Source organism: Aquabacter sediminis (genome assembly GCF_028863665.1).
In the GTDB taxonomy this organism is placed as follows: Bacteria; Pseudomonadota; Alphaproteobacteria; order Rhizobiales; family Xanthobacteraceae; genus L1I39.
The window spans coordinates 1-57,115 of the sequence record NZ_JARBFX010000015.1 but is presented as its reverse complement, the minus strand read 5'-3'; the positions used below and the strand labels follow the sequence as shown (position 1 = coordinate 57,115).

Sequence of the window (57,115 nt, the reverse complement as noted above, 5' to 3'; positions counted from 1 at the left end):
CGCCGAGGGCATTGAGGGGCCGGGGCACCATGTAGAGGTCGACCGTGTTGCGCACCAGATTGATGGTGCCGCGCCCGAGCGCCTGCACCGCATCGGTCTCGATTACGATCACCGGGTCGGTCTTCCCGACCCCGTTGCTGAAGCTCAGCGGCACCTTCACGCAGCGCAGCGGGCTCTCGCCCTTCATCACGTTGGGATTGAACAGGCCCCCCAGCACGCCGAGGCCGGCGAGGTCCAGCATGCCGGTGCCGAGCCGCCCATTGCGCACCCGCGCTGTGGCGGTGCCGTCCAGGGTGCGGAGCGGGTCGGTGTCGACGCCCAGCTTGGCTGTGAGGTCGAAATCCAGACGCACGGTACCGGATGCGGAAACGCCGCCCTTGCCGCCGCGCATCAGTGAGGCCAGCGGCCAGCCCTGGCCATTGCCCTTGGCGCGCAGGACCTGCTCGCCTTCACTGCTGACCACCGCCTCGATCACACCGCCGCCATAGCGCACCCGGACCGGGTCGCCCCGCAGGACGCCCTTCTCAAGCCGGACGCGCGCCTCGATCCCGCTCGCCCCCTCCACGGATCCATCGAGCCGATCGGCGCTCACCCGCACATCGGCATCGGTGGAGGCGATGAGGTCCAGTTGGCTGCCGCCAGCGGGCGCGCTGGCGCCGACGATGGAAATGCGGGGCACAGGGGGGCTGTCGTCATCGCGCCGGAACACCTCGCGCAATTCGTTCACATAGAGGGTGGGGGAGTGGATGTGTCCGGATATGAAGCTGCGCTCCCCGCGGGCTTCGGAGGTGAGCGCGCCGTCGATGCGGGTGCGGCCGAGCTCCACCTGCCCGTCCGCCTTCAGGCTGTCACTGGTGCCGGCAAGGTCGCCGAGAAAGCTCGCGGGTCCGTCGAAGTCGCTGGAAAAGCCGAGGGCGCGCGCGAGTTGCCCCAGACGGGGCACCTGGATGTCGGCATGGAACTGGGTCGGCTGGGGTCCCTTCTCACCGGGCAGGTCGTCGAGGCGGAGCGCCAGCTTCGCCCTGACGAGATCTGTACCCTGAAGTTCCGCCGTGAAGGCGTTGATGCCGAGGGTTCCGTCGGCGTCGGAGATGGCGATATTGCCGACGAGGCGTCCGAGGTCCTCAGGTTTCCCGCCCGAAAGGAGGAGCACGTCGGACACCGCCATGTCGATGCTGCCGGCCAGTTCCACCTGGGAGAAATCCAGCACGTCGCCAATGGAACCGGTCAGGCGGAAGATGGGCTTGTCCTCCGGGCCGGCCACCACGGAAATGCCCCGTAGCGCCACCTCGCCGTCCGGCCCGCGCTGGACGCGTGCCACCTGGATGGGGCCGATCTCCCGCAGGTTCTCGGCGAACGCGTTGGTGCCGATATGGATGTCGTTAAGCATCAAGCCGCGACGGGCGTTGAGAAAATGGCCGGACAGCCGGGTCACCGTGATGTCGCGGATGGAGACGGCGGGGGGAGCATCGGGGTCGATGTCCGCCACTGCATTGATGGAGATGCCCTTTCCGTGGAGGGCGTCGTCGACCTTGCCATGGAGGGTCACGCGGGCCCCGTCCGGAAGGGTGAAGTCCACGTTCAGCTTCGGCACGGACAGCGCATGGGCCTCGATGCCCAGTTCCGCGCTCATGTGGCCGGAGCCTCCGCCGATCGGGGCGATGCGAGCGAGCGCCAGGAGGTCGTCAAGGCTCGTTGTGCGCGCAGTCAGGCTGCCCACCATGTCGCCCTCGAACTCCAGGTTCGGGGCGCGCACCATCAGGCTCCCGGTGAGGCCCTGCGATCCGAATAAAATCTTCGCGCCATAGGGCCTTGCGCTGTCGGCTTCGAACTCCGGCCGCTCCGTCTCACGATCAAATATGAAACTGAGGTCGAGCGGCCGCCCATTCAGGCGTCCCTTGGCCTCGCCCTTCTCGCGGCCGCCTTCCGGGGAGGTCCTCAGCCGGTCCAGCTCCACGAGGAAGCGCCAACCAAGTTCGGGATCGTTGAAGTCGACGGCGACCCGGTCGAGCTTCAGGTGGGGGAGGTGGCGCAGCAATTGGACGGGCGAGGAGAGGATGGAGCCCGGGGCTGGGTTGAGGTGCTGGTGAATGAGAATGTTGAACCGCGCATCGGAGAGCGCGAAGCCGAAGAAGGGGCTGTCCGGCCGCAGATCCGCGTAGGGCGCGAGCGCCAGGACCAGTTCGCCGATCTCCGCCTCTTCGCCGACAGTGGACGACACCACCTGCCGGGCATGGACGGCAAGGCGTGGTCGGAAGGTGACGGAGACCGCACCCTTCACTTCGACCGGCTGGCCCCAGATCTGCGTCAGTCCCCGTTCCACGAGGGTACGGCGCAGGGGTTCGGCGGACGGCAGGCGCGCCAACAGAAGGAAGGTGCCAACCACAAGGCCGGCCAGGACGCCCAGCGCCAAGACCGCCCGCAACGCCCAACGGACCATTACGTGTTTCCTCGCCGACCACCGGCCTCCTCGGAAAGCTGCCTGCCTCGCTGGCCGGCTCCTTCCCTATGGTTCGATGAGGAATGCACCCCGGAGGAGGGCCTGTAAAGCGCGGTGGACGGGGTGCCTACAGCCGCAGAACGCAGGCCCCGCCCGTCAATCCCGCGCCCGCCGCACTCATGAGGAGCATTTCGCCGGGGCGGAACGGCTTTTTTTCATGGGCGAGCGAAAGGGTCAGCGGGATGGTGGCGGCCGACGAATTCCCGAACAGCGCCACCGAGGAGAGGACCTTGTCCTGCGGAATGACAAGGTTGTGAGCCACGGCATGCATCAGGCGCGCATTGGCCTGGTGGGGGACGAAATGATCCACTGCGTCCGCCGCAAGGCCTGCGCGGCCAAGCGCCCGCCGGGCGCTGTCTGTCATCAGCCGCACCGCTTCGACGAACACAGCCTGTCCATCCGTGATGGTCATGCGGGTGTCCTCCACCGGCAGGTCGGGCGCAAAAGGGTGGCTCGAGCCGCCGGCTGGCACCTGGATCAGGCCATAGCCGGCCCCGTCGGATGTCAGGTGCGCGGCAAGGATCCCCGCCTCCGGCCGCGGGCTGGGCGCCAGAACCACCGCCCCGGCGGCATCTGCGAACAGGACGCAGCTGCCCCGCTCGTCAGGGTTGATGCGGCGGCTCAGGAGATTGGCTGCGATCACCAATGCCGGCGTTCGCGATGTCCGCACAAAACCCTCCGCCAGGACCAGGGCATAGAGGAAGCCGCCGCACGCGCCGGCAAGGTCCGCAGCGCCCGATCCGCTCAGCCCCAATTTGTGCGCCACCAGGGGAGCGGAAGGCGGCAGGAGGTGGTCCGGCGTCGAGGTGGCGAGGAGGGTCAGGCCGATGGCGCCTCGATCGAGGCCGTGCGTCACAGCCTCGGCGAGTGCCATCCGGCCCGCCGCTGCGGCGAGGTCCGACAGCGTGTCTTCCGGCGCGGCCCAGCGGCGCTCCACAATGCCCGTGCGCCGCTCGATCCAACCCGGGCCGAGACCAAGCCGCTCCTCGATTTCCCCATTCGGCACCCGGCGGCCAGGCACCGCATGGCCGAAGCCCAGAATGTGGGTTCCCGCTGTCACGCCGCCACACCGAACTGCCGGCCGGCCTCGGCCATGGCGTCATAGACACGGTCGAGTTCGGCCTCGGTGACGCAGTACGGCGGCATCACATAAAGCACGTTGCCCAGCGGCCGGACCAGGAGGTCGCGCCCAAGGAAGAAGGCGCGCATACGCGGCCCCGCATCGGCCAGATACCCGCCATCCGGTACGTTCAGGTCAATGGCGGCGATGGTGCCGCACTGGCGGGGCGAAGAGAAATGCGGGTTCTGCGCCAGCCGGAACAGCCGCTCCGCCTGCATGCGCGCGAGATGGGCGATCCGCGTCGCCACAGGCTCTTCCTGCCACACGCGCACATTGGCGAGCCCGGCGGCGCAGGCGATGGGATTGGCGGTATAAGAGGAGGAATGGAAGAAGGTATGGCGCCTGTCCGTGGAGTAATGGGCGTCGAAAATCTCTTGGGTTGCGAGGGTGGCGGCGAGGGGGATCGCGCCCCCGGTCAGGCCCTTGGAGGTGCACAATATGTCCGGCCGCACGGCCGCCTGCTGGCAGGCGAAGAGGGTGCCCGTGCGGCCCCAGCCGGTCATGACCTCGTCCAGGACGAAGAGGGTGCCGGTGGCCTCAGCAATTGCGTGGAGGTCCCGCAATACGCAGGGCGGATACATGCGCATGCCGCCCGATCCCAGAACCAGCGGCTCCAGGATGAGCGCGGCGGCCTCTCGCGAGCGCGCCACGGCCTCGAAGGCATCCAGCGTCACCTGCTCCCGGCCGGCGACGGGGAAGGGGATGCGGTCCACGTCGAACAGGATGGGCTCGTAGGCGGCGTTGAAGACGCCCCGCGCGCCCACGCTCATGGTGCCGATCGTGTCGCCGTGATAGCTGTCCTCCATCACCACGATGCGCGACCGCCGCTCGCCGCGATTGCGGAAGGTGCCGAGCGCCATCTTCAGCGCCACTTCCACGCAGGTGGAGCCCGAATCGGAAAAGAAGACGTGGTCGAGGCCTGCCGGGGCAAGCTTCACCAGTTCGCGCGCCAGCGCCTCGGCGGGTTCGTGGGTGAAGCCGGCGAAGATGATCTGGTCGAGGCTTTCGCTCGCCTCCCGGATGGCGGCCATGATGGCGGGGTGCCGGTGGCCATGGGTGATGACCCACCAGGACGAGATGCAGTCCAGGATGCGGCGGCCATCTTCGCTCTCCAGATAGGCGCCTTCCGTCCGCACGATGCGCGGCGGCGCCGGCTCCGTGGCGTGCTGGGTGAAGGGGTGCCAGACGGGGGAGGACGACAGCATCAGGCAAAGTCCCGCAGGTCGAAATGGTCAGCGAAGGCGCCGGCGAGCCGCTCAGGGTCAAGCGGGTCGAGCACCGGCAGCCGGCCCAGGATCTTTACGCCCGAAAAGTCCGCGATGACACGGGCATTGTCCGGCATCTCCGGTCCTATGAAGGCGATGCCATGGATCGCCATGTTCCGCCGACGCAGCGCCTCGACGGACAGCAAGGTGTGGTTGATGGTGCCGAGCGTGGTGCGTGCGCACAGGATCACCGGCAGGCCCCAGCGGGCGAACAGGTCGATGGTCAACAGGGATCGCGTGAGCGGCACCAGGAGGCCGCCGGCGCCCTCGATGATCAGCGGGCCATTTCCCTCCGGCGGCACCAGGGCGTCGGGATCGATGGCGACGCCTTCCGCTTCCGCCGAGAGATGGGGTGAGGCGGGGAGCTGGAGCCGATAGGCTTCGGGCAGGATGCGCTCCGGCGGCACACGGCCGAGACGGGCGACCGTGGCGCTGTCGGTCTCCTCTTCGAGGCCCGATTGCACGGGCTTCCAATAGCGCGCGCCCAAGGCCCCGGTCAGGGCGGCGCTGAAGATGGTCTTGCCGATGCCGGTGTCGGTGCCGGTGACGATGAAGGCGGGCATGGTGGGTCCCCGGACGTGCGCCTTCAGGCGGCCACGTCTTGAAGCGCGAATGCGATGGCATCCACCAGGCCGTCCACGGTTGCGGCATCCACATTCAAGGTGAGCGAGATGCGCAGGCGCGCCGTGCCCTCGGGCACCGTGGGCGGGCGGATGGCGCGGCAGTCGAACCCGGCCGCCTGCACCCGTCGCGCAACCTCCATGGCCCGGGCGTTGGAGCCGATCATCACGGGGATGATCTGCGAGCCGCTGGCCGGCACGCCGAGGCGGGAGGCAAGCCGGGCTTCGGCGTGCCGCACGAGGGTGGAGAGGCGGTCCCGCCGCTCGGGCTCGTCGGCGCACACGCGCAGCGCCTCGCGCACCGTTGCGGCCATGAGCGGCGAGGGTGCGGTGGCGTATATGAAGGGGCGGGCCCGGTTGATGAGGAAGGAAATGAGGCTCGCGTGCGCGCTCACCAGCGCGCCGGAGACGCCGAGCCCCTTGCCACAGGTGTGCAGGCTGATGAGGCACTCGCGCCCCTCGAAAGCCGCGCCAAGGCCGCGCCCCTGTGCGCCGAACACGCCGGTGGCGTGGGCCTCGTCCACCACCAGGAAGCCGTCATGGCGTTCCGCAACGGCGACGAGATCGCCGAGCGGCGCGGCATCGCCATCCATGGAATAGATGCTCTCCACCGCGAGCCAGGGCGTGCCGCGTCCGCCCTCGGCGCGCCAGGTGCGGATGGCATCCTCGAAGGCCTGCGCGTCATTGTGTGCGGCGGAGACCACCTTGGCCTTGCCCGCCGCCATGCCGGAATGAACGCTGGCATGGATCAGCGCGTCATGGACCACCAAATCCTCGCGCCGGGGCAAGGTGGAGAAGAGGGCGAGATTGGCGTCGAAGCCGCTGCCGAAGAACAGGCAGGCCGGTGCGCCAAAAAAGGCGGCGGCTTCCGCCTCCAGCGCCTCGTGCTCGGGATGATTGCCGCGCAGGAGCCGCGAGCCGGCCGCCCCCACCGGCACGCCGCGCGCGAGTGCCGCCTGAACGGCGTCGGCGAGGCGGGGGGAGCTGGCAAGGCCGATATAGTCGTTGGAGGCAAAATCGTGCCCCTCGCGCCCCTGGAGCGACCGCGCCCGGGCGCGGCCCTTCAGGCCCGCCAGGGTGGTCTCGAACCGCGCGAGCCGCGCACCGCTCATTGGCGGGTTTCCGCCTCCGGCTGCGGGAGGTCCTCGCCGGTGATTCCCAGGCGGCGGAACAAAGCGGTGTCGTGGTCCTCGCCGGGATTGTCGGCGGTCAGCAGGCAGTCGCCCACGAAGATGGAATTGGCGCCGGCAAAGAAGCACATGGCCTGCAATTCGTCACTCATCTCGGTGCGGCCGGCGGACAGGCGCACATGGGAGGTGGGCATGAGGATGCGGGCGAGCGCGATGGTGCGCACGAACTCGAAAGGGTCCACCGGCTTGGCATTGGCGAGGCGCGAGCCGGGAATGGGAATGAGCATGTTGATGGGCACGCTCTCCGGCGGCACGTCCATGTTGGCGAGCGTCAGCAGCATGTCGATCCGGTCATCCGCGGTCTCGCCCATGCCCAGGATTCCGCCCGCGCACACCTTGATGCCGGCGTCACGCACATTGGAGAGGGTCTCCAGGCGGTCGGCGAAGGTGCGGGTGGTAATGATCTCGCTGTAATAGCGCTCGGACGTGTCGAGGTTGTGGTTGTAGTAATCAAGCCCAGCCACGGAAAGGCGCCCCGCCTGGTCGGGGGTCAGCATGCCCAGCGTCATGCAGGTTTCCATGCCGAGGGCTTTGACGCCCTCCACCATGGCCACCACCATGTCCATGTCCCGCTCCTTGGGCGAGCGCCAGGCGGCGCCCATGCAATAGCGGGTGGCGCCGCCTTCCTTGGCCTTGCGGGCCTCGGCGATGACGCGCTCCACTTCCATGAGCTTGGAGGCCTTGAGGCCCGTGGGTGCATGGGCGGACTGGCTGCAATAGCCGCAATCCTCGGGGCAGCCGCCGGTCTTGATGGACAGCAGGCGGCTCATCTGCACCTTGTTGGGATCGAAATGCCGGCGATGCACGCTCTGGGCTTCGAACAGCAGGTCGTTGAGCGGCAGGTCATAGAGACGTTGTGCCTCTTCCCGGCTCCAGCGGTTGGTCATTTCGGTGCGGGTTTCCTGCGGAACCGCCGTCGCCACTGACATCTCGCCATCCTGCGTCTGACTTTGCCCGGAGCAACTATACCCGAATGGGACGGCGACCAAGCCGAAAGCGTCACGCCGATGCGGAATGTCGTGCCGGCTCGCCATTCCCGCGCCCTTCGGCAAAACCTGTGCCCGCCGCGCAAACCGTGGATTTCAGGGTCTCGGAAAGCCGTGAAAATGGAAGATAATGTAAGCTAAGCTGCTGGCGTGCATGGAAGAATGATACAACCCGATGCGTTCGGCGCTTGACCTCGGCGCCCCGTCCGCCCATCGTAAAAATAAGGTGCGATGTTAAGGGTCGGTTGGAGCGCGGCTCCCCAGGTCCGATCGCCAGTCTGCAGGAAGGCCGGGGACGGATGGACGAGGACAGGGCCGGTCCGAACGCGGGGGTGGACGAGGATCTGGGCGGTCCGGAGCACCTCGGCCTTGGGGTGGTCCCCTTTGCATGCACGGTGAGCGACGAAGGCGTCCGATTTTCCCGCGTGAGCGCGGCGGTGGAGGAGCTTTTCGGCGTCCGGCCGGAGGAGGTTTATCGCGCCCCCGATGCACTGTTCTCCCGTTTTTCGCGCCAAAGCCTCAAGGATATGCTCGCCGATGAGCGGCGCCATGCCGCCGGCCTGTCCGTATGGCAAGGTGTCTATGTGATCCGCCATCCCGAACGGGGGACGCGCAGCCTGCTCATTCGAGCGCGGCCCGCGCGGGCGGAAGGGCGGGGGGTGCTCTGGCGGGGGATCGCCGAGGATGTCACCTGCGTCACGGCCTGGCAGCGCCGCCGCCACGCGCAGGCGGAACGCTTGCGCAAGGTGCTCGACGCCACGCGCGACCATCCCTGGGAACTGGATCTCACCGGCGCCGCTCCGGTGACCGGCGGCACCACCAGTTGCCCGCTCTATTCCCTCGAATCCTGGCGCGCCCTCATTCATCCCGATGATGCTGGCCGGGTGATGCCCGACATGATGGCGCAGTTCGTTCGCGACGGGCGCTGCCGCGTGGAGTTCCGCCGTGCCCTGCCCGGGGGCGGCTGGACCTGGGTGGTGGCCCGCGGCCGCGTGACCCTGCGCGCACAGGGGCGGCCGATCCGGGCCATGGGCTTGCGGACAGACATCTCGGCTTGGCCGATCCACCAGCTGTCCGTGGTGCGCAACGAGGGCATGCTCCAGTCCCTGTTCGACCATGCGCCCATCGGCATGGCGCGAAACGCCCTCGATGGTACGTTCCTGGATGTGAACCGCACCTTCCAGGCCATGACCGGCTATTCGCGAGACGACCTGCTTAAGCTCAGCTACTGGGACCTGACCCCCACCACCTATGCGGCGAGCGAGGCCAACCAGCTGGAATCCATCGACACGGACCAGCGCTACGGGCCCTATGTGAAAGAGTTCATCCATGCCAGCGGCCGGCGCATTCCCGTGCGGCTGCATGGCGTGCTTGTGACCCCCGAGCAGGGGCGGCCTTACATCTGGTCCATGATCGAGGATCTCTCCGGCCAGGTGGAGCGCAGCACGCGGGACGAAGGGGCGTTCGATCCCGTCACCGGCCTGCCGAGCCGGCGCCATTTCGGCCTGCGCCTGGAAGCGGCCATCGAGGATGCCAAGCGCGACGGACTGGCACTGTCCGTCATCACTGTCGACCTCGACCGGTTCGCCCCCATCAATGCCGCTTTCGGGCACAAGGCGGGCGACCTGGTGCTGCAGGAAGTGAGCTACCGCCTGTCCGCTCTTACGGCGGGAAACGGGACACTCGCACGCACTGGAGGCGACGAGTTTTCCATGATCGTGCCGGGGCTTTCCGACCACGACGAATTGTCCAAGCTGGGCGCGCGCATCGTCCTGGAAGTGGCGCGGCCCTTTGCCATCGAGGGCCGGGACCTGCGGCTCGGCGCGAGCCTGGGTATCGCCTGCTTCCCCGCGGACGGGGGCGATGCCGCCACCATCTCGCTGCGCTCGGACCTGGCGCTGTCGCTCGCCAAGTCGGCAGGGGGCGGCACCTTCCGCTTCTTCATTCCTTCCCTGTCGCGCCGCGCCGGCCACCTCATGGAGATCGAGACGGCCTTGCACCGGGCGGTGGCGCAGGACGAGCTTGAAATCCACTATCAGCCTAAGATCGATCTAAGAACCCGCCGCGTGCGTGGGTTCGAGGGGCTGATGCGCTGGCGCATGCCGGACGGCCATCTGGCCATGCCGGACTTCTTCATTCCGGTGGCGGAGACCTCTCATCTCATTCATGCGCTCGGGGATTTCGCCCTCACGCGGGTATGCCGCGATATCGTGGACCTGCGGGCACGCGGGCTCATCAGCGGCCGGCTGTCGGTGAATGTCTCGGCCCATCAATTCTCAGACGGGGCTTTGCCGGAGCGCATCCGCGACATCCTGGCGGCGAGCGGTGCGGGCGCTGGCGACCTGGAGGTGGAACTGACGGAATCCACCATCATGGCGGATACGTCCCGCGCCATCGATGCATTGCGGCGCATCCGTGCCCTTGGGGTCGCGGTCTCGGTGGACGATTTCGGCACGGGCCATTCGAGTCTGGCCTATTTGCGCCGGCTGCCCGTGACCGGCGTCAAGATCGACCGCTCCTTCCTGGAGGGGTTGCGGCCCAACACCAGCGAAGCGCGAATCGCGGAAGCCATCGTCCGGCTCGGCCGGGAACTGTCCCTGGAGGTCACGGCCGAAGGGGTGGAGACAGAGGCGCAGGAAGCGCTCCTGCGCACCATCGGCTGCGATGTGGCGCAGGGCTATCTCTATGCCCGGGCCATGGCCATGCCGGATCTCCTCCGCTGGCTGGCGGACTACTCCGCGCAGCATCGCGATTTCGAAGCCGGCCCCGCCATCTGAGGCGTGGCGGCGCGCGTCAGCCTCCGGCTTCCTCGCGCAGGATTTCCAGACGCAGCCATTCCTCCTCGGCCGCCTCCAACTCGCCTTGCGCCTTGGCGAGTGCGTTCGACGAGCGCTCGAACTTGGCCGGATCCTTGGCATAGAGCTGCGGGTCGGCGAGCAGTGCCCCGAGGCGGGCGATCTCGGCCTGCAGCTTCTCCATGGTCTGCGGCAAGGTTTTCAGCGCGTGCTGTTCGTGGAAGCTCAGGCGCCGCTTCTTCTCCGCCTCCGGCTTGGCCGGTGCCTTGTCGACACGGGACTCTCCCTTGGCGGCGCCGCGGCCCTCGCCTTTGCCCTTGGTCTCCACGCCACGGCCACGCTGGGCCACCATGTCCGAATAGCCACCGGCATATTCCCGGAAAACGCCCTCGCCCTCGGCGACGATGACCGAGGAGACGGTTCGATCCAGGAAGTCACGGTCGTGGCTCACCAGCAGCACGGTGCCGGGATAGTCGGCCACCATCTCCTGCAGCAGGTCGAGGGTTTCCAGGTCGAGGTCGTTGGTGGGCTCGTCCAGCACCAGCATGTTGGAGGGCAGCGCCAGGGCACGCGCGAGCATGAGGCGGGCGCGCTCGCCGCCCGACAGCACACGCAAAGGCGAGTTGGCCTGCTCCGGCGTGAACAGGAAGTCCTTGAGATAGCCCATGACGTGCTTGGGCACGCCGCCCACCATCACCTGGTCGGACCCGCCGCCGGTCAGCGCGTCGCGCAAGGTGGTGTCCGGATCAAGGGCCGTGCGGCGCTGGTCGAGCGAGGCGATCTCCAGGTTCGCGCCGATCTTCACCGTTCCGGTGTCTGGCTTAAGGTCCCCGATCAGCATCTTCAGCAGCGTGGTCTTTCCGGCGCCGTTGGGGCCGACGATGCCGATCCGGTCGCCGCGCAGGATGCGGGTGGAGAAGTCCTTCACCACCGGCACTTCGGCGAACGTCTTGGAGATGCCCTTGGCCTCGATCACCAGCTTGCCGGAAGTGTCCGCCTCGCTGACCGTGATCTTCACATTGCCTTGCGAACGGCGCTCCTCGCGCCGGTCCTTGCGCATGGCGTGAAGCTGGCCGAGGCGACGCACGTTCCGCTTCCGGCGGGCTGTGACGCCATAGCGCAGCCAGTCCAGCTCCGCGACGATCTTGCGGTCCAGCTTGTGGCGCTCAGTCTCTTCCTGTTCCAGCACATCGTCGCGCCAAGCCTCGAACTTGCCGAAACCCTGGTCGAGGCGCCGCGTGGTGCCGCGGTCGAGCCAGACGGTGGCGCGCGACAAGGTCTCCAGGAACCGGCGGTCATGGCTGATGACCACGAGGGCCGAGCGCAGCGACTTCAATTCGCTTTCCAGCCATTCGATGGCCGGCAGATCGAGATGATTGGTGGGCTCGTCGAGGAGCAGAACGTCGGGCTCGGGCGCCAGCACACGGGCCAAAGCGGCACGGCGCGCCTCCCCGCCGGACAGGCGGTTGGGCTCCTCCTCGCCGGTGAGACCCAATTGTTCAAGCAGGTACCGGGCGCGATAGGGATCGTCGCCCGGCCCGAGGCCGGCCTCCACATAGGCCAGCGTGGACGCAACGCCGGAAAAGTCCGGCTCTTGCGGCAGATACCGGACCGTCGCGCCCGGCTGGAAGAAGCGCGTGCCCGAATCCGGCTCGATGAGGCCGGCGGCCACCTTCAGCAAGGTGGACTTTCCCGAGCCGTTGCGCCCCACGAGGCACAGGCGGTCATCGGGCGATACCGCGAGGTCTGCGCCGTCGAGCAAGGGGGTCGCGCCGAAGCGCAGGTGGATGTCCTGGAGCTGGATGAGCGGAGGAGCCATGGCGCCCGATTAAAGGCATTTGGGCGCAGATGGAACACTCACGCGCAAACTTCACGTAAGCGCCGGGCAAGGGACGGGGGAAAGGTGTTGCAGAACTTTCCCTAACGTCAACCGGTGCTCGTTTGTGAAGTGCCGGACATCCGAACCTGCATCCCATCGTCCTAGAGAGGCGATTGCCCCTCCCTCACACGATGAAGCGCTGGCCGGCACGACGGCACAGTGACGCTCAATGTACGGTGCTATTGCCTCTCAGGCGGGTGATCTGGTCCTTCAGGACGAGCTTCTTGCGCTTCAGTTCGGCAATCCGCGTGGGGTCGGTGGCCGGGCGCTGGAGTTCACGGGACAATTCCGTGTCGAGAGCTGCGTGACGACGCTCAAGCTCTGCAATGTGCGACTGGACGGACATGCTTTCGCCTCTCCCTGTCTGCAACGGACATCAGTCTGTCATGGAGGCGGCGAAGAGTCGATGGGCCACTTATGCGGCACCGCAGCAAACGAACGGCCGCATCCCAGTCTCCCATGCGGCGCCGTGTGTCCCCGCGCAGTGGCTTTGGGTGACTTGCGGGCGCGTATCCCCGTGCGATATTCGCTTAGGGACAGCCTCTTCCGGGCGCGGCGGATTCTTGCATGACCAGTGACGAGGAACGGGATCTGAAGCTTCTGCTGGAACGCCTGCGGCAGGAGCATCGCGATCTGGACGTGGCCATCGACGCCCTCACCGCCGTGTCGGGCTCGGACGTGCTCCAGATCCAGCGGCTGAAGAAGCGCAAGCTCCAGCTCAAGGACAAGATCAGCCACCTGGAGGACCAGTTGTTCCCCGACATCATCGCTTGACGGGGGCGTCCGCCGGCGGACCGGCGGACTGGGCGTGGGACTCAGATCTGGCCGAGCATGGTCTGGGCGCTGGACACGTCCGCCTTGGAGGGCACGTCCTCCACGTTGAGGGACTTCACCACGCCGTCTTCCACCAGCATGGAGAAGCGCTTGGCGCGGATGCCGAGGCCGGCCATGCCGCCGTCGAAGGTCAGGTCCACGGCCTTGGCGAAGTCCGCATTGCCGTCGGACAGGAACAGCACCTTGCCGTCGGCGCCGGAAGCCTTTTCCCAGGCGCTCATGACGAAGGGGTCGTTCACGGCCACCACCGCGATGGTGTCAATGCCCTTGCCCTTGATCTCGTCCGCGCGCGCCACATAGCCCGGCAGATGGTTCTTGTGGCAGGTGGGGGTGAAGGCGCCGGGCACCGCGAACAGGACCACGCGCTTGCCCTTGAAGATTTCCTCGGTGGTCTTCGGCACCGGCCCGTCTTCGGTGCCGACGCGGAAGGTCACGGACGGGAGGGTGTCGCCGACTTGGATGGGCATGTCTTGCTCCGCTGATGGTCTCCGGCCGTGCACGCCGGATGGGGTGCCGCGCGGCGAAAGCCGCCGCGCGAGCCGCGCGCAGGATAGGGACATTTACGGAGGAGGAAAGCGCAGATCGCGCCCATGCGCCGCCTTGCGCTTCATCGCCACACGGACACGCTCCAGCTCCTGGACCGCGCGCCATTCCGTGTTCCCGACAGTGCTCCAAACGCCGCCGTGGGAGGCCCCTTCGCTCACGGCGTCTTGAGCGGGGCCTCGGTCTCGATGGCCTTGCCCGGCTCGGACAAGGTCAGGCGCAGGAGCGCATTCGGCCAAGCCGCATCTTTGGGCAGGCCGTCGAGCGCGAATCGGAAGGTCAGGGCGCCGTCGCCCGTCTCCTCGCGGGTCGGCAGGGGCAGGGCCCAGGCTTCGCTTGGGCCTTCCGCGAACAGGTCCGCCTTGGGACCCCCGCGGGCCTTCACCACCACCACCGGCGGCGTCTGGCTGGTATCCACCGACACCCCATCAATGCCGAATGGACCCGGAGCGCCAAGCGGCGTCTTCACCGGGAGCGCCGCGGTTGCGGCCTTCAGGGACGGTTCGTCGTCGCCGCCGGCCGGCACGTCCAGGGACACCTGCACATGGGCTGGCACGCACAAGGCATCGCAGACCGCGAAATCAAGCGAAAGATCGATGCGAGTGGGCTTGGCGGGGTCCGCCAGCATCACCCGGACGGGCAAGGTCACCGAACCCTTATAGCCGATAGAGGAGCCGCCGCCGCCGTCCGAGAAGCGCCGAGGGGCTGGGAAGGCGACGGTGGCGCCGGCCACATTGCGGGAGTTCGACCAGTCAAACCTTGGGGGGATGCCGCTGTCGCCGGGATAGCGCCAATAGGTCTTCCAGCCGGGGGCAAGGCGGATCTCGATTCCGGCTTCCAGCGCTCCGTCCTTCACCGTGCCCGCCAGGAGGCGCACCTCTGCGCCCTGGGTGCGTGCGAACGGAGTTTCGACGGCCTGGGCGGCCGGAACGTTCAGGACCAGGGATGTGGCGACGCCGATCCCGAAACGGGCGGCAAGGGAGGCGATGGGGGTCATGCACAAGCCCCTAACGCGGCAGCGGCGCCCATGCAAAGGGCGGGCGTGCACTTTCCCGTGACGGGTGCGGCGAAACAGCATGGCGGGATCGCGGACCGCCGGTTCGGCGTTTGCAAACGAGCCCCTCCGCGCTAGGCTTTCCTCCATGACGGACGATTTGAAGATGCTCTCGCCCGACCACCCGCGGGACTATCTCGACGGGAAGATGCTGATCGCCATGCCCTCCATGGAGGATGAGCGCTTTTCCCGTACCCTGATCTATCTGTGCGCCCATTCCGAAGAGGGGGCCATGGGGATCGTTGTGAACCAGCCCGCCCCCAATATCGATTTCCGCGATCTTCTGGTGCAGCTCGACGTGGTGCCGGCGGCCGATCGCATTCTCCTGCCCAAGGCGGTGGGAGATGTGCGGGTGCTGCGTGGCGGGCCGGTGGAGACCGGGCGGGGCTTCGTGCTCCACAGCTCCGATTTCTTCATCGAGAATTCCACGCTGCCCATCGATGGCGGCATCTGCCTGACAGCGACTCTGGACATCCTGAAAGCCATTGCCGGCGGGCGTGGGCCGTCCAATGCCGTGCTGGCACTCGGCTATGCGGGATGGGCACCCGGGCAGCTGGAAAACGAAATCCAGGCCAATGGCTGGCTGCACTGCCCGGCGGACCCAGATCTGGTCTTCGGCGCCAGCATCGAGGCCAAGTATGACCTGGCGCTGCGCAAGCTCGGCATCGACCTGGCCATGCTCTCCTCGGAGGCCGGGCACGCCTGAAGGTGCGCCTGCGACGTCTCTTGCGGGCTTCAGCCGGCGCTGCGGCGGCGGCGAGGCTCGCTGCGAACCGGCTCGAACAAGGCGCGGCACTCTTCCGCCGTCAGCGGCTCTCCGAACAGGATGCCCTGGGCATATTCGGCGCCGAAATGGGACATTTCGCCCGCCTCTTCCTCGCGCTCCAGCCCCTCGGCAACCACGTCCATGCCCAGGTGATGGGCTAGATCGATGATGGAGCCGACAATGATGGGCCGCGCCGCCCGGGCCGGTCCCTTGGCGCTGTCGCGCACAAAGCGCTGGTCGATCTTGATGCTGTCGAACGGGAAGCGCTGGAGATAGGCGAGCGCCGACTGGCCGGTGCCGAAATCATCGAGGCACAGGCCCGCGCCCAGTTCCCGCATGCGCGCCAGCATGACGGCCGCATATTCGGGATTTTCCATCACCAGAGCCTCGGTGATTTCCAGCTTGAGGGAGCCGGCCGCCACCACGTTGCGGGCGAGCACCGCTTTCAGGTCCTGGATCAAATCGTGCCGCAGCAATTGGCGCGACGAGACGTTCACATGCATGAAGAGCGGCGGATCCACCCGGACCAGCCGCTGCCACTGGCCAAGCTGGCGGGCCGCCCGCTCGAGGGCGAAGAGGCCGAGGTCGAGGATGAGGCCGGTTTCCTCCGCGAGCGGCAGGAACTCGGCGGCGGGCAATTCGCCAAGGGTCGGATGCCGCCAACGCAGGAAGGCCTCGAAACCGCCAATGGCCCGGTCGTCCAGGCGCACGATGGGTTGGTAGCGCACCAGGATTTCGTCGCGCTCCAAGGCGTGGCGCAGATCGTCCTCCAGGGCCACCCGATCGGTCTTCTGCTGGCGCATGGCCGGACGGAACACCTCAATGCGGTCGCCGCCGATGCGCTTGGCGAAATACATGGCCAGTTCCGCATCCTTCAGCACGTCCGCCCGCTTGCCCTGGTCGCTGCCGGACAAAACGAGGCCGATGGAGGCGGTGATGAAGACTTCACGGTCGGCGAAGGTGATGGGCGCGCGGAGCGAGCGGCGCAGCGTGTCGGCGAAGGTGGTGATGCGCTCGGGGTCGCGCTCGGACATGAGGATGAGCCCGAACTGGTCGCCCGAGATGCGCGCCAGCGTGTCCTGCGGCTTCAGCAGCCGCATCATGCGACGTGCGACGGTGAGCAGGATGGAATCGGCCATGGCCATGCCCACCGAGACGTTCACCTGCTTGAAGCGATCCAAGTCGATGACCATGACGGTGGGCTTCAGCGTGTCGTCGATGCGCGTGAAGGTGAGCGCCTGGTCCAGGCGGTCCAGGAAAAGCTCGCGATTGGGCAGGCCCGTGAGATTGTCGCGGACGGCATCGTGCAGCAGGCGCTCGGCGGCGATGCGCTCGCCGGTCACGTCTACAAGTGTGCCGATGCAGCGCACCACCTCTCCATCGGCGCCCACCACCGGGCGGGCCCGCAAATTGTAGGTCAGGTAATGGCCGTCAATGGCGCGCAGGCGGAAATCCTGGTCGATGCGCCCGCGCCGCTGGTCGATGATGCCGTCGAGGGTCGCGCGGAAGCGGTCGCGGTCCGCGGGGTGCAGCACTTCCAGCCAGCCGGCAGCCTCGGTCTCCAGAGACCGGCGCTTGAGGCCGAGGGCATCTTCCACCTCGGGTGAGGTGTAGATGCGGTCGCTGTCCACGTCCCAGTCCCACACCAGATGCCCGGAGCCGGCCAGCGCCAAAGCGCGCCGCTCCAGGTCCGAGGTGGAGCCTTGCACCGCGCCAAGGCCGGCAAAGGCGTGCTGCATCACCGTGAAGCCGATCAGCATGACGATGAGCACCAGGCCGCCGGAGAGGGCCGGCGCCACCAGGTCGTTGGTGACCACCGCTTCCACCGTGAGGCCGGCCATCACCACCCAGGCCAGCAGCAGCAGCCAGGTGGGAATGATCAGCACCGCCCGGTCATAGCCGTGCTGGGATAGCCAGATCACCACGGCAAGCCCCGCCACCGCCACCGCGAAGAGCGAGAGGCGGGCGATACCGGCCGCAACGGGCGCGTCCAGAAGGGCCACCACCACGAGGGCGGCGAGGAAAACCAGCCAGCCGGCGGCCACGTGCACATAGCGTACATGCCATCGGTTGAGGTTGAGATAGGCGAAGAGAAAGACAAGGAGGGTAGCGGTCAGGATCGCCTCGCCCGCGGCCCGCCAGAATTGCTCCGCGATGGGCGATAGGCCGAACACCTTCGACCAGAAGGAGAAGTCGAGCCCGATATAGCCCAGCACCGCCCAGGCGAGCGCGGCGGCGGCGGGGAACATCACCGAGCCCTTCACCACGAACAGGATGGTCAGGAACAAAGCGAGCAGCCCGGCAATGCCGATGACGATGCCATGGTAGAGGGTGAAGCTGTTCACCTTGTCCTTGAAGGCGTCCGGCTCCCATAGATAAAGCTGGGGCAGCTTCTCGCCCGTCAGCTCGGCGACGAAGGTGACGGTGCTTCCGGGGTCGAGCGTCACCAGGAAGACGTCCGCGTCTGGCGCGCTCTGCCGCTCCGGCTTGAAGCCCTGGCTGGGGGTGAGGTTCAGGATGCGCCGGTTGCCCAGGTCCGGCCAGAACAGGCCCGACCCCACCATGCGGTAGAAAGGCGCGACGATCAGCCGGTCCATCTGCTCGTCGGTGTTATTGGAGAGGGCGAAGACCACCCAATGGGCCTTGGTCTCGCCGTCTGAGGCGCGCACCTCGATGCGGCGGACGATGCCATCCGTGCCGGGAACGGTGGAAATCTGAAGCCGATCGGTGTCCGTGTTGTAGTGCTCGACGGCGGGCAGCAGGTCCGTGACCTTGGCGTCAAGACGAACGGCAACGGCCTCGACAGCGCCAGCGGGGCGCATAGGAAGCAGGGCGGCGAGGAGAAGGACACACAGAACCAGGACAGAACGCAACGGCAAGCCTCCGCACCCGGTGAACCGGGGGAAGGGGCCATCACTAGCGCCCACCTGGGGCCGGAGCAAGGCGAAGGCCCGGCTGACGCAGCAGGAGGGAGCGGAAACAGCCGTCCAGCGGCGGCTTCCGCAGGGGCGCATCAGGCCACCTCGAGCACGATCTTGCCCATATGGGCGCTCGATTCCATCCGGGCGTGAGCGGCCGCGGCTTCCGCGAGGGGGAACGTGCGGTCGATGAGCGGGCGAATGGCGCCCTGCGCCAGCAGCGGCCAGACCTTGGCCAGGAGCGCATCGGCGATGGCTGCCTTGTCGGAGACCGGGCGTGCGCGCAGCGTCGAGCCGGTGTGGGTGAGGCGCTTCAGCATCAGGCGCATGAAGTCGATCTGCACCTTGGACCCCTCCTGGAAGGCGATCTGCACGATGCGCCCTTCCACGGCGGCGGCCTCGTAATTGCGCTGGATGTAGGCGCCGCCCACCATGTCCAGGATCACGTTGGCACCCTTTCCGCCGGTGGCGCTTTTCACCACCGCGACGAAGTCCTCGCTCTTATAGTTGATGGCCACGTCCGCGCCGAGGCTCCGGCAGGCCTCGCACTTTTCCGGCGATCCGGCCGTGACGATCACGCGCGCGCCGAACGCCTTGCCCAGTTGGATGGCCGTGGTGCCGATGCCGGAGGTGCCGCCATGGACGAGCAGGGTCTCCCCCGCTTCCAGGCGCGCGCGGTCGAAGACATTGCTCCACACGGTGAAGAAGGTTTCCGGCAGGGCGGCGGCTTCCACCAGGGTGAAGCCCTCGGGCACCGGCAAGGTGGTGGCCTCGGGCGCCGTGCAATAGGCGGCATATCCGCCTCCCGCCGCCAGTGCGCACACCACGTCGCCCAGCTTGTGCCGCGTCACGCCCGCCCCGAGCGCCACCACAGTGCCGGAAATCTCAAGCCCCGGCAGGTCGGAAGCGCCGGGAGGGGCGGGATAGAGGCCGCGCCGCTGCACCACGTCTGGCCGATTGACCCCAGCGGCTGCCACCTTGATCAGCACTTCGCTGGCGGCGGGCACCGGCATGGGCCGCTCGCACGGCACGAGCACCTCGGGGCCGCCCGGGGCGGAGATGCAGATGGCAGACATGGAGGCGGGCAGATCGGTCATGGCACGGTTCCCGTTGGATCGGTGGAGGGGAGGGACATCCCCCGTCCGTGACGGTGCGGGGTGGGCGGCATGTGCCGCAATCGGCGGCCCCTCTAGTAACCCATGCGGCGCGGCGCGAAAATGGCGTCCGGCCCCATGCGTCGCCCCGCTGGGAAAAAGGCGGGGCCGCAGGCGGTTCTGGATCGGAGCTTGACCCATGGATGATGATCGCCCCCCGCCCCCGCCCTCGCCCATCCAGCCCGGAGCGGACGTGTCGCGGCTCTCCGAGGACGAACTTCTGGAGCGCATCGCGCTTCTGAAGGCTGAGATCGTCCGCCTGGAAGGCGCGCTGGCGTCCAAGAAGGCCTCGCGCACCGCGGCCGATGCCTTCTTCAAGCGTTGAGCGTTCAGCTTTTGTTAAGCGCCGGGTGGTAAAAGAGGAATGTCCTGATCGAAGGCTTGTGGCCTTCTCGGATATCTGGCGTCCTCCCGTCGACCTGAGCCGCCGCAAGGCGGCTCTTCTGTGAGCGCCTGTCATCCCCGCAATTCTCTATGCGGTATAGCCGGCGGCCTGGATTCCGCCGCAACACGGGTGCACTCTGGTCTCCCCGCGCAAGGTCGCGCCGCCTCGGGCGCGCGGCCGAAAACGCGCGCCTAGGGCCGCAGGAGGCGGAGATGGACCGGAGCATTGCGACCCTCGGCGTGCCGGGCAACGGTCCCTTCTCCCAGATGTACCGGGATGGGATGGATCTCCTGGAGCGTGTGAGTGCCTATCTCGGCGGCCCCGGGCGGCTGGAGGCCACGCTGCTCTCCGAAGACGCCAACACCGCCTATCACGCAGAATCGCGCGCGCTCACCACCTTGCTGCTGCAGATCGCCGCCTGGCTGCTCATGGAGCGGGCGGTGGCGGAAGGCGAGATTTCCATGGATGTGGTGCGCCTGCAGGCGAGCCGCACCGACCTCAAGGCACCAGCGGCCGTGCCCTCAGCCGACCATCCGGACGGACTGAAGGCATTGCGTGCGGAGGCTGAGGCTTTGCGGGATGCGGTCTGCGCCCGGGCCGAGTACCTGCTTGCGGCGGCCAATGCCAATGGCGAGCGGCCCGCGCCCACGGGCCGGCCGCATCTTCGGCTGGTCCATCAGACACCCGAGTGAGCCCTCATCGGGCCGAGCCATGCGGCGTTGCGGCCCATCTCCGTGCGGGTGGGCCGCGCGGCGCGCTTCAAGGGCGCGCGGCTTGGCGCCGTGCCCCCGCAGCCCCCGGAATCCGGCACGCACAAAAACACCAGGGCCGGAAGGGGCCGATCCTTCTCGGATCCGGCCCGTCCAGCCCCGGCATGGGTTCTGTCCTGAAGACGAACGAGGGTGCGACCTTGGCGCGCAGGCAAAAGGCCGGGCGCGGCCGGAAGGTCGCGCTCGATCAGCCCTTGAGCAGGCCGCCGAACTTGTTCTTGAAGCGGGACACGCGGCCGCCGCGATCCATCAGCTGCTGGGTGCCGCCGGTCCACGCGGGGTGGGTGCGGGGGTCGATGTCGAGCTGAAGGGTGTCGCCCTCCTTGCCGTAGGTCGACCGCGTCGTGTACTCGGTGCCGTCCGTCATAACCACCTTGATGAAGTGGTAGTCGGGGTGAATCTCGCTCTTCATGGGTCACGTCCTTCTCGCCGCGCCAGAGACCAGCCGAACGGCGACGGTATGAATTCGTTTCCTGACGGAAGTGGCGGGTCTATAAACGAGAGCATGCGTTGACACAAGCCGACACCTCAGCGGATCGCCCGCAACTTCCGCCCAAACCCGCTTCCGAGGCGACTTCCGCAACGGCATCCGGGCGGCGGCGCTCGCTCGGGCCGCTGCTCGGGCTCCTGCCGCACCTGTTGCGCTATCGGGCCCGCGTGGCCGCTGCGCTCGTGGCGCTTGTGGTGGCGGCCATGGCGACGCTCGCCATGCCCATTGCCGTGCGACGCATGATCGACCACGGCTTCACGGCACCCGAGGCGGGCCTTATCGACCGCTACTTCATGATGTTGCTGGTTGTGGTGGGCGTTCTGGCCGCCGCTTCCGCCGTTCGCTACTATCTTGTGACCTCACTGGGAGAGCGCGTGGTGGCGGACCTGCGCGACGCGGTCTTTGCCCGCCTCACCTTGCTGGACGGGGCCTTCTACGACACCGCCCGGGCGGGCGAATTGACCTCGCGGCTGACCGCCGACACCACGCAGATCAAGGTGGTGGTCGCCACCTCCGCATCCATCGCTTTGCGCAACTTCGCGTTGTGCGTGGGCTCGGTGGTGATGATGGTGATCACCAGTCCGCGCCTTTCCGCGCTGGTGCTGGTGGCCATTCCGCTGATCGTCCTGCCGCTTGTGGCCTCCGGCCGGCGGGTGCGCAAACGCTCGCGCCTCGCGCAGGACACGCTGGCGGATGCCTCCGCCTATGCGGCGGAAGCTATTTCGGCCATGCGCGCCGTCCAGGCTTCGAGCGCCGAGGGGGCGGCCCGCGCGCGGTTCGCTGCGGCTGTGGAGCGCGCCTTCATCGCAGCCCGGGACGCCACCAAGGCCCGCGCGGCTTTGACTGGGATCGGCATCTTCCTGGTCTTTGCCAGTGTCGTCGGGGTGCTGTGGGCGGGGGCCCAGTCGGTGATGACGGGCACCATGACGGCAGGCGACCTCAGCCAGTTCGTGCTTTTCGCCGTGCTGGCGGCGAGCGGGCTCGGCGAATTGTCCCAGACCTGGGGCGAAGTCTCTTCGGCCACCGGTGCCGCTGAGCGCATCGGCGAACTCCTGCGCGAGACGCCACAGGTGAAGGTCCCGGCCCGGCCCCATGCGCTTCCAGCCCGACTGTCGGGCGCGATCCAATTCGACGAAGTCTCCTTCGCCTATCCCACCCGTCCGGACGGGCGGGCACTGCATGCCGTGTCTTTCGCGGTGCGGCCCGGCGAGCGGGTGGCGCTGGTCGGGCCGTCAGGGGCCGGCAAGAGCACCGTGTTCCAGTTGCTGGAGCGCTTCTATGATCCTCAGGCGGGCCAGATCCGCCTCGACGGCATCGACATCGCCGCCTGCGATCCCGTCGCGGTGCGTCGCCAGCTCGCTTTGGTGCCGCAAGACGTCGCCATTTTCGCGGATAGTGTGCGCGAGAATATTCGCATCGCCCGGCCCGAGGCGACCGATGCGGAGGTGGAAGACGCCGGCCGCGCGGCGCTGGTGGATGAGTTTGTGGTCCGCCTTCCTCAAGGCTGGGATACGCAGGTGGGCGAGCGGGGCGTGATGCTTTCCGGTGGTCAGCGCCAGCGCATTGTGATCGCCCGCGCCATGCTGCGTGCGGCACCCATCCTTCTCCTGGACGAGGCGACTTCGGCCCTCGACGCGGAAAGCGAGACACTTGTGCAGACGGCGCTGGAGCGTTCCATGGCGGGGCGCACCACGCTTGTTATCGCCCATCGCCTTGCCACCGTTCTATCCGCCGACCGGATCCTGGTGATGGAAGGAGGGCGGATCGTGGACGAGGGGACGCATGGGGAACTGGTGGCGAAGGGTGGCCTCTATGCGCGACTGGCGGCCTTGCAGTTCAATGGTGCGGCCTGATCAGGGCTTCCATTCCATCCGCCAGATGGCACGTCCGGACAATGGGTTGCGCCCTTCCGAGGCGATGATGAAGCCGAGCCGCCGGTAGAAGGCGACGGCGCGGGGATTGTCCTGGTTCACGTCGAGCGCGATGCCGGTCGGTGACACCTGCCGCGCCGCGGCCATGAGGGCCTCGGCGGCCCCCTTTCCCCAGAAGGGGGGCGCCACCGCCAGTTGGTCCAGATAGCCGGTGGCGGGCGCGATGGCCACGAAGCCGGCGGGCTGTTCGGTTGCCGCAACGCGAGCTACGAGAATGTCGGCCCCCGTCTCGCGCAGGGTCTCGAAATGGCCGAGGAACCAGGGCCGGCGCGCCTCGAAATCGATGTCCGGCATGGTCTTCGCCCAGCTCGCCACCCAAAGGTCCGCGAGCGCATCGCGCATATCGGGCATGTAGGCGGTGATGGCAAAGGAGGGCGGGGCGTTTTCGGTCATGGGCGCATCCGTTCCCGCCATCCGGCGGAAGCCTCATGAAGCCCTGGCATGTCTCAAGGAAGAGTTGCCGGATGCTGCGCTCAATCCGACACCACCAGCCGGCCCTGGCCGTCGAAAGGGAAGAAGGGATTGTGGGCGATCTCCCACACATGTCCGTCGGGATCCGCGAAGTAGCCCATATAGCCGCCCCAGAAGACAGGTTGCGCCGGCCGCAGCACGTGGGCGCCAAGGGCGGCCGCGCGTTGCATCAGGGTCTCCACTTCGTCTTGCGTCGTGGTGTTGCAGGCAAGCGTGATGCACCGGAAGGCGTCTTGGCCCGCCACGTCGCTCACCTCGGCGTCGCGCGCCAGGGCGTGGGCGGGATAGAGGGAGAGGATGACGCTGCCGGCTTCAAAGAAGGCGACGTCCTCGTGCGCCTTGCCTCGGCGCACAAAGCCGAAGGCCTCGTAGAAGGCGATGGCGCGTGCGAGGTCCGCGACGCCCAACGTGACGAGGTGGAGACCGGGGCGGGGGGAGGGCGTCTCGGCTGACATTGAAACTCCGGGCTGGACCCGCCACGGTTGCTTGGGAAGTAGGCGGCATCAGAAGAGGGACAATTGCTCGCCCGCCTTGGGTGGCTTGCGGAAATGCTCGGTGGTAAGCTTCAGCCCCCGCCCCACCAGCCCGAGCCGCCCGGCGGCGATCTCGAAGCGCCGGCCGATGGTCCAGGCATAGGGGCCGGTGCCTCGCCCGCGGGTACCGAAGGTGGAATCATAATCCCGCCCGCCATGCATCTCCCGCACCAGGGAGAGAACATGTCGGGCCTTGTCGGGAAAATGGGTGACGAGCCACTCCCGAAACAGGTCGGCGATCTCTAGCGGCAGCCGCAAGGTCACATAGCCGGCCTCGGTGGCCCCCGCCGCCTTGGCGGAATCCAGGATCCGCTCGATCTCCATGTCGTTGAGCGCGGGGATGAGCGGAGCCGTCAACACCGCTGTCGGGATGCCGGCGTCCGTCAAGCGGCGGATGGTCTCCAGCCGCCGCATGGGCGAGGCTGCGCGGGGCTCCATGAGGCGGGAGAGCTTGTGGTCCAGCGTCGTGATGGAGATGGCCACCTTCACCAGCCCCCGCTCGGCCATGGGTTTCAGGATATCGATGTCGCGCGCCACCAGGCCGGACTTGGTGACAATGCCCACCGGATGGCCGAAATCATTCAGCACGCCAAGGAGCTTGCGGGTGATCTCCCAGCGCCGCTCGATGGGCTGGTAGGGGTCCGTATTGGTGCCCATGGCGATGGTGCGCGGCTTATAGGACGGGTGCGCCAGCTCGCGCGCCAGCAATTCCGGCGCATCCGGCTTTACGAAAAGCTGCGTCTCGAAATCGATCCCCGCCGAGAGGCCCTGATAGGCGTGGGTGGGGCGGGCGAAGCAATAAATGCAGCCATGCTCACAGCCCCGATAGGCGTTGATGGAGCGGTCGAACGCGATGTCCGGCGACTGGTTGCGGGTGATGACGGTGCGCGCCCGCTCCTCGGTCACCTGCGTAAGGAAGGGCGGCAGGTCCTCCAGGCTGTCCCAGCCATCGTCGAAGGGGATGCGCGCCGCCGGCTCGAACCGGCCGGTGGCATTGGAGACGGCGCCCCGGCCGCGGCGGCGGTCCGCATCGATGGTGCAGGGCAGCGTCTCGCTGGCAAAGGGACCGGCCGCCTCCTGGGACGCCTCCTGGGCCGCCTCTCGGGCGGCGTCCTGGGCGTCCCGCTGGGCGGACTGCCGGTCCTGCACGAGGCGCCCGACAATCCGTTCCGGGTGCGGCGTTTTTTTCTTTCGTGGCCGGGCGGCGGAATCGCCGCCCGGAGCGTCGGCGGAGCGCATGACCCCGCCGTGGCGGCCGAAGCTGCCGCTAGGGACGGAAGCTGTTGAGTCGTTGCGTAAATCCATGTCCTCAGGCTATCCCGAGGATAGGAACATAACAAGAACAAATCCGATCACATTCTTATGTGGGAGGGCTGGTCACGTCTTGATATATGGAATACTGTATATCACGCGCAGTTGCCACAAACGCCCTTTCCAGGTTAAAGGGCAAAGTCCAAAAAAGCGCGCTAGGGGGAGTGACATGGCCGATCACGGCTCGGTGGAATATGCCACCGCGGCAGGCAACGATTATGCCGAGCACCAGCGGACGTACGCTCTGTTCACGGGCCTCGCCAAATGGGGCACCGTAGGCGTCGCCGTGCTCATGGTCCTCATGTGGATTTTCCTGCTCTGAGTTGAAAACTCGGACATCGGAGACGTTTCAGATGAAAATCGCTGTCCCCGCCGAGGTTGATCTCGGCGAGCCGCGGGTCGCTGCGACCCCGGATACGGTCAAGCGCCTGTCCGCCCTCGGCGCCACTTTCGCGGTGCAGAGCGGGGCAGGCCTGAATTCCGGCATCGTCGATGCCGATTACGAGGCGATGGGCGCCACCATTGTTCCCAACGGTGCCGATGCTGTGGCCGGTGCCGATGTGGTGCTGAAGGTGCGCCGTCCCACCGAGGCTGAGCTGTCCACCTACCCGCGCGGCGCGCTGGTTCTGGCCATCATGGACCCCTACAGCAACGATGCCGCGCTGAAGGCCATGGCCGATGCCGGCATCTCCGCCTTCTCCATGGAGCTGATGCCCCGCATCACCCGTGCGCAGGTGATGGACGTCCTGTCCTCCCAGGCGAACCTCGCCGGCTATCGCGCCGTGATCGACGCCGCCGAGCAATTCGGCCGCGCGCTGCCGATGATGATGACCGCGGCGGGCACTGTTCCCGCCGCGCGCTGCTTCGTCATGGGCGCGGGCGTCGCCGGTCTCCAGGCCATTGCCACCGCCCGCCGCCTCGGAGCGGTGGTGACCGCCACCGACGTGCGCCCCGCCGCCAAGGAGCAGGTCGAATCCCTCGGCGCCAAGTTCATCGCGGTGGAGGACGAGGAGTTCAAACAGGCCGAGACCGCCGCGGGCTATGCCAAGCCCATGTCGGCGGAATACCAGGCCAAGCAGGCGGCCCTCGTGGCCGAGCACATCAAGAAGCAGGATTTGGTGATCACCACCGCCCTCATTCCCGGCCGGGCCGCGCCCCGCTTGGTGACGGCGGCCATGGTGTCCTCCATGAAGCCCGGTTCTGTGATCGTCGATCTGGCAGTTGAGCGCGGCGGCAATGTGGAAGGCTCGCAGGCCGGCTACATCACCAATGTGAACGGCGTTAAGATCGTCGGCTATCTCAATGTGCCAGGCCGGGTGGCCGCTTCCGCCTCCCAGCTTTATGCGAAGAACCTCTTCGCATTCCTTGAGACCATGATCGACAAGGGCTCCAAGGCCCTGGCGGTGAAGTGGGACGACGAGCTCGTGAAGGCGACGCTCCTCACCCGCGACGGCGCCGTCGTCCATCCCAGCTTCGCCCCCAAGGTTGAGGGAGCCGTCCAATGAGCAATGTTGCATCGCAGACGGCCGTGGATGCCGCCTCCCAGGCGCGCGCCGCCGCCGAGGTGGCACGCCAGGCGGCCGAGGTCGCCCAGGCCTATGCGGACCAGGCGGCCACCGCGCTGGGCGCCGCCGCCCATGCCGCCACCGGCGGGGCCATCGACCCCTTCGTGTTCCGCCTGTCCATCTTCGTGCTGGCGGTGTTCGTGGGCTATTACGTGGTGTGGTCAGTGACCCCGGCGCTCCACACGCCCCTGATGTCCGTCACCAACGCGATCTCCTCCGTGATCGTGGTGGGCGCCCTCCTGGCGGTGGGTGTCTCGACGGTCGGTGATGCCGGCCATTCCTGGGGCGCGCGCCTCTTCGGCTTTATCGCGCTCATCTTTGCCTCGGTGAACATTTTCGGCGGGTTCATGGTGACCAGCCGCATGCTCGCCATGTACCAGAAGAAGAAGTGAGGATCTGAGCGATGAACGCGAATATCGCCGCCCTCCTTTACCTGGTCTCGGGCATCCTGTTCATCCTGGCGCTGCGCGGCCTGTCGCATCCCACCACCTCCCGGCAGGGCAACCTGTTCGGCATGGTCGGCATGGGCATTGCGGTCCTGACCACGCTGGCCCTCTCCCCGCCCGCCGACGCCATCGGCTGGGTGCTGGTGATCGCCGGCATCGGCATCGGTGGTGGCATCGGCGCGGTGGTCGCCCGCCGCATCGCCATGACCGCCATGCCGCAGCTCGTCGCGGCCTTCCACTCGCTGGTCGGCCTTGCCGCCGTGCTGGTCGCGGCCGCCGCGCTCTATGCGCCCGCCGCCTTCGGCATCGGTGACCCCGGCCACCTCCATGGCGCGAGCCTTGTGGAGATGTCGCTGGGCGTGGCCATCGGCGCCATCACCTTCACCGGCTCCATCATCGCCTTCGCCAAGCTGAACGGAAACATGTCGGGCAAGCCCATCATGCTGCCGTTCCGCCACCTGGTGAATGCGGGCCTCGCCATCCTGCTGCTGGTGCTGATCGTCGCCTTCGTGATGACCGGCTCCATCACCCTGTTCTGGATCATCACCATCGTCTCGCTGGTGCTGGGCGGACTGCTCATCATCCCGATCGGCGGCGCCGACATGCCGGTGGTGGTGTCCATGCTCAACTCCTATTCGGGTTGGGCGGCGGCCGGCATCGGCTTCACCCTGGGCAACACCGCGCTGATCATCACCGGCGCTCTGGTGGGCTCCTCGGGCGCGATCCTGTCCTACATCATGTGCAAGGGCATGAATCGCTCCTTCATCTCCGTCATCCTGGGCGGCTTCGGCGGCGAGACCGCCGGTGGACCTGCCGGCGCGGTGGAAGCCCGCCCGATCAAGCAGGGCTCGGCGGACGATGCGGCCTACATCATGAAGAACGCCCAGAAGGTCATCATCGTGCCGGGCTACGGCATGGCGGTGGCCCAGGCCCAGCACGCGCTGCGCGAGATGGCCGACATCCTCAAGGAAGAGGGCGTCGAGGTGAAGTACGCCATCCATCCGGTGGCGGGCCGCATGCCCGGGCACATGAACGTGCTGCTGGCGGAAGCCCAGGTGCCCTATGACGAGGTGTTCGAGCTGGAGGACATCAACTCCGAGTTCGCCCAGGCGGACGTGGCCTTCGTCATCGGCGCCAACGACGTGACCAACCCTGCGGCCAAGACCGACCCGGCCTCTCCCATCTTCGGCATGCCGATCCTGGACGTGGAGAAGGCCAAGACCGTGCTCTTCATCAAGCGCGGCATGGGCTCGGGCTATGCGGGCGTGGAGAACGAGCTGTTCTTCCGCGACAACACCATGATGCTGTTCGGCGACGCCAAGAAGGTCACCGAGGAAGTGGTCAAGAACCTCTGATCCTTCCAGGACAGCGCAAGAAAGAGGGGCCGCCGGGCGCACGCCGGGCGGCCTTTTTCTTTGGCCGAGGGGCCAGGGCTCACCGAGGGCGCGCCGCCGCCGTCGCTCAGGCGCCCGGCGGCTCCTTCGGCGTGGTGTCGAACCGGGCTTCGCCGATCTCATGGCCATGGCGGGATATGAAGCGGGCCAGCGCGAAGGCGCCAAGTATGGTCGCCACAAGGACGAGACCCAGCGCGAGGACGCCGCTGCCCTCCTGGTAGAGCTTGGCCATGGCGGCCATCCCCGTCAGCAGGATGACGCTCACCCCACCGCCCACGGCGACGGTGCTTGCGGGCTTTGAGGCTGTCTCGGGAAGGGGATCGCTCATGCCTCACCCTGGCAGCCGCACCCCGGAGGCGCAAGCGGCGTCGCGCCCCCGATCCGGCCCCGCTCAGGCTGCGGCCTTGAGGGTCTTCTCCACATAGCGGCTTTCCTGGGTGCGCCCGCCATAGCCATAGGCGTCGGCCTTCACCTCGCGCACCAGGACATAGCTCTCCGGATGCAGCGGCCCCAGCGCCTGCGCCATGGCCGCGAAGGTGGCGGCGATGAAGGCGGCCTTCTCGTCCTTGGTGTTGGTGCCATCCACCACCGCGATGTCCAGCCAGAAGGACGCCAGCCCCGCCTCCGCCAGGCTCTCGCCGGCGACGAACCACTGGTCCGCCGACAGGAAGGTGACCGCCACCGAGGTGAGCTTTTCATCCTTGCGCAGAATGCGGGCGGAGAGGCCCGAAAGCATCGCCGCAATGGCGCGGGCCTGGGAGGAGTCGGGGGAGCTGGAGAGGGTGACTTGCAGGATGGGCATGGGGGCCTCCATCGGTTGAGGGAATGGAGGGAGGATAGGTCGAGATTATGTATGAGAAAAATTGAATTATCAAAATCATCAATTTCGATATGCTCATATCAAGGTGTCGCGTTCCCTTATCGGTTCACCGGGCGAGGCACCGCGCGATCGAGGGAAACCCCGCCATGATCCGCAATCTCGACCTGGACTTGCTGCGCTCCTTTGCGGCGGTGGCGGAACTGGGCTCCATCTCGGCGGCGGCGCAGCGGGTGGGGCGCACCCAGTCTGCCGTCAGCCTTCAGATGGATCGGCTTTCGGAGCAGGTGGGCTTTGCGGTGATCGAGCGGAAGGGGCGAGGCGTCATGCTCACCGCCCGGGGCGGCGCCTTCCTGGACGATGCCCGCCATCTGCTGGACCTCAACGACCGCATCCTCGCCCAGCACGTACACGGCGCCTTCGCGCAGCCGCTGCGGCTCGGCTTCGTGCAGGATGTGGGTGAGACGGCCATGCAGCGCATCCTGGCGCGTCTGGCCGCCCAGTTTCCCCAGGCGCCCATCACCGTGCGGGTCTGCTCCACGCAGACCTTGCTGGATCGCCTGAACGTGGCGGATCTCGATCTCGCCGTGGGCTTTCGGCGCGACACCGACCTGCCGGCCCGCGTGGTGGCGCGCGAGCCCATGCATTGGTACGCCGCACGGCAGTTCCGGCTGGATGCGGGCAGCCCCATGCCGCTGCTCCTGTTCGAGCAGCCTTGCGTCTTTCGGGCAGCGGCGATCTCTGCGCTCACGGCGGCCGGGCGACCCTTCCGCGTGGCTTTCACCAGCCCGAGCCTGCCGGGCCTCATGGCGGCGGTGGGGGCGGGGCTCGGCGTCACCGTGCGCTCCCCCCGCGCCATGCGGGCGGAATTGGTGGCGGTGACGGATCTTGTCAGCGCGCCCCTGCCGGAGGTGGAGTTCGTGCTCTATGGCCGCAGCGAGGCGGCCCAGCCCGCCTTGCAGCAGGTGGAGACCGTTATCCGCGAAGAGGTGCGCTGCGAACGCCCCCTCTTCGCGGCGGCGTGAGAGGCGCCCAAGTCCGGCTGGGCGCCTCCTTCTATCAGTGCTTGTGGTCCATGCCAGACATGCCGCCGGATGCGGGAGGCCCGCCGGCGCCCGCGCCGATGGAGCGCACCTGGAAGGTCACGTCCACCTTGCCCGCCTTCTCGAACACCAGCGTCCCCTTGACGGTGTCGCCGTCCTTCAGCTGCTGGGCGAGGTCCATGAACATGAGGTGGTAGCCGCCGGGCGCCAGCGTGACGCTGCCGCCGGGAGGAATGACCAGGCCGTCCTTGAGCGGCCGCATGGTCATCACCCCGTCCTTGACCGCCATTTCGTGGATCTCCACCCGCCCGGAGGCGGCGAAGGTGCCGGAGACCAGCGTGTCCGGCGTGGTGCCCGCATTGGTGATCTTCAGGAAGCCGCCAGCCACCTTGGCGCCGCCAGGGGTCGCGCGAGACCAGGGCGCCTCGATGGTGAGGTCGCCGGCCTTGAAAACCGCAGCGGACGGGGCTTGTACAGCGGCGGCCACCTTCAGCGCGGGCGCGGGGCGCGGCGGGCGGGGGCCGCTGGCGGCGGGGATTTCCGCCCAGTTGGTGCTGGCGGTACCGCAGCTCTGGAGCACGGGGAAGTAGAGCGTGGCCGGGTTCGCCTGCGGCGCCAGATAGGCGACGAAGGTGAACTCGTCATAATAGGCGTCGGGCAGCTCGCCCCCCGACCAGGTGATGGTCTTGACGCCCTTCGAGACGGGCGGGCCGTGCATCACTTCGTAGGAGCGCCCGTAATCGCCGATCTGCGTGGCCAGCGTCCAGCCGGCCTTGGGCTGGGGCTTCACGGAAATCACGCCGTCGGGCAGCGTGACCTGGATGGCGGTGGTGGCTGCTCCCTCGCAGCCGTGGGGCACCTTCAGCGTGCCCTTGAAGGAGCGGCCGGACTGCGCTTCGGCCGGCTCCAACGTCACATGGGCGAAAGCCGGGACAGCAGCGGCTGGCAGGGCGGCGACGGCGAGGAAAGCGGCGGTCCAGCCGCGCGAAAGAAAGCGGGACATGAAACATCTCCGATGACAGGACAGGATGGTACGGCGTCAGGCGCGCGCCGGAGGGCCTGTGGCATCGAAGGGGGAGAGGGTCGCCTGCTTGAAGGTGGCACCGGCGAGCGGCCGGGCCATCCGCAGCGGAACGGGAAGCGGCGGGGCGAGGCGCGCCACCGGCGCGGCCCCGAGCGCGACCGGCACATGGCCGGCGGTGCAGCCCATGAGGCAGCACAGGGCATCGTGATGGTCGGTGTCATCGGGCGCGGGGGCCGGATCGCCGGCGAGAATCTGGCTGGGGAGGCAGAGGCCGTCAGCCGCCAAAGCGGAACCCGGACCATGCTGCGCGCCAGCGGCGAACCCGAGGACCCCCTGCAGCACCAGCAGATAGGCGAGGGCCACCGCGCCGAACCAGCGGGCGGTCGCCTTCATCCATCCTGCCTGCGCGGCTGCCTTCATGCGCGGCGTTCCCAACGACCGTTCGGTCCGGCACGCGCCGGTTCCCCCTGCCAATAGGGCGGGACGGCGTTCGGCGCAAGGCGCGGGGCGGTGCGGCAGACCGGGTGCAGGAGGTGAACCGGAAGCGCAGCCAATGCGTTAAGGTGTGCGCTGATGACAGCCGTCGTGCGTTGATAGTGGGAGGTACGAGATGGTCTTCTGGGTACCGATCCTCACTTGGGTCTTGGCACTGGCGTGCGCAGGCCTCGCCATCGCCCGCGCGCCGGCGCCCCGTCCGCCCGGCTTCGTCATCGACCGCCTGCTGCGCACCATTCTGCTCTTCCCGGTGGGGCTGGAAAGCCTGTGGGCGGCGCTGGGGCATATTGTCTTCGCCAGCCAGGCCGCGGCTTCCATCGGTTGGGCGCCGAGCCCGTTCCAGTTCGAGGTCGGCGTGGCCAATCTGGGCATCGGCCTTGCCGGCGTGGTGGGAGCCTTCCTCTCCAGCTGGCACTACCGGCTGGCGGTGGCGATCATGACCGCCGGCTTCCTGGGCGGTGCGGCGGCCGGTCACTTGGTGCAGATTGCCGAGACAGGGAACCTTGCGGCCGGCAATGCCGGCCCCATTCTCTATACCGATGTCCTCACGCCCCTCTCCCTCCTGGTGCTGCTGGCGCTCTCCTGGCGCCGGGCTCGTACCTGACCTGCGCGTGCGGACCCGAAATGTCCCAAAAGGTGCTCCATGGCCGATGATGCCGAACGCAATCGCTTCTCCGCGCGGGCGGCGCGCTATGCTCGGGTGGGGGCCAATGTGGGCGGGGTGGCCGCGCGCATCGCCGGCACGCGCCTTCTCGGCCTCGACAAGGCGGGCGAGGCCAATGCGGCGGCCTTGGCCTCCGCGCTTGGCGGGCTGAAGGGCCCGCTCATGAAGGTGGCGCAATTGATGGCCACCGTGCCGGACCTCCTGCCCCCCGATTATGCCAGCGAGTTGCAGAAGCTCCAGTCGGACGCCCCGCCCATGGGCTGGGCCTTCGTGCGCCGGCGCATGATGGCCGAACTGGGTCGCGACTGGGAGACGCGGTTCGCCAGCTTCGAACACCAGCCCGCCGCCGCCGCCTCGCTTGGCCAGGTGCACAAGGCGGTGACGCTGGATGGCGAGGCGGTGGCCTGCAAGCTCCAATATCCCGACATGCAGGCGGCGGTGGAAGCGGACCTCAGCCAATTGGACGTGCTGTTCGCGCTCCACCGGCGCATGACCTCGGTCATCGACACACGGGAGATCGCCCGGGAGATCGGGGAGCGGGTGCGCGAAGAGCTGGACTATCGGCGGGAGGCCAAGAATGTGGCGCTCTATCGCCACATGCTGGCGGACAGCGACCTGGTGCGGGTGCCGGGCGTGCGGGAGGACCTCTCCACCGGGCGCCTGCTGACGCTCTCATGGCTCGAAGGGCGCAAGATCCTCACCTTCGTCGACCACCCGCTGGAGGAACGCAACGGGCTCGCACGCGCCATGTTCACCGCCTGGTGGCTGCCCTTCAGCCGGTTTGGCGTCATCCATGGCGACCCGCATCTGGGCAATTACACCGTCTTCATGGACGAGGCGGAGCGGCCGGCGGGCATCAACCTGCTGGACTATGGCTGCATCCGCATCTTCCCGCCCACCTTCGTGGCGGGCGTGGTGGACCTCTATCGCGGCCTACTGGAGGGAGACGAGGCCCGGGTGGTCCACGCCTATGAGACCTGGGGCTTCCGGGGGCTGAAGCGGGAATTGATCGACGTGCTCAACATCTGGGCGCGCTTCATCTATGGCCCGCTGATGGACGACCGGGTGCGCACCATCGCCGATGGCGTCGCGCCGGGCCAATATGGACGGCGCGAGGCCTTCCAGGTGCACACCGCCCTGAAGGAACTGGGGCCGGTGACCGTGCCCCGCGAATTCGTCTTCATGGACCGCGCCGCCATCGGGCTCGGCGCCGTCTTCCTGCATCTGAAGGCGGAGCTGAACTTCCACGCTCTATTCGAGGAGGCCATCACCGGCTTCTCGGAAGCCGGCGTTGCACAGCGGCAGGGGACCGCCCTCGCGGAGGCGGGGCTCGCCTGAGCGTGATGCCGCGTCAGTTCGTGCCGCGCGAGAGCACCGACGCGCTGCCGGCGGGAACATCTCCCGGCGTGGAGGTGCCGGCCGCCGGAGTGCGCGCGGCAGGTGCCTGCGGCGCCGGAGACGCCGGCTTGACCGGGGCGGCCTGCGCCGTGGGCGCTTGTGCGGCCGGCGGCTGGCTACCGGCCTGACTCGGTGCGGCCTGACTCGGCGCGGCTTGGTTGGCGGCTGGCTGGCTGGGGGCGGGCGTCCCGGCGGCCGGAATGGGTTGTCCGGCAGCGGGGATCGCACCCGTCTTGGCCGGGCTCGCCGGAGCTGGCTGGACCGGGTTGGCTTGAGCGGGGTTTGCCTGAGTGGGCGGCACCGCCGCACCGGCAGGAGCAGGCGAGGTTGCGGCCTGCGGCGTGCTGGATGGGGGCGTTCCGTTGGTGGCGGCCGGCGCAGACGCCCCTGCGGCACCCGGTGCCAGCGGAATGGGCACGCCCACATCGGGATTGGCCGTGCTGGGCGTGGTCGTGCTGGGCTTGGCCGTCTGCACGTCCGCCGGCCGCCGCTTGGGCGCGGGTGGGGCGGGCTGCGCGGCGGGAGGCGTGCGGGCGGACAGGTTTCCCGAAGGCGGCGGCATGGGCGCATAAGTGGCCGGCGGCGGGCCATAGGTCGGCCCGGAAATGGTGGTCAGCGGGGTGACGCGGCCGGTGAAGGCGTCCACCGCCAGGCTGACCGGGCCACCGTCTCCGATAGCGCTCACCACATAGGCGCGTCCCTGGAGGGACGGCCGGCTGACCTGCCAATAGCCAAGGTTGCGCACGATGGCGCGAATTTCACCAGGCGGCAGCATGCCATAGACCGGTGCCCCATAGGCCGGCGCCGGCACATAGACCGGGCCGGGCGGCGGGGGTGGCGGGTAGGGGTAATAATATTGCGCCTCGGCGCCGGTCGCCGTCAGGCCGCACAAGGCGACGCCTGCCAGGGCGCTTGAAAGCGAAAGACGGCGAAGGGGAAGCGTCATGGAGCACCTGGCACGGGAGGGTACTGGAATCGTGAGGGTTAATAATCCCTGACTTTGCGGCGGGCGTGGGACGGGGAGGAGGCGTCCGTGGGATGGGCGTCCTGACCTCTTGTCGCAACACCGTTGCGCGAAACGCATGCGCGCCGTAGCGTTCTTGCGCGGAGCGCCCCTCGTGCGCAATAAGCCCAGCCTCGGGGCCTCCTTGGAACCATATCAGACCTTGTGGCGTCGCCGCTTTTCTGTCATGGTCCGGGAGATAGGGCAGTCCTGCTGCCCTATCAATCGCGCTTTGCACTGACAGATGGCGTACGTCTCGTTTGGACGTGCGCTTTTTTGCGCGGTGCGCCACCGCTGGTGCGAGAGTTGCATGGTGCCGGAGTTACATCCGGGCAAAGGGAGAGGGCGGAGAGATGTCGACGGATCGCGAGAAGGGATTGAGCGGAAGCGTGGCGATGGGTGCCGCCGCCGTCAAAACCAATGCGATTGTCGGGCGCCCCCCGGCATCCGGCCTGTTCGACCCGGCCCATGAGCGCGACGCGTGCGGCGTCGGCTTCATCGCCGACATCAAGGGCCGCAAGTCCCACAAGATCATCGAGGATGGCATCTCCATCCTGCTCAACCTGGAGCATCGCGGGGCCGTGGGCGCGGACCCGCGCGCGGGCGACGGGGCGGGCATGCTGGTGCAGATCCCCCACCGCTTCTTCGCCAAGGAGGCCGCGCGCCTCGGCTTCACCTTGCCGGAGCCCGGCCAGTATGCCGTCGGCCACATCTTCCTGCCCCGCGACAAGGAGGGCGCAGAGATCGTGCGCTCGGCCTATGAGCGTGTCGTGGCGGAGGAGGGCCTCACGCTTATCGGCTGGCGCGACGTGCCCACCGACAATTCCTCGCTGGGCGAGAGCGTGCTGCCCACCGAGCCCGACCATGCCCAGATCTTCATCGGCCGGCCGGAGAGCATCGTCGACGAGGACACCTTCGAGCGCCGCCTGTTCGTGCTGCGCAAGGTGATCTCCAACTGCGTCTACAATGCCAACGACCCGCGCACCGCCGGCTACTACCCCGTGTCGCTGTCGTGCCGGACGCTGGTCTATAAGGGCATGTTCCTGGCCGACCAGCTGGGCGCCTATTATCCCGACCTGCACGACCCAGACTTCGAGAGCGCGCTCGCCCTGGTGCACCAGCGCTTCTCCACCAACACCTTCCCCGCCTGGCCGTTGGCCCACCCCTATCGCATGGTGGCCCATAACGGCGAGATCAACACGCTGCGCGGCAACGTGAACTGGATGGCGGCCCGGCAGGCCTCGGTGGATAGCGACCTTTTCGGCGCTGATATCTCCAAGCTCTGGCCCATCTCCTATGAGGGCCAGTCGGACACGGCCTGCTTCGACAACGCGCTGGAATTCCTGGTCCAGGGCGGCTACTCGCTGCCGCACGCGGCCATGATGCTGGTGCCCGAGGCCTGGGCGGGCAACCCGCTCATGGATGAGGAGCGGCGCGCCTTCTACGAATACCACGCCTCCCTCATGGAACCGTGGGACGGCCCGGCGGCCATCGTCGCCACCGACGGCCGGCAGATCGTGGCCACTCTCGACCGCAACGGCCTGCGTCCCGCCCGCTACATGGTGACGAGCGACGACACCATCGTGCTCGCCTCCGAAATGGGCGTGCTGACCTTGCCCGAGGAGAAGATCGTCACCAAGTGGCGCCTCCAGCCCGGCAAGATGCTGCTGGTGGACCTGGAGGAAGGCCGCCTCGTTCCCGACGAGGAGGTGAAGACCTCGCTTGCCAAGGCGCACCCCTACAAGGACTGGCTGAAGCACACCCAGCTGGTGCTGGAGGACCTGCGTCCCGTGGAGGCGCGCGAGGTGCGCACCGACGTGTCGCTGCTCGATCGCCAGCAGGCCTTCGGCTATACCCAGGAAGACCTCAAACTCCTCCTGCCCCCCATGGCCGTCACCGGCCAGGAGGCGGTGGGCTCCATGGGCACTGACACCCCCGTGTCGGTGCTGTCCGACAAGTCGAAGCTGCTCTACACCTATTTCAAGCAGAACTTCGCCCAGGTGACGAATCCGCCCATCGACCCGATCCGCGAGGAACTGGTCATGAGCCTGGTGTCCTTCATCGGGCCGCGGCCGAACATTTTCGACCTGGAGGGCAATGCCCGCCGCAAGCGGCTTGAGGTGCGTCAGCCCATCCTCACCAATGAAGACCTGGAGAAGATCCGCTCCATCGGCTTCATGGAAGAGCGGTTCGACACCCGCACGCTCGACATCACCTATGATTCCGACAAGGGCGCGGCCGGTCTTGAAGGCGCCCTCGAGCGCCTGTGCGAGCGTGCCGAGGCGGCCGTCCATGGCGGCTATAACATCATCATCCTCTCCGACCGCATGACCGGGCCGGACCGGATCCCGATCCCGGCGCTGCTGGCGACCGCGGCCGTCCACCATCACCTGATCCGCAAGGGCCTGCGCACCTCCGTGGGCCTCGTTGTGGAGACGGGCGAGGCCCGCGAGATCCATCACTTCGCCTGCCTCGCCGGCTATGGCGCAGAGGCCATCAACCCCTACCTGGCCTTCGAGACCCTGGTCGCCATGCGCGACGAGATCCCGGAGGAGGTGGACGACTACGAGATCGTCAAGCGCTACATCAAGTCCATCGACAAGGGGCTGCTGAAGGTGATGTCCAAGATGGGCATCTCCACCTACCAGTCCTATTGCGGCGCACAGATCTTCGACGCGGTGGGCCTGTCCTCCGAGCTGGTGTCCAAGTATTTCTTCGGCACCGCCTCCACCATTGAGGGCGTCGGCCTCGCCGAGATCGCCGAGGAAACGGTGCGCCGTCATCGCCTCGCCTTCTCCGACGCGCCGGTCTATCGCATGGCGCTGGATGTGGGCGGCGAATATGCCTACCGCATGCGCGGCGAGGACCATGCCTGGTCGCCCGACAGCGTCGCCACGCTCCAGCATGCGGTGCGCGGCAATGCCCGCGACCGGTATCGCGAATTCGCGGCCATGATGGACGACCAGGACAAGAAGCTCCTGACCGTCCGCGCCTTGTTCCGCATCCGCGATGCCCACGAGTTCGGCCATGCTCCCGTCCCGCTGGACGAGGTGGAGAGCGCGGCGGACATCGTGAAGCGCTTCGCCACCGGCGCCATGTCGTTCGGCTCCATTTCCCGCGAGGCGCACACCACGCTGGCCATCGCCATGAACCGGATCGGCGGCAAGTCGAACACCGGCGAGGGCGGCGAGGAGCCCGAACGCTTCAAGCCGCTGCCGAACGGCGACAGCATGCGCTCGGCCATCAAGCAGGTGGCGTCGGGCCGGTTCGGCGTGACGGCGGAATATCTGGTCAATTCCGACGTGATGCAGATCAAGGTCGCGCAGGGCGCCAAGCCCGGCGAAGGTGGCCAATTGCCCGGCCACAAGGTGGATGCGGTCATCGCCAAGGTGCGCCACTCCACCCCGGGCGTCGGCCTCATCTCCCCGCCGCCGCACCATGACATCTATTCCATCGAGGACCTGGCGCAGCTCATCTACGACCTCAAGAACGTGAATCCCGAGGCGGATGTCTCGGTGAAGCTCGTCTCCGAGGTGGGCGTGGGCACGGTGGCGGCGGGCGTGGCCAAGGCGCGCGCCGACCACATCACCATCTCCGGCTTCGAGGGCGGCACGGGCGCATCCCCGCTCACCTCCATCAAGCATGCGGGCTCGCCCTGGGAGATGGGCCTGGCCGAGACCCAGCAGACCCTGGTGGCCAACCGCCTGCGCTCCCGCGTCGCCCTCCAGGTGGATGGCGGCCTGCGCACCGGCCGCGACGTCATCATCGGCGCCATGCTCGGCGCCGACGAGTTCGGCTTCTCCACCGCGCCGCTCATCGCGGCCGGCTGCATCATGATGCGCAAGTGCCACCTGAACACCTGCCCCGTCGGGGTCGCGACGCAGGACCCGGTGCTACGCAAGCGCTTCAAGGGTACGCCCGAGCACGTCATCAACTACTTCTTCTTCGTCGCCGAGGAAGTGCGCGAGCTGATGGCCCAGCTGGGCTTCCGCAAGTTCGAGGACATGGTCGGCCGCTCCGACATCCTCGACCAGCAGGCGGCCATCGACCACTGGAAGGCCAAGGGGCTCGACTTCTCGCGCCTGTTCGCCAAGCCCGACGTGCCCGCCAATGTGGGCGTGCGCCACACCGAGCGCCAGCATCACCCCATCGAGAAGGTGCTCGACCGCACCCTCATCGAGAAGGCCAATCCCGCTCTGGAGCATGGCGAGGCTGTGGTCATCGACAGCCCGATCCGCTCGGTGGACCGCTCCGCGGGCGCCATGCTCTCGGGCGCCGTGGCTAAGCGCTATGGCGGCGCCGGCCTGCCCGACGACACCATCACCGTGAACCTCACCGGCACGGCGGGACAGGCCTTCGGCGCCTTCCTGGCGGCGGGCGTCACGCTGAACCTGGTGGGCGAGGCCAACGACTATGTGGGCAAGGGCCTGTCCGGCGGCCGCATCATCGTGCGTCCCCCGGCCCACAGCGCCATTGTCCCCGAGAACTCCATCATCGTCGGTAACACCGTCATGTATGGCGCCATCTCGGGCGAGTGCTACTTCCGTGGCGTGGCCGGCGAGCGCTTCGCGGTGCGCAATTCGGGGGCAATCGCCGTCGTCGAAGGCACTGGCGACCATGGTTGCGAATACATGACCGGTGGCATCGTGGCGGTGCTCGGCCCGACGGGACGTAACTTCGCGGCCGGCATGTCCGGCGGCGTCGCCTATGTGCTGGACGAGGACAAGACCTTCGCCAAGCGCTGCAACCTGTCCATGGTGGACATCGAGCCGGTGGAAGAGGAGGAAGACCTCCTGGAACGCCTGCACCACCATGGCGGCGACCTTGAGTTCAAGGGCCGCATCGACGTGCAGGGCGACATGTCCCGCCACGACGAGGAGCGTCTTCACCAGCTCATCGTCAAACATCTCCACCACACCGGCTCGGCCCGGGCCCAGACCATCCTGGACCATTGGGCCGACTACCGGAGCAAGTTCGTGAAGGTGATGCCGGTGGAGTACCGCCGCGCCCTGCGCGAAATGGAGAAACTGCGCGGCCTTCAGGCGGCCGAGTAAGCCGCCTGTGTGCCTTCGGTCGCGGCCCGGAGCCTTCTCCGGCCGCGGCGTGCGGAGAGGGGCGGGTCCGCGGGCCGGCCTTTCCGTCCGGTGCCAGACCGGCCGGGAGGGTCGGCGGCGGTTGCGGGCCGCGCTCTTGCCGCAAGGCACAATTTCTTGTCCTCAACCTGGAACAATTCTTGTAATGGAGCAGACGGCGCCCAGCGTGCGACGCGGCTCCCGGAGGGGTAGGCATGGGTAAGGTCACGGGTTTTCTTGAGATCGATCGGCGCGAGCAGAAGTACCAGCCCGCCTCCGACCGCATCCGCCATTTCCGCGAATTCACCTTGCCCCTGCCGGATTCCGAGGTGGCCAACCAGGCCGCCCGCTGCATGGATTGCGGCATCCCCTTCTGTCATGGACCCACCGGCTGCCCGGTCCATAACCAGATCCCCGACTGGAACGACCTCGTCTATCAGGGGGACTGGGAAGAGGCGTCCCGCAACCTGCACTCCACCAACAATTTCCCTGAGTTCACCGGCCGCGTCTGCCCCGCCCCCTGCGAGGAGGCATGCACGCTGAATCTCGAGGACATGCCCGTCACCATCAAGACGGTGGAACAGGCCATCGCCGACAAGGCGTGGAAGTCCGGCTGGATCAAGCCCGAGCCGGCGGCGCACCGCACCGGGCGCTCGGTGGCCGTGGTGGGCTCCGGGCCGGCCGGCCTTGCCGCCGCCCAGCAGCTCGCCCGCGCGGGCCATGATGTCCATGTGTTCGAGCGCGAGCCCAAGGCCGGCGGCCTGCTGCGCTATGGCATCCCGGACTTCAAGATGGAAAAGAAGCACATCGATCGCCGCGTGGCGCAGATGGAAGGCGAGGGCGTCACCTTCCACTATGGCGTGAATGTGGGCGTGACCAAGCCGTTGCAGGAACTGCTCGACACCTATGATGCCGTTCTGCTGGCGGGCGGGGCCGAGAACCCGCGCGATCCGGTGCTGCCCGGCCAGGAGTTCGAGGGCGTGCATTTCGCCATGCCCTATCTGGTGCAGCAGAACCGCCGGGGCGGCGGCGAGGATGTGAGCCGGGAGCTGCCGCTTCTGGCCGCCGGCAAGCATGTGGTTGTGGTGGGTGGCGGCGACACCGCCTCCGACTGCGTGGGCACCGCCTTCCGTCAGGGCGCCCTCTCGGTCACCCAGCTGGACATCCGCCCGGTGCCGCCGGTGAAGGAAGACAAGCTGGCCGTTTGGCCCTTCTGGCCCACCAAGTTCCGCACCTCTTCCTCCCAGGCCGAGGGCGCCGAGCGCGAGTTCGCCTGCGCCACGCTCGGCATCGAGGGCCGCAATGGCCGTGTCACCGGCGTGAAGTGTGCCCGCGTGGACCAGAAGCGCCAGCCCATCGCCGGCACCGAGTTCGTGCTGCGCGCGGATCTCGTCTTCCTGGCCATCGGCTTTGCCGGCCCGCTGCGCGCGGGGCTGCTGGAGCAGTCCGGCGCCGACCTCGACAAGCGCGGCAACCTGAAGGCCGACGAGACCGCCTATCTCACCTCCGTCCCGAAGCTTTATGCGGCGGGCGATATGCGGCGCGGCCAATCGCTGGTGGTCTGGGCCATCCGCGAGGGGCGGCAGGCGGCGCATGCCATCGACAAGGACCTGATGGGCGCGACCACGCTCCCGCGCTGAGGCGGGATCTCACCTGCGAAACGAAGAACGCCCGGCCTGCGCGCGCAGGCCGGGCGTTCTTCGTTTCAGGCCGTGGGCCTGTCAGAACAGATAGACCGCCGCCACCAGGCCGATGACCACCACGGCGAACAGCCCGAGCGTGACGAGGCCCAGGCGCTTCTCGATGAAGTTGCGCGCCGCCGGGCCGAAATAGCGCAGCAGCGCCGCCAGCAGGAAGAAGCGCGCGCCGCGGGTGATGAGCGAGAGCACCACGAACCAGAACAGGCTGTAATCGGCAAAGCCGGAGGTGATCGTCACCAGCTTGTAGGGGATGGGGGTGAGGCCCTTCAGCAGGATCACCCAGTGGCCATATTGGGCGTAAGCGTGGCGGAAGGTCTCCACCTTGCTGCCATAGCCGTAAAGATTGATCAGGAAGAGGCCGACGCTGTCATAGAGCAGCGCGCCGATGGCATAGCCCACCAGGCCGCCAGCCACCGAGGACAAGGTGGCGATGAGCGCATAGGTCCAGGCCTTCTCCGGCCGCGCCAGGGTCATGGGCACCTGGAGCACATCGGGGGGAATGGGGAAGACCGAGCTCTCCGCGAACGACACGATGCCGAGCGCCCAAGGGGCCGACGGGCGAGAGGAATAGGCAATCACCCAGTCGTAGAGCTTGCGCAGCATGCGGGGATCTCATGTGGAATGCGGTGTCGGCCCTTCCTCTAGAGTCTCGCGTCCCTGGGGAAAAGCTGCGGGAGAGAAGCTCGGCTTCGGCGGCCTGTTATTCCTGTCGGCGAGACATATTTGCAACCGGCCTTGCCACATCGGCCTTCATTGGCTTTTCGGAGGTAAGATCATGCAAAAAAGTGGGGTCAGCCCATCCAACGTATGGCTCGACGAAGCAAAATGGCTGCGCTATCCGATGCGCCGCAATTGCTGCGGTGCGAACGGGGAACCGGAAGCGCCGCGGCGCATTAACTGTGTCGGGAGAAGACGGTGCCGGTCTCCGGTCGGTGCGGTCCGATCTTAACCTCTTGAGAACCCTTTAGGCGACACCGTGGCGGTGCGCACGAGCCCCGTGTGAGACCGTCCTTCGTCCAGATGACATGAGATTTTCCATGTTGAAGCGCATTGCCGTCTTCGCTGTCCTGGTTCTCGGCTACGCCATTACGGGCGTTGCCCTCAGCACCGGCTCCACCACTGCCGCCGGCCCCAGCGTGGCGGTTGCGGAGGAGTGAGAGGCCGGGGCCGTTGCCAGGGGGCGCGGCCATCGGGATGATATGAAAAAAAGGACCCGTGCCGGGCGGCACGGGTCCTTTTTTGTTGGATCGCCAGGAGGTGTCGCTCAGTGCTTGGTGGCCGCCGTCGACAGGGTCGCGGCGGTCAGCGGCGGACAAGAGAGGTGGTCGCCCACGCCCGCCATGGCCGCCCGCTGGCGCACCAGGGCGAGCACCACATCGAGGGTTGGGGTGGGCATGTCGAGGAGCCGTCCCATTTCCTGCACCACCGTGACCAGCGGGTCGATCTCCATGGGCCGACCGCGCTCCAGGTCTTGAAGCATGGAGGTCTTGTGGGCGCCCACCGCGCCCGCGCCGTTGATGCGCCGTTCCACATCCACGCGGAAATTGACCCCCAGCCGGCTGGCAATGGCCTGCGCCTCCAACATCATGGCGCGGGCGACGGCGCGGGTGTCCGGATCGGCGGCGATGACGTCCAGGGTGGCGTGGGTGAGGGCGCTGATGGGGTTGAAGCACAGATTGCCCCACAGCTTCAGCCACAGCTCGTCGCGGATATTATCCATCACCGGCGCGCGCAGGCCTGCCTTATTCATCATGGCGGCGAGGCGTTCCACCCGCTCGGAGCGCTCTCCCGAGGGCTCGCCCAGGGGGAATTTGTCGCCATAGACGTGCTGAATGACACCGGGGGCCACCACCTCTGTGGCGGGATAGACGATGCAGCCGATGGCGCGCTCGGGCTTCAGCACGTCCCACTGGCGTCCGCCCGGATCGATGCTTTCCAGCGTGCGGCCCTCGAGCGCGCCGCCATGCTTGTAGAAATACCAGTAGGGAACGCCGTTCACGGCCGTGACCACGGAGGTGTCGTTGCCCAGCAGGGGGCGCATGCGGTCCACCACGCTCGGCACGGAATGGGCCTTCAGGGCGATGATCACATAATCCTGCGGCCCGAGCGTCGCAGGATCGTCGGTTGCGTTCACCTGCGCCACCCGCTCCTCGCCGCCGATCAGCAGCTTCACGCCGTCATTGCGCATGGCCTCCAGATGCGCCCCGCGGGCGACGAGGCTGACCTCGGCCCCTGCAAGAGCCAACTGCACGCCCATATACCCACCGATGGCGCCCGCCCCATAGATGCAAACCTTCATTTGGCGCACCCTCCCCGTATCGATGATGGAGTATTTTGTATGCCAGATTTTTAGCGAAGCGAAGCTGCTTGCTCAAGAGTGAATTTAGGATTTTGAGAAAAATTTCCAAAATACGGAAAATTGACGCAGCGTCGCCGACCCGCTCTGGCGGCTGCCTACGGATCGCCTATGCTAAGTGGGCGCGTCGCACTTGAAGTGGGCGGGCCAGGGAGGCGGCCGAGCATGGAAGACCAGGTACTCTTGCCCAGGCGCCGCGGCCGCCCCGCATCTCCCGCCGCCGAGGGCGGAGAAGTGCAGTCGCTGGACCGGGCCATCGCATTGCTGCGGGTCCTGTCGGAGGCGGACGGCATGAGCCTGTCGGACGTCGCGCGGCGTGCGGACCTGCCGGCTTCCACCGTGCATCGTCTGCTCGCCACGCTTCAGAAGCGCCAGTTGGTCAGCCACGACCAGGAGAATGGCCTGTGGACCGTGGGCCTCGGCCTGTTCCGGATCGGCGCCGCCTATCTGCGCATCCGCAAGCTGCCTGACATCGGCCGGCCAGTGGTACGCCGCCTGCTACATGAGACCGAGGAGACCGTGAACCTCTCCATGTTCGACGGCAGCGAGCTGGTGGTGGTGGCGCAGGCGGAAGGCCACGCGCCGGTGCGCGCCTTTTTTCGCCTGGGTGCCCGCCTGCCGCTCCATGCTTCGGCTGCGGGCAAGTGCATCCTGGCCGTGGCAAGCCCCGCCTTCCGGGGCGCGTGCCTTGCACAGATCCGCTACGAAGCCTTCACCGTGCGCACACACCGCTCCGAGCGGGAGTTGATGGATGATGTGGAGCAGGTGGTGGCGCGCGGCTTTGCCCTTGATGACGAAGAGCATACGCTGGGCATGCGCTCGGTGGCGGCGGCGATCTTCAATGAATGGGGCGAGCCCATTGGCGCCGTCTCCCTCTCGGCTCCGGCGGTGCGCATGAGCGATGACCGCGTGCAGCGCCTGGGGCGCCGCGTCGTGGCCGCTGCCGAGGAAATGACCCGCCTCTATTCTGGCGGCGGCGAGGCACGGCAATCCTCTCCCGACTTTGCCGACTGAAGGGCACAGCGGCATCCGTTTTCGTTGCAGCGCAAAGGTCCGGGGCGCGGGGTCGGCTGGGCCTTGTTCTTCGTCGTCGGGCACCCGCAAGTGGGTGGCCGAGCGACACGTGCGTGCGGTCGTCTGCATGTGCCGGAAATTGCGAGGATATTGCCGCCGCCGCCGGGCACGGTGACGGCAGAAGTGCCGGTCCGGATGCTGGAGCCAGGTGCCGCAAGGTTGATTTCGCGACCGCGAATACTGCGTGTGCAAGTGCTAAATGTCTTTTCTGAAATAATGTATTTCAGATTACAGATATGAGTATTTGGAATTTCGAATTATGCATAGACAATTTCGATTGCGGCGAGCTGACATACAGAATACTCTTTCCCTGTCGCCCTCAGCCAAAGGGTGGCTAAATCGCAGTTACGTCAAGACGTTACGTCATAGCGATCCGCGCTAAAAAATGGCGGACGATCCGGGAGGAAAGACGAATGCGTTTGGCTCTTTCAAAAACGGTAAAGCGTCTCGCTGTGGCCTGTACGGCCTTGGTCGCGCTTTCTCCTTTGTCTGCCTTTGCCTGGGAACCCACCAAAACGGTGGAATTCATTGTCCCCGCAGGCACCGGCGGCGGCGCCGACCAGATGGCGCGCATGATTCAGGGCATCATTCAGAAAAACAATCTGATGAAGCAGTCCCTGGTGGTCATCAACAAATCTGGCGGTGCTGGCGCGGAAGGCTTCCTTGACGTCAAGGGGTCCGCGGGGAATGCCAATAAAATCATCATTTCACTGTCGAACATCTTTACAACGCCGCTGGCCACGGGCGTCCCATTCAAGTGGGATGATCTGACCCCCGTCTCCATGCTGGCGCTGGACGAATTCATCCTGTGGGTGAATGCCAAGGCGCCTTATAATGACGTTGCCGGTTACTTGTCCGCCCTGAAGGCTGCCTCTGCAGGCTCCGAGTTCAAGATGGGCGGCACCGGGTCGAAGCAAGAAGACCAGATCATCACTGCCGCCATCGAGCAGAAGACCGGCGCCAAGTTCATTTACGTTCCCTATAAGGGCGGTGGCGACGTGGCGGCGCAATTGGTTGGCGGCCACATCACGTCTTCGGTCAACAATCCCATCGAGGCCGTTTCCCAATGGCGCGCGGGCGAGGTCAAGCCGCTCTGCGTGTTCGATTATCAGCGCCTCGCCTACAAGGAGCCTGTCGCTGACGGCAAGTCATGGGGCGACATCCCCACCTGCAAGGAAGCCGGCCTCGACATCGAATACCTGATGTTGCGTGGCATCTTCATGCCTCCGCGCGTCACCAAGGACCAGGTCGAGTATTATGTGGACCTGTTCAAGAAGGTGCGCGAGACGCCCGAGTGGAAGGACTTCATGCAGAAGGGGGCCTTCAACACCACCATGCTGACGGGTGACGAATACAAGGCCTGGCTCGGCAAGGCCGCCCAGACCCACCTGACGCTCATGGAAAAGGCTGGCTTCGTCGCGAAGTGACGGGTCGCGCGGGGGGCCGTGCGCCCTCCGCCCTTCCGCCCCGCGTCGATCTCCCGTTCGGAGGATTGAGGCATGAGTTCCGAAACTGACAAAAGCGAGCACACCGTCACGACGCGCACCATGGATGTGGTGGTGGCGGTCCTGTTCATGGGCGTGGCGGCTTTGGTGATGGCCGATAGCTGGCGCGTGGGCGCGCGCTGGGCGTCGGATGGTCCGCAGGCGGGCTACTTTCCCTTCTATGTGGGCCTGATCATGTTCGTGGCGAGCCTTGGCACGCTCGTGCAGAACCTCGTCACCAAGACGCCGAACCTGACGAACTTCGTCGACCGCGAGCAACTGGGGTCGGTGTTGAAGGTCCTGGTGCCGACCGTCGTCTATGTGGTGCTGATCGAGTTCATCGGCATCTATGTGGCGTCGATGATCTTCATCGCCTTCTTCATGGCCTGGCTCGGCAAGTACAAGTGGCAGGTGATCCTGCCCGTCGCCGTGGGCGTTCCGCTCGTGTTGTTCGTCATGTTTGAGATCTGGTTCCTGGTGCCGCTGCCCAAGGGACCGATCGAAACCGCGCTCGGCTACTGAGCGCTGCCGCTGCCCGCCTGTGTCCGCGGGCGCGGCTCCGAGGCTTCGATCCGGTCATGGCCTGCCCCTCTGACCAGGTCCACGCCCCGTAAAAGACCCTGGATCGGCCGCCGGTTTTGCGCCGCCGGCCTTCCCTGATGCGCTCGCCGTCCCGGGTCTGGCATGACCCCGCGCTCCGAGCCCGCCGGCCCGAAATGGCCGCCCCACGGCCGCTCAATGTTCGAACACGGGAAGACGCAGGCGCGCCCCGCTGGCTCAGCCGCGGACCGCCGCAGGCGAGGTCCCTCTCATCATCACCCGTTCACCCCGCGCAGCACGCGCCGGGGAGCTGGGGAGGACATACGTGGAAGCGCTCTCATCTCTTATCGGAGGTTTCTCCGTTCTCGCCGACCCCATGAACATCGTCTACATGTTCGTGGGCATCGCGCTCGGCGTGCTCATCGGCGTGCTGCCGGGCCTTGGTGGCGCCAATGGCGTGGCCATCCTGCTGCCGCTCACCTTCTCCATGTCGCCGGTGTCGGCGATCATCATGCTCTCCTCCATCTATTGGGGAGCGCTGTTCGGCGGCGCCATCACCTCGGTGCTGTTCAACATTCCAGGTGAGCCGTGGTCGGTGGCCACAACGTTCGATGGTCACCCCATGGCGCAAAGAGGCAAGGCGGGCGAGGCGCTCACCGGCGCCTTCACCGGCTCCTTCATCGGCGCCTTCTTCGCCGTGCTGTTGATCACCTTCCTGGCACCGGTCATCGCCAAGTTCGCGCTGCAGTTCGGGCCGGCGGAATTCTTCGCGGTCTACCTGCTGACCTTCTGCTCCTTCGTGGGCATGGGGCGCGAATCGCCCTTCAAGGTGCTGGCGGCCATGACGCTGGGCTTCGCGCTCGCCGCCGTGGGCATCGACACCGTGACCGGCCAGTTGCGCATGACCTTTGGCTCCGTGGAGTTGCTGCGCGGGTTTGACTTCCTGGTGGCGGTCATCGGCCTGTTCGGCGTGGGTGAAATCCTGCTGACCATGGAAGAGGGCCTCGCCTTCAAGGGCAAGAGCGCCAAGATCAACGCCAAGGTGGTGTTCCAGACCTGGGCCAAGCTGCCGGCCATGTGGGTGGGCGCGCTGCGCTCGGCCATCGTCGGCTGCTGGATGGGCATCACCCCCGGCGGCGCGACCCCCGCCTCCTTCATGAGCTATGGCCTTGCCAAGAAATTCTCCAAGAACGGCAAGAATTTCGGCAAGGGCGAGCTGGAGGGCGTGGTGATGCCGGAAGTGGCGGCCCATGCGGCCGGCACCTCGGCGCTGTTGCCCATGCTCACGCTCGGCATCCCCGGCTCGCCGACCGCGGCGGTGCTGCTGGGCGGCCTGCTGATCTGGGGTCTCCAGCCGGGTCCCCTCCTGTTCGTGGAGCAGAAGGACTTCGTGTGGGGCCTCATCGCCTCCATCTATCTCGGCAACATTGCCGGCCTCATTGTGGTGCTCACCACGGTGCCGCTGTTTGCCGCGATCCTGCGCATCCCCTTCTCGGTGATCGCGCCCATCATCCTCGTCATCTGCGCGGTGGGTGCCTACACGGTCCACAATGCGGGGCTGGACATCGCGGTCATGCTGGTTTTCGGCGTTATCGGCTATGTCTTCAAGAAGCTGAACTACCCGCTGGCGCCGCTGGTCCTGGCCCTGGTGCTGGGCGACATGGCGGAAAGCTCCTTCCGCCAGGCCATGCTGGTCTCCCAGGGGAATCTGGGGATCTTCTGGTCCAACCCGCTGGTGGGCTCCATCGTCACCCTGGCGCTGGTGATGCTGTTCTGGCCGCTCATCTCGAAGGTGCGCGAGCGCCTCGGCAGCGGCCCCAAGCCCGCCGCCGCCGAATGACGTCCGGAGGGCGCGCCGCACTGCGGTGCGCCCTCCGCCTCCGCCTTGGACCGACCTCCGTGCCGCAAAGCCCGGGCGTCGCTGCGTCGAGGGCGCACTTTGTGAGGCGGGGGGGCGGACGCGGCTGATCCCGGGATTCGGCTCGCTCCCGCCCTGCATTTGGAAAGTCCCGCAAATCCGCTGCAGCGCAACATTCTTGCGCCTGGAGAGGGGATTGTGTCCCTCTAAAAAATACCGTACACAGTATTTCACCGACGGCATTCGCCCACAAGAAGGCGTCCGCCACAGGGAAGGGAACACCGGCCGTGCATCAGGTCGCCGACACACCGAAGCTGAATGTGGAACCGCTCGGGGCCAGTTCGAGCTTGCGCATGCTGGCTTATGACGCCCTGAAGCGCGCCATCACGGAGATGGACATTTATGGCTCGACCGCCGAATTCCGCCTCGACGAGCGTCAGCTCTCAGAGGACCTGGGGGTGAGCCGCACGCCGATCCGCGAGGCCATGACGGTGCTGGAGCAGGAGGGCTTCGTGCGCTCCGTTCCCCGTCGCGGCATCTTCGTGGTGCGCAAGACCAAGCGGGAGATCATCGAGATGATCACCGTGTGGGCGGCACTCGAGGGCATGGCCGCGCGCCTCGCCGCCGAGCGCGCGAGCGCGGCCGAGCTGAAGGGCCTGCGGGAGCTGTTCAACGCGTTCGAGCGCGAGCCACTCAGTGCCCACATGCACGATTACTCGCAGGCCAATATCGATTTCCATCAGGCCATCATCCGCATGGGCGGCTGCAACCTGATCGCTGACATGACCGAGAACCTGTTCCTGCACATGCGCGCCATCCGCGCCGTGTCCATCCGGCAGGAGAACCGGTCGCAGACCTCCATGCGCGAGCACATGGCCATCATTGATGCGCTGGAGGCCCATGATCCCGACCAGGCCGAACGCCTGGTGCGGGAACACACGCTGGGCCTGGCCGACCATGTGGACCGGCACGGCGTGTTTCCCGAATAGCGGGCGCAGAAACGGAATTGCGGGAGCCCTTTCGTCCGCGCCCTGGCGGGCCGGAAGGGCCCGGCGACAAGGTCGACGTCCTGGCTCTCCGGGCCGGGGCGCGAAGCAAGTCAAAGGCTTAAAGTCAAAAGTTTTCCGGGAGGAAGCGGGATGTCCGCAGTCGCACAGATCATCGAAGCCAACGTTCCCGAGCAGGAGCTCACCGACGGGTTCCACCTCGTCATCGATGCGCTGAAGCTCAACGGCATCGAGACCATCTATAACGTGCCGGGCATTCCGATCACGGATCTCGGCCGCATGGCGCAGGCCGAGGGCATCCGCGTGGTCTCCTTCCGCCACGAGCAGAATGCGGGCAATGCCGCCGCCATCGCCGGCTTCCTCACAAAGAAGCCGGGCATCTGCCTGACCGTGTCGGCGCCGGGCTTCCTCAACGGGCTGACCGCGCTCGCCAACGCCACCACCAATTGCTTCCCCATGATCCTCATCTCCGGCTCCTCGGAGCGTGAGATCGTCGACCTCCAGCAGGGCGACTATGAGGAAATGGACCAGCTCGCCATCGCCAAGCCGCTCTGCAAGGCCGCCTTCCGCGTGCTGCATGCGGCCGATATCGGCATCGGCGTCGCCCGCGCCATTCGCGCCGCCTGCTCGGGCCGTCCCGGCGGTGTCTATCTGGACCTGCCGGCCAAGCTCTTCTCCCAGGTGATGGATGCCGAGGCCGGCGCCAAGTCGCTGGTGAAGGTGATCGATCCGGCTCCGGCCCAGATCCCCGGCCCCGACGCCGTGGCCCGCGCGCTTGAGGTTCTCAAGGGCGCCAAGCGGCCCCTCATCATCCTCGGCAAGGGCGCGGCCTATGCCCAGGCGGACGAGGAGATCAAGGCGCTGGTGGAGACCTCCGGCATTCCCTTCCTGCCCATGAGCATGGCCAAGGGCCTGCTGCCGGACACCCATCCCCAGTCCGCCGGCGCCGCCCGCTCCACCGCGCTGAAGGACAGCGACGTGGTGCTGCTCATCGGCGCCCGCCTCAACTGGCTGCTGTCCCATGGCAAGGGCAAGACCTGGGGCGATGCGCCCAAGAAGTTCATCCAGGTGGACATCGAGCCCAAGGAAATGGACTCCAACGTGGAGATCGCCGCCCCGCTGGTGGGCGACATCGGCTCGGTGGTGTCTGCCCTTCTCGCCGGCATGGGCCAGAACTGGCCGGCGCCCCCCGCCGACTGGGTGAACACCATCGTCACCAAGCGCGACGAGAACATCGCCAAGATGGCGCCGCGCCTGATGAAGAATTCTTCGCCCATGGACTTCCATGGCGCGCTCGGCGCCCTGCGCACCGTCATCAAGGAGCGGCCCGACGCCATCCTGGTGAATGAGGGCGCCAACACCCTCGACCTCGCCCGTGGCATCATCGACATGTACCAGCCGCGCAAGCGCCTGGACGTGGGCACCTGGGGCGTGATGGGCATCGGCATGGGCTTTGCCATCGCCGCGGCGGTGGAAACCGGCAAGCCGGTGCTGGCGGTGGAAGGCGACAGCGCCTTCGGCTTCTCCGGCATGGAGGTGGAGACCATCTGCCGGTACAACCTGCCGGTGTGCATCGTCATCTTCAACAATAACGGCATCTATCGCGGCACGGACACCGATCCCACCGGCCGCGACCCGGGCACCACGGTGTTCGTGAAGGACAGCCGCTACGACAAGATGATGGAAGCCTTCGGCGGCGTCGGCGTGAACGTGACGACCCCCGATGAGCTCAAGCGCGCCGTGGACGACGCCATGGACAGTGGCAAGCCCACCCTCATCAATGCGGTCATCGACCCGCAGGCCGGCACCGAGAGCGGCCGCATCGGCAATCTGAACCCGCAGAGCGTGGTGAAGAAAAAGAAGTGACAGCGCAAAGCCCTGCGGGCGGGGCGCTGTCCCGTCCGCCTCTCATCTGACAGTTGCCGGGCGCGGCGCGCGGGACATCCCGCCGCCGCAAGCCGCGGGGGCAACGGACAAAAAGAACAAGCGTCGCTTCAAGCGCGCGTCCAGAGGAACAACGAGGCTCTCATGGGCAAGGCTCTAGACGGCGTTCGCATCCTGGATTTCACCCACGTCCAGTCCGGTCCCACCTGCACGCAGCTGCTGGCCTGGTTCGGCGCGGATGTCATCAAGGTGGAGCGTCCCGGCGAAGGCGACGTGACGCGCACCCAACTTCGGGATGTCCCCAATGCGGACAGCCTGTACTTCACCATGCTCAATTCCAACAAGCGCTCCATCACGCTCGACACCAAGAACGCCGCCGGCAAGGCCGTGCTGGAGGATCTGGTGAAGGTGTGCGACGTGCTGGTGGAGAATTTCGCCCCTGGCGCCCTCGACCGCATGGGCTTTACCTGGGAGCGCCTGCAGGAGCTCAATCCGCGCCTCATCCTCGCCTCGGTGAAGGGCTTCGGCGCCGGTCCCTTCGAGCATTGCAAGGTCTATGAGAATGTCGCCCAGTGCGCGGGCGGCGCGGCCTCCACCACCGGCTTCCGCGATGGCCTGCCTCTCGTCACTGGCGCCCAGATCGGCGACAGCGGCACCGGCCTGCATTTGGCGCTCGGCATCGTCACTGCGCTGTTCCAGCGCGAGCATACGGGTCGTGGCCAGAAGGTGCTGGCCGCCATGCAGGACAGCGTCCTGAACCTGTGCCGGGTCAAGATGCGCGACCAACAGCGCCTCGCGCGCGGGCCGCTCTCCGAATACAGCCAGTTCGGCGAGGGCGTGCCCTTCGGCGACACCGTGCCCCGCGCCGGCAATGATTCCGGCGGCGGTCAGCCGGGCCGCATCCTGCGCTGCAAGGGCTGGGAGAACGATCCCAACGCCTACATCTATTTCATCACCCAGGCTCCGGTCTGGGGGAGGATCTGCGACGTGATCGGCGAGCCCACCTGGAAGACTGATCCCGATTACGCGACCGCACCCGCCCGGCTGCCGCACCTCAACGAGATCTTCACCCGCATCGAGGCGTGGACCATGGCCCACACCAAGTTCGAGGCTATGGAGATCCTCAACCGCTACGACATTCCCTGCGGCCCGATCCTGTCCATGAAGGAAATCGCCGAGGACCGCTCGCTCTATGCCACCGGCACGCTGGTGGAGGTGGAGCATCCCGAGCGCGGCACCTATGTGACCGTCGGCAATCCCATCAAGCTCTCCGACAATGACGTACCGGTGGAGCGCTCGCCGCTGCTCGGCGAGCACACCGAGGAAATCCTCGCGGACGTCCTCGGCTTCGACGCCAACCGCATTGAGGAGGTGCGGCGCGCCGGGGCGGTGGGGGCCCCGCTGCCCCTCGCCGCCGAATGAGGTTCCGTCACCCCCAGCGGATCATCTGTCGGGGGTGACCAAAGATCACCGGCCGTGCCGCGCTTCGCGGGTACGTCCGGACATCGGCGTGAAGTCTTCGCGTCACCGTGGCTAACCTTGCTAAGCTAGAGCGAGCCCATGTCTGATGAAATGTCTGCGTCGCCTTCCCCGGCGATCGACTTCGAGGAACTGGCGGCCCGCGCCGGAGACGCCATTGTCGTCTCCGATGGAACGGGCGCCATCACCTTCTGGAACGGGGCGGCCGAGCGCATGTTCGGCTTTGCCGCCGCGGAGGCCCTGGGCCAGTCCCTCGACATCATCATTCCCGAGCGCCAGCGCCAGCGGCACTGGGACGGCTACCACGTGACCATGCGCACGGGTGTGACGCGCTACGGCACCGAGCTTCTGCGCGTGCCGGCGCTCCACAAGGACGGTCACGCTTTGTCCATTTCCTTCACCGTGGCCCTGCTCACGTCCGGCGGGGCGACGCCCACCGGCATCGTGGCTGTCATCCGCGACGAGACCGCCCGGTGGAAGGAGGAGAAGGCCCTGCGCAAGCGGGTGGCCGAACTGGAGGCCCAGGCCGTGACCTGAGCCGGCAGAAGAACAGCCAGGCGCACTGGCGATACCGGCGGCGGGCAGTTCCGTGCCGCCGGGCCTTGGGAATTCTGATGCTGGGCGAGAGGCCCGGCGTCAGGGGAAGTCTAACGCTCAAAAGGGAAGTGGAACATGACCAAGCCGTTGGAAGGGATCAAGATTATCGACTTCACCCACGTGCAGGCCGGCCCCGCCTGCACCCAGCTCCTCGCCTGGTTCGGCGCGGATGTGATCAAGGTGGAGCGCCCCGGCTCGGGCGACGTGACGCGCAACCAGCTCCGCGACATCTCCAATGCGGACGCGCTCTATTTCACCATGCTCAACTCCAACAAGCGCTCCCTGACCCTGGACACCAAGACCAAGGCCGGCAAGGAAGTGCTGGAGAAGCTCATCAAGGAGAGCGACGTCCTCGTCGAGAACTTCGCCCCCGGCGCGCTCGACCGCATGGGCTTCACCTGGGAGCGCATCAACGAGCTCAATCCCGGCATGATCGTCGCCTCGGTGAAGGGCTTCTCCGACGGCCATCATTATGAAGACCTGAAGGTGTACGAGAACGTCGCCCAGTGCGCGGGCGGCGCCGCCTCCACCACCGGCTTCTGGGACGGCCCCCCCACCGTATCGGCGGCTGCGCTGGGTGACAGCAACACCGGCATGCACCTGGCCATCGGCATCCTCACCGCGCTGCATTCGCGCAACAAGACCGGCAAGGGCCAGAAGGTGGCGGTGTCCATGCAGGACGCGGTCATCAACCTCTGCCGCGTCAAGCTGCGCGACCAGCAGCGCCTCGACCGCGTGGGCTACCTGGAGGAATATCCCCAGTACCCGCACGGCTCCTTCTCGGACGTGGTTCCGCGCGGCGGCAATGCCGGCGGCGGCGGCCAGCCCGGCTGGGTGCTGAAGTGCAAGGGCTGGGAGACCGATCCCAACGCCTACATCTACTTCACCGTGCAGGAGCAGGCCTGGGGCAAGGTGGCGGAAGCCATCGGCAAGCCGGAATGGATCAATGACCCGGCCTACGCCACCGCCCGCGCCCGCCAGGACAAGATCTTCGACATCTTCGCCACCATCGAAGGCTGGCTCGCCGACAAGACCAAGTTCGAGGCGGTGGACATCCTGCGCAAGTTCGACATCCCCTGCGCGCCGGTGCTGACCATGAAGGAGATCGCCGAGGATCCGTCCCTGCGGGCCTCCGGCACCATCGTGGAAGTGGATCACAAGCAGCGCGGCAAGTATCTGACCGTCGGCAGCCCGATCAAGTTCTCGGACATGTCGGTGGAGATCACCGGCTCTCCGCTGCTGGGCGAGCACACCGACGAAGTGCTCTCCGAGCTCGGCTATTCCGCCGACCAGATCAAGGAAATGCACTCCGAGCGCGTGGTCTGATCCGCGCGGTCTGAAGGTTTCCGCCGGGTTTTCCCGGCCCGTCATGCGGAGCGCATTCGCGCTCCGCATGGTCCCTTCCGCCGGCCCGACCGGCATAACGGGTGCATGCACGAGGTCCAGCGGCCCGCTTTCGGCCGCTCCGCCAGCAAGGAGCGGGTGCGCCTTTCCGGCACCTGAGTTCGCGTTCACCGAGGCAGAGGCAAAGCCCCCTCGGGTTGATCAGCCCCCATGGCTTGACGGCGCGCCGCCCCTGCGGCGCTGAGGCCCCGGGACCTTTCTTTCCCGGATCGGATTGTCGGCTCCCGCGTCACGCCGGAAGCGGTATCGCCCGGCGCGCGTTTGCGTCCGGGCACCGGCCCACGAGCGCGCGGCATGAGCAGAAAAGGCCACGCGCTCCAACGCCCCAACGAAATGCGGGAGAGCGCCCATGAACATTCACGAATATCAGGCCAAGGCCCTGCTGCGGGACTATGGCGTTCCGGTCTCGCGCGGCCTGCCGGCCTTCACCGCCGAGGAGGCGGAAGCCGCCGCCCGCTCCATCAATGCGCCGGTGACCGTGGTGAAGGCCCAGATCCATGCGGGCGGGCGCGGCAAGGGCCGCTTCAAGGAACTGCCCGTGGGCGCCAAGGGCGGCGTGAGGGTGGTGACGACGCCCGAGGAGGTGCGCAAGGCCGCCGCCGAGATGCTCGGCAACACCCTCATCACCCAGCAGACCGGCCCCTATGGCAAGCAGGTGAACCGCCTCTATGTGGAGGAGGGGGCGCCCATCGCCTCGGAATTCTATCTCTCTTTGTTGGTCGATCGGGAAACGTCGCGAGTGGCCTTCGTGGTGTCCACCGAGGGCGGCATGGACATCGAGGAGGTCGCCCACAACACCCCTGAGAAGATCGTCACCTTCTCGGTCGACCCGGCGAGTGGCATCCAGCCCTTGCACGGTCGCAAGGTGGCACGCGCTCTCGGCCTGACGGGGGATCTGGCCAAGCAGGCCGGGGAACTGGCGCGCAGCCTCTTCACCGCCTTCGTGGAAACCGACATGGCGCTGTTGGAGATCAACCCGCTGGTGGTGACCAAGGGCGGCAAGCTGAAGGTGCTCGACGCCAAGATCGGCTTTGATCCCAACGCCTTGTTCCGCCATCCGGAAATCGCCCGGCTGCGCGACGAGACCGAAGAGGACGCCAAGGAGATCGAGGCGTCGAAGTATGACCTGGCCTATATCGCGCTCGACGGCACCATCGGCTGCATGGTGAACGGTGCGGGCCTGGCCATGGCGACGCTGGACATCATCAAGCTCTATGGGGAGAGCCCGGCCAACTTCCTGGACGTGGGCGGCGGCGCCAGCGAGGAGAAGGTGACGGCGGCGTTCAAGATCATCAC

General features: G+C 67.0%; 48 protein-coding genes (1 of these 48 cut by a window edge). 25 read left to right on the top strand and 23 right to left on the bottom strand.

Features of this window, described 5'->3' with window-relative positions:
- The 6 genes from PV781_RS22010 to bioB all read right to left on the bottom strand — a co-directional run.
- Nucleotides 1–2,440, bottom strand: partial view of an AsmA family protein gene (locus PV781_RS22010; RefSeq protein ID WP_274777764.1) — the 5' portion only. The gene continues 107 nt to the left of window position 1, outside the view; 2,440 of the gene's 2,547 nt are visible here — the first part of the coding sequence; its start codon is at nucleotides 2,438–2,440; the stop codon falls past the left edge of the window.
- A gap of 127 nt (nucleotides 2,441–2,567) precedes the next feature.
- Nucleotides 2,568–3,560 (bottom strand): beta-ketoacyl-ACP synthase III, encoded by a 993-nt coding sequence (locus tag PV781_RS22005; protein ID WP_274777763.1) that lies wholly within the window; start codon nucleotides 3,558–3,560, stop codon nucleotides 2,568–2,570.
- Nucleotides 3,557–4,822 (bottom strand): adenosylmethionine--8-amino-7-oxononanoate transaminase, encoded by a 1,266-nt coding sequence (locus PV781_RS22000; RefSeq protein WP_274777796.1) that lies wholly within the window; start codon nucleotides 4,820–4,822, stop codon nucleotides 3,557–3,559. The genes PV781_RS22005 and PV781_RS22000 overlap by 4 nt, the downstream gene beginning before the upstream one ends.
- 2 nt (nucleotides 4,823–4,824) lie before the next feature.
- Nucleotides 4,825–5,448: a dethiobiotin synthase gene (gene bioD, locus PV781_RS21995; RefSeq protein ID WP_274777762.1), complete on the bottom strand. Its 624-nt coding sequence runs from the start codon at nucleotides 5,446–5,448 to the stop codon at nucleotides 4,825–4,827.
- 23 nt (nucleotides 5,449–5,471) lie between these two features.
- Complete coding sequence (locus tag PV781_RS21990; protein WP_274777761.1) at nucleotides 5,472–6,617, bottom strand: 8-amino-7-oxononanoate synthase; 1,146 nt, start codon at nucleotides 6,615–6,617, stop codon at nucleotides 5,472–5,474.
- Entirely contained in the window at nucleotides 6,614–7,624 is a 1,011-nt protein-coding gene (gene bioB / locus PV781_RS21985; RefSeq protein WP_274777760.1) for a biotin synthase BioB, read from the bottom strand. The genes PV781_RS21990 and bioB overlap by 4 nt, the downstream gene beginning before the upstream one ends.
- A 356-nt stretch (nucleotides 7,625–7,980) precedes the next feature.
- Between bioB and PV781_RS21980 the strand changes: the two genes are divergently transcribed.
- Complete coding sequence (locus PV781_RS21980) at nucleotides 7,981–10,458, top strand: sensor domain-containing protein (protein WP_274777759.1); 2,478 nt, start codon at nucleotides 7,981–7,983, stop codon at nucleotides 10,456–10,458.
- Between the two features lie 16 nt (nucleotides 10,459–10,474).
- Here the strand turns inward: PV781_RS21980 and PV781_RS21975 are convergent, their stop codons facing one another.
- Both PV781_RS21975 and PV781_RS21970 read right to left on the bottom strand, forming a co-directional pair.
- Nucleotides 10,475–12,295, bottom strand: coding sequence for an ABC-F family ATP-binding cassette domain-containing protein (locus PV781_RS21975; RefSeq protein WP_274777758.1), 1,821 nt, complete (start codon nucleotides 12,293–12,295; stop codon nucleotides 10,475–10,477).
- A 226-nt stretch (nucleotides 12,296–12,521) separates the two neighbouring features.
- Nucleotides 12,522–12,701, bottom strand: a complete 180-nt coding sequence (locus tag PV781_RS21970) for a YdcH family protein (protein ID WP_274777757.1) — start codon at nucleotides 12,699–12,701, stop codon at nucleotides 12,522–12,524.
- Between the two features lie 221 nt (nucleotides 12,702–12,922).
- On the opposite strand from PV781_RS21970, the gene PV781_RS21965 reads away from it, so the two are divergent.
- Nucleotides 12,923–13,129: a YdcH family protein gene (locus PV781_RS21965; RefSeq protein ID WP_209104019.1), complete on the top strand. Its 207-nt coding sequence runs from the start codon at nucleotides 12,923–12,925 to the stop codon at nucleotides 13,127–13,129.
- Between the two features lie 41 nt (nucleotides 13,130–13,170).
- Here the strand turns inward: PV781_RS21965 and PV781_RS21960 are convergent, their stop codons facing one another.
- Both PV781_RS21960 and PV781_RS21955 read right to left on the bottom strand, forming a co-directional pair.
- Nucleotides 13,171–13,656 (bottom strand): peroxiredoxin, encoded by a 486-nt coding sequence (locus tag PV781_RS21960; RefSeq protein WP_274777756.1) that lies wholly within the window; start codon nucleotides 13,654–13,656, stop codon nucleotides 13,171–13,173.
- A gap of 233 nt (nucleotides 13,657–13,889) precedes the next feature.
- A complete protein-coding gene (locus PV781_RS21955) occupies nucleotides 13,890–14,729 on the bottom strand; it encodes a protein-disulfide reductase DsbD domain-containing protein (RefSeq protein ID WP_274777755.1) in 840 nt (279 codons plus the stop codon).
- A gap of 145 nt (nucleotides 14,730–14,874) precedes the next feature.
- On the opposite strand from PV781_RS21955, the gene PV781_RS21950 reads away from it, so the two are divergent.
- The gene (locus PV781_RS21950) at nucleotides 14,875–15,492 is read left to right on the top strand and encodes a YqgE/AlgH family protein (RefSeq protein ID WP_274777754.1); all 618 of its coding nucleotides are present in this window, start codon (nucleotides 14,875–14,877) and stop codon (nucleotides 15,490–15,492) included.
- Nucleotides 15,493–15,521: 29 nt separating this feature from the next.
- Here the strand turns inward: PV781_RS21950 and PV781_RS21945 are convergent, their stop codons facing one another.
- Nucleotides 15,522–18,374 carry an EAL domain-containing protein gene (locus PV781_RS21945; protein ID WP_274777795.1) on the bottom strand — a complete coding sequence of 951 codons (2,853 nt, stop codon included), beginning with the start codon at nucleotides 18,372–18,374 and terminating at the stop codon, nucleotides 15,522–15,524.
- A gap of 191 nt (nucleotides 18,375–18,565) precedes the next feature.
- A complete protein-coding gene (locus PV781_RS21940; RefSeq protein WP_274777753.1) occupies nucleotides 18,566–19,567 on the bottom strand; it encodes an NAD(P)H-quinone oxidoreductase in 1,002 nt (333 codons plus the stop codon).
- Between the two features lie 196 nt (nucleotides 19,568–19,763).
- Here PV781_RS21940 and PV781_RS21935 point away from each other — a divergent pair, with 196 nt between their 5' ends.
- Together PV781_RS21935 and PV781_RS21930 are read left to right on the top strand one after the other, a co-directional pair.
- Nucleotides 19,764–19,949, top strand: a complete 186-nt coding sequence (locus PV781_RS21935; RefSeq protein WP_274777752.1) for a DUF1192 domain-containing protein — start codon at nucleotides 19,764–19,766, stop codon at nucleotides 19,947–19,949.
- A gap of 272 nt (nucleotides 19,950–20,221) precedes the next feature.
- Nucleotides 20,222–20,701, top strand: a complete 480-nt coding sequence (locus tag PV781_RS21930; protein ID WP_274777751.1) for a DUF1465 family protein — start codon at nucleotides 20,222–20,224, stop codon at nucleotides 20,699–20,701.
- A 265-nt stretch (nucleotides 20,702–20,966) separates the two neighbouring features.
- Here PV781_RS21930 and rpmE read toward each other — a convergent pair whose 3' ends face one another.
- Nucleotides 20,967–21,191: a 50S ribosomal protein L31 gene (rpmE, locus tag PV781_RS21925; protein WP_274777750.1), complete on the bottom strand. Its 225-nt coding sequence runs from the start codon at nucleotides 21,189–21,191 to the stop codon at nucleotides 20,967–20,969.
- 98 nt (nucleotides 21,192–21,289) lie between these two features.
- Between rpmE and PV781_RS21920 the strand changes: the two genes are divergently transcribed.
- Nucleotides 21,290–23,122, top strand: a complete 1,833-nt coding sequence (locus PV781_RS21920) for an ABC transporter transmembrane domain-containing protein (RefSeq protein WP_425532449.1) — start codon at nucleotides 21,290–21,292, stop codon at nucleotides 23,120–23,122.
- Here the strand turns inward: PV781_RS21920 and PV781_RS21915 are convergent, their stop codons facing one another.
- The 3 genes from PV781_RS21915 to PV781_RS21905 form a co-directional block, all read right to left on the bottom strand.
- Nucleotides 23,123–23,593, bottom strand: a complete 471-nt coding sequence (locus tag PV781_RS21915; protein WP_274777749.1) for a GNAT family N-acetyltransferase — start codon at nucleotides 23,591–23,593, stop codon at nucleotides 23,123–23,125. It abuts the gene before it with no gap.
- A gap of 80 nt (nucleotides 23,594–23,673) precedes the next feature.
- Nucleotides 23,674–24,126, bottom strand: coding sequence for a VOC family protein (locus tag PV781_RS21910; protein ID WP_274777748.1), 453 nt, complete (start codon nucleotides 24,124–24,126; stop codon nucleotides 23,674–23,676).
- 48 nt (nucleotides 24,127–24,174) lie between these two features.
- Nucleotides 24,175–25,443, bottom strand: coding sequence for a PA0069 family radical SAM protein (locus tag PV781_RS21905; RefSeq protein WP_274777747.1), 1,269 nt, complete (start codon nucleotides 25,441–25,443; stop codon nucleotides 24,175–24,177).
- A gap of 241 nt (nucleotides 25,444–25,684) precedes the next feature.
- Here PV781_RS21905 and PV781_RS21900 point away from each other — a divergent pair, with 241 nt between their 5' ends.
- Genes PV781_RS21900 through PV781_RS21885 form a run of 4 tightly spaced genes read left to right on the top strand, consistent with a single transcriptional unit; the run spans nucleotide 25,685 to nucleotide 28,881 of the window.
- Entirely contained in the window at nucleotides 25,685–25,837 is a 153-nt protein-coding gene (locus tag PV781_RS21900) for an aa3-type cytochrome c oxidase subunit IV (RefSeq protein ID WP_209104008.1), read from the top strand.
- Nucleotides 25,838–25,868: 31 nt separating this feature from the next.
- The gene (locus tag PV781_RS21895) at nucleotides 25,869–27,020 is read left to right on the top strand and encodes a Re/Si-specific NAD(P)(+) transhydrogenase subunit alpha (protein ID WP_274777746.1); all 1,152 of its coding nucleotides are present in this window, start codon (nucleotides 25,869–25,871) and stop codon (nucleotides 27,018–27,020) included.
- Complete coding sequence (locus PV781_RS21890) at nucleotides 27,017–27,472, top strand: proton-translocating transhydrogenase family protein (protein ID WP_274777745.1); 456 nt, start codon at nucleotides 27,017–27,019, stop codon at nucleotides 27,470–27,472. Before PV781_RS21895 ends, PV781_RS21890 begins: the two co-directional genes overlap by 4 nt.
- 11 nt (nucleotides 27,473–27,483) lie before the next feature.
- Nucleotides 27,484–28,881: an NAD(P)(+) transhydrogenase (Re/Si-specific) subunit beta gene (locus tag PV781_RS21885; RefSeq protein ID WP_274777744.1), complete on the top strand. Its 1,398-nt coding sequence runs from the start codon at nucleotides 27,484–27,486 to the stop codon at nucleotides 28,879–28,881.
- Nucleotides 28,882–28,987: 106 nt separating this feature from the next.
- Here the strand turns inward: PV781_RS21885 and PV781_RS21880 are convergent, their stop codons facing one another.
- Both PV781_RS21880 and PV781_RS21875 read right to left on the bottom strand, forming a co-directional pair.
- The gene (locus PV781_RS21880) at nucleotides 28,988–29,248 is read right to left on the bottom strand and encodes a hypothetical protein (RefSeq protein WP_274777743.1); all 261 of its coding nucleotides are present in this window, start codon (nucleotides 29,246–29,248) and stop codon (nucleotides 28,988–28,990) included.
- Between the two features lie 63 nt (nucleotides 29,249–29,311).
- Nucleotides 29,312–29,722, bottom strand: a complete 411-nt coding sequence (locus PV781_RS21875; RefSeq protein WP_274777742.1) for a tautomerase family protein — start codon at nucleotides 29,720–29,722, stop codon at nucleotides 29,312–29,314.
- A 164-nt stretch (nucleotides 29,723–29,886) separates the two neighbouring features.
- Here PV781_RS21875 and PV781_RS21870 point away from each other — a divergent pair, with 164 nt between their 5' ends.
- On the top strand, nucleotides 29,887–30,762 hold the full coding sequence (locus PV781_RS21870; protein WP_274777741.1) for a LysR substrate-binding domain-containing protein: 876 nt from the start codon (nucleotides 29,887–29,889) through the stop codon (nucleotides 30,760–30,762).
- 34 nt (nucleotides 30,763–30,796) lie between these two features.
- Here PV781_RS21870 and PV781_RS21865 read toward each other — a convergent pair whose 3' ends face one another.
- Together PV781_RS21865 and PV781_RS21860 are read right to left on the bottom strand one after the other, a co-directional pair.
- Nucleotides 30,797–31,783, bottom strand: a complete 987-nt coding sequence (locus PV781_RS21865; RefSeq protein WP_274777740.1) for a DUF1775 domain-containing protein — start codon at nucleotides 31,781–31,783, stop codon at nucleotides 30,797–30,799.
- A gap of 36 nt (nucleotides 31,784–31,819) precedes the next feature.
- Nucleotides 31,820–32,224, bottom strand: a complete 405-nt coding sequence (locus PV781_RS21860) for a hypothetical protein (RefSeq protein WP_274777739.1) — start codon at nucleotides 32,222–32,224, stop codon at nucleotides 31,820–31,822.
- A 190-nt stretch (nucleotides 32,225–32,414) separates the two neighbouring features.
- Here PV781_RS21860 and PV781_RS21855 point away from each other — a divergent pair, with 190 nt between their 5' ends.
- Nucleotides 32,415–32,903, top strand: a complete 489-nt coding sequence (locus PV781_RS21855) for a DUF6790 family protein (protein WP_274777738.1) — start codon at nucleotides 32,415–32,417, stop codon at nucleotides 32,901–32,903.
- A 39-nt stretch (nucleotides 32,904–32,942) separates the two neighbouring features.
- Nucleotides 32,943–34,301: an ABC1 kinase family protein gene (locus tag PV781_RS21850; RefSeq protein ID WP_274777737.1), complete on the top strand. Its 1,359-nt coding sequence runs from the start codon at nucleotides 32,943–32,945 to the stop codon at nucleotides 34,299–34,301.
- Nucleotides 34,302–34,314: 13 nt separating this feature from the next.
- On the opposite strand, the gene PV781_RS21845 is transcribed toward PV781_RS21850, so the two are convergent.
- Nucleotides 34,315–35,307, bottom strand: a complete 993-nt coding sequence (locus PV781_RS21845; RefSeq protein ID WP_274777736.1) for a hypothetical protein — start codon at nucleotides 35,305–35,307, stop codon at nucleotides 34,315–34,317.
- A gap of 410 nt (nucleotides 35,308–35,717) precedes the next feature.
- On the opposite strand from PV781_RS21845, the gene gltB reads away from it, so the two are divergent.
- Both gltB and PV781_RS21835 read left to right on the top strand, forming a co-directional pair.
- Nucleotides 35,718–40,418 carry a glutamate synthase large subunit gene (gltB, locus tag PV781_RS21840; RefSeq protein WP_489667332.1) on the top strand — a complete coding sequence of 1,567 codons (4,701 nt, stop codon included), beginning with the start codon at nucleotides 35,718–35,720 and terminating at the stop codon, nucleotides 40,416–40,418.
- Between the two features lie 233 nt (nucleotides 40,419–40,651).
- Entirely contained in the window at nucleotides 40,652–42,076 is a 1,425-nt protein-coding gene (locus PV781_RS21835) for a glutamate synthase subunit beta (protein ID WP_274777735.1), read from the top strand.
- Nucleotides 42,077–42,157: 81 nt separating this feature from the next.
- Here the strand turns inward: PV781_RS21835 and PV781_RS21830 are convergent, their stop codons facing one another.
- Entirely contained in the window at nucleotides 42,158–42,739 is a 582-nt protein-coding gene (locus PV781_RS21830; protein ID WP_209103994.1) for a YqaA family protein, read from the bottom strand.
- A gap of 661 nt (nucleotides 42,740–43,400) precedes the next feature.
- A complete protein-coding gene (locus PV781_RS21825) occupies nucleotides 43,401–44,435 on the bottom strand; it encodes a 2-dehydropantoate 2-reductase (RefSeq protein WP_274777734.1) in 1,035 nt (344 codons plus the stop codon).
- A gap of 222 nt (nucleotides 44,436–44,657) precedes the next feature.
- Between PV781_RS21825 and PV781_RS21820 the strand changes: the two genes are divergently transcribed.
- From PV781_RS21820 to sucC, 10 genes are all read left to right on the top strand, one after another.
- A complete protein-coding gene (locus tag PV781_RS21820) occupies nucleotides 44,658–45,506 on the top strand; it encodes an IclR family transcriptional regulator (RefSeq protein ID WP_274777733.1) in 849 nt (282 codons plus the stop codon).
- A 473-nt stretch (nucleotides 45,507–45,979) separates the two neighbouring features.
- The gene (locus PV781_RS21815) at nucleotides 45,980–46,993 is read left to right on the top strand and encodes a Bug family tripartite tricarboxylate transporter substrate binding protein (RefSeq protein ID WP_274777732.1); all 1,014 of its coding nucleotides are present in this window, start codon (nucleotides 45,980–45,982) and stop codon (nucleotides 46,991–46,993) included.
- Between the two features lie 72 nt (nucleotides 46,994–47,065).
- Complete coding sequence (locus PV781_RS21810; protein WP_274777731.1) at nucleotides 47,066–47,572, top strand: tripartite tricarboxylate transporter TctB family protein; 507 nt, start codon at nucleotides 47,066–47,068, stop codon at nucleotides 47,570–47,572.
- Between the two features lie 343 nt (nucleotides 47,573–47,915).
- On the top strand, nucleotides 47,916–49,430 hold the full coding sequence (locus PV781_RS21805; RefSeq protein WP_209103990.1) for a tripartite tricarboxylate transporter permease: 1,515 nt from the start codon (nucleotides 47,916–47,918) through the stop codon (nucleotides 49,428–49,430).
- 371 nt (nucleotides 49,431–49,801) lie between these two features.
- A complete protein-coding gene (locus PV781_RS21800) occupies nucleotides 49,802–50,437 on the top strand; it encodes a GntR family transcriptional regulator (RefSeq protein ID WP_274777792.1) in 636 nt (211 codons plus the stop codon).
- A gap of 150 nt (nucleotides 50,438–50,587) precedes the next feature.
- Nucleotides 50,588–52,321, top strand: coding sequence for an oxalyl-CoA decarboxylase (gene oxc, locus PV781_RS21795; protein WP_274777730.1), 1,734 nt, complete (start codon nucleotides 50,588–50,590; stop codon nucleotides 52,319–52,321).
- A 162-nt stretch (nucleotides 52,322–52,483) separates the two neighbouring features.
- Complete coding sequence (gene frc / locus PV781_RS21790) at nucleotides 52,484–53,761, top strand: formyl-CoA transferase (RefSeq protein WP_274777729.1); 1,278 nt, start codon at nucleotides 52,484–52,486, stop codon at nucleotides 53,759–53,761.
- A 138-nt stretch (nucleotides 53,762–53,899) separates the two neighbouring features.
- Nucleotides 53,900–54,355: a PAS domain-containing protein gene (locus PV781_RS21785; protein WP_274777728.1), complete on the top strand. Its 456-nt coding sequence runs from the start codon at nucleotides 53,900–53,902 to the stop codon at nucleotides 54,353–54,355.
- Nucleotides 54,356–54,490: 135 nt separating this feature from the next.
- Nucleotides 54,491–55,741 (top strand): formyl-CoA transferase, encoded by a 1,251-nt coding sequence (gene frc, locus PV781_RS21780; protein WP_274777727.1) that lies wholly within the window; start codon nucleotides 54,491–54,493, stop codon nucleotides 55,739–55,741.
- A gap of 427 nt (nucleotides 55,742–56,168) precedes the next feature.
- Nucleotides 56,169–57,115, top strand: a 947-nt coding sequence (gene sucC / locus PV781_RS21775) for an ADP-forming succinate--CoA ligase subunit beta (RefSeq protein WP_274777726.1), incomplete at its 3' end; no start/stop codon positions are given.

Coding starts and splice junctions, on each gene's coding strand:
- gltB (WP_489667332.1), top strand. CDS start 35,718: ATGTCGACGGATCGCGAGAAGGGATTGAGCGGAAGCGTGGCGATGGGT.
- PV781_RS21930 (WP_274777751.1), top strand. CDS start 20,222: ATGGACCGGAGCATTGCGACCCTCGGCGTGCCGGGCAACGGTCCCTTC.
- frc (WP_274777729.1), top strand. CDS start 52,484: ATGGGCAAGGCTCTAGACGGCGTTCGCATCCTGGATTTCACCCACGTC.
- PV781_RS21955 (WP_274777755.1), bottom strand. CDS start 14,729: ATGACCCCCATCGCCTCCCTTGCCGCCCGTTTCGGGATCGGCGTCGCC.
- PV781_RS21810 (WP_274777731.1), top strand. CDS start 47,066: ATGAGTTCCGAAACTGACAAAAGCGAGCACACCGTCACGACGCGCACC.
- PV781_RS21990 (WP_274777761.1), bottom strand. CDS start 6,617: ATGAGCGGTGCGCGGCTCGCGCGGTTCGAGACCACCCTGGCGGGCCTG.
- PV781_RS21825 (WP_274777734.1), bottom strand. CDS start 44,435: ATGAAGGTTTGCATCTATGGGGCGGGCGCCATCGGTGGGTATATGGGC.
- PV781_RS21970 (WP_274777757.1), bottom strand. CDS start 12,701: ATGTCCGTCCAGTCGCACATTGCAGAGCTTGAGCGTCGTCACGCAGCT.
- PV781_RS21945 (WP_274777795.1), bottom strand. CDS start 18,374: ATGCGCCCCGCTGGCGCTGTCGAGGCCGTTGCCGTTCGTCTTGACGCC.
- PV781_RS21880 (WP_274777743.1), bottom strand. CDS start 29,248: ATGAGCGATCCCCTTCCCGAGACAGCCTCAAAGCCCGCAAGCACCGTC.
- PV781_RS21875 (WP_274777742.1), bottom strand. CDS start 29,722: ATGCCCATCCTGCAAGTCACCCTCTCCAGCTCCCCCGACTCCTCCCAG.
- PV781_RS21785 (WP_274777728.1), top strand. CDS start 53,900: ATGTCTGATGAAATGTCTGCGTCGCCTTCCCCGGCGATCGACTTCGAG.
- PV781_RS21815 (WP_274777732.1), top strand. CDS start 45,980: ATGCGTTTGGCTCTTTCAAAAACGGTAAAGCGTCTCGCTGTGGCCTGT.
- PV781_RS21940 (WP_274777753.1), bottom strand. CDS start 19,567: ATGACCGATCTGCCCGCCTCCATGTCTGCCATCTGCATCTCCGCCCCG.
- PV781_RS21895 (WP_274777746.1), top strand. CDS start 25,869: ATGAAAATCGCTGTCCCCGCCGAGGTTGATCTCGGCGAGCCGCGGGTC.
- PV781_RS21980 (WP_274777759.1), top strand. CDS start 7,981: ATGGACGAGGACAGGGCCGGTCCGAACGCGGGGGTGGACGAGGATCTG.
- oxc (WP_274777730.1), top strand. CDS start 50,588: ATGTCCGCAGTCGCACAGATCATCGAAGCCAACGTTCCCGAGCAGGAG.
- PV781_RS21965 (WP_209104019.1), top strand. CDS start 12,923: ATGACCAGTGACGAGGAACGGGATCTGAAGCTTCTGCTGGAACGCCTG.
- PV781_RS21905 (WP_274777747.1), bottom strand. CDS start 25,443: ATGCGCTCCGCCGACGCTCCGGGCGGCGATTCCGCCGCCCGGCCACGA.
- PV781_RS21890 (WP_274777745.1), top strand. CDS start 27,017: ATGAGCAATGTTGCATCGCAGACGGCCGTGGATGCCGCCTCCCAGGCG.
- rpmE (WP_274777750.1), bottom strand. CDS start 21,191: ATGAAGAGCGAGATTCACCCCGACTACCACTTCATCAAGGTGGTTATG.
- PV781_RS21950 (WP_274777754.1), top strand. CDS start 14,875: ATGACGGACGATTTGAAGATGCTCTCGCCCGACCACCCGCGGGACTAT.
- frc (WP_274777727.1), top strand. CDS start 54,491: ATGACCAAGCCGTTGGAAGGGATCAAGATTATCGACTTCACCCACGTG.
- PV781_RS21860 (WP_274777739.1), bottom strand. CDS start 32,224: ATGAAGGCAGCCGCGCAGGCAGGATGGATGAAGGCGACCGCCCGCTGG.
- PV781_RS21865 (WP_274777740.1), bottom strand. CDS start 31,783: ATGTCCCGCTTTCTTTCGCGCGGCTGGACCGCCGCTTTCCTCGCCGTC.
- PV781_RS21845 (WP_274777736.1), bottom strand. CDS start 35,307: ATGACGCTTCCCCTTCGCCGTCTTTCGCTTTCAAGCGCCCTGGCAGGC.
- PV781_RS21910 (WP_274777748.1), bottom strand. CDS start 24,126: ATGTCAGCCGAGACGCCCTCCCCCCGCCCCGGTCTCCACCTCGTCACG.
- PV781_RS21915 (WP_274777749.1), bottom strand. CDS start 23,593: ATGACCGAAAACGCCCCGCCCTCCTTTGCCATCACCGCCTACATGCCC.
- PV781_RS21820 (WP_274777733.1), top strand. CDS start 44,658: ATGGAAGACCAGGTACTCTTGCCCAGGCGCCGCGGCCGCCCCGCATCT.
- PV781_RS21935 (WP_274777752.1), top strand. CDS start 19,764: ATGGATGATGATCGCCCCCCGCCCCCGCCCTCGCCCATCCAGCCCGGA.
- PV781_RS21870 (WP_274777741.1), top strand. CDS start 29,887: ATGATCCGCAATCTCGACCTGGACTTGCTGCGCTCCTTTGCGGCGGTG.
- PV781_RS21855 (WP_274777738.1), top strand. CDS start 32,415: ATGGTCTTCTGGGTACCGATCCTCACTTGGGTCTTGGCACTGGCGTGC.
- PV781_RS21830 (WP_209103994.1), bottom strand. CDS start 42,739: ATGCTGCGCAAGCTCTACGACTGGGTGATTGCCTATTCCTCTCGCCCG.
- PV781_RS21800 (WP_274777792.1), top strand. CDS start 49,802: ATGCTGGCTTATGACGCCCTGAAGCGCGCCATCACGGAGATGGACATT.
- bioB (WP_274777760.1), bottom strand. CDS start 7,624: ATGTCAGTGGCGACGGCGGTTCCGCAGGAAACCCGCACCGAAATGACC.
- PV781_RS21900 (WP_209104008.1), top strand. CDS start 25,685: ATGGCCGATCACGGCTCGGTGGAATATGCCACCGCGGCAGGCAACGAT.
- PV781_RS21850 (WP_274777737.1), top strand. CDS start 32,943: ATGGCCGATGATGCCGAACGCAATCGCTTCTCCGCGCGGGCGGCGCGC.
- PV781_RS21835 (WP_274777735.1), top strand. CDS start 40,652: ATGGGTAAGGTCACGGGTTTTCTTGAGATCGATCGGCGCGAGCAGAAG.
- PV781_RS21960 (WP_274777756.1), bottom strand. CDS start 13,656: ATGCCCATCCAAGTCGGCGACACCCTCCCGTCCGTGACCTTCCGCGTC.
- PV781_RS21885 (WP_274777744.1), top strand. CDS start 27,484: ATGAACGCGAATATCGCCGCCCTCCTTTACCTGGTCTCGGGCATCCTG.
- PV781_RS21975 (WP_274777758.1), bottom strand. CDS start 12,295: ATGGCTCCTCCGCTCATCCAGCTCCAGGACATCCACCTGCGCTTCGGC.
- bioD (WP_274777762.1), bottom strand. CDS start 5,448: ATGCCCGCCTTCATCGTCACCGGCACCGACACCGGCATCGGCAAGACC.